Annotated in this window: 37 protein-coding genes and 1 tRNA gene (1 of these 38 running past the window's edge); 19 read left to right on the top strand and 19 right to left on the bottom strand. The window is 39.5% G+C overall.

Features of this window, described 5'->3' with window-relative positions:
• Both ACN1CD_RS20800 and cysC read left to right on the top strand, forming a co-directional pair.
• Nucleotides 1–1845, top strand: the 3' portion of a protein-coding gene (locus ACN1CD_RS20800; protein ID WP_419132336.1) for a mechanosensitive ion channel family protein. Its footprint begins 510 nt before the window's first position; only the last 1845 of its 2355 coding nucleotides appear in the window; its start codon lies beyond the left edge, outside the window; the stop codon is at nt 1843–1845.
• 99 nt (nt 1846–1944) lie between these two features.
• Nucleotides 1945–2475, top strand: coding sequence for an adenylyl-sulfate kinase (gene cysC, locus ACN1CD_RS20795; RefSeq protein WP_419132335.1), 531 nt, complete (start codon nt 1945–1947; stop codon nt 2473–2475).
• A 100-nt stretch (nt 2476–2575) separates the two neighbouring features.
• On the opposite strand, the gene ACN1CD_RS20790 is transcribed toward cysC, so the two are convergent.
• A complete protein-coding gene (locus ACN1CD_RS20790) occupies nt 2576–3082 on the bottom strand; it encodes a hypothetical protein (protein WP_419132334.1) in 507 nt (168 codons plus the stop codon).
• A 114-nt stretch (nt 3083–3196) separates the two neighbouring features.
• Between ACN1CD_RS20790 and ACN1CD_RS20785 the strand changes: the two genes are divergently transcribed.
• The 5 genes from ACN1CD_RS20785 to ACN1CD_RS20765 all read left to right on the top strand — a co-directional run bounded on the left by ACN1CD_RS20785 (nt 3197) and on the right by ACN1CD_RS20765 (nt 7997).
• Complete coding sequence (locus ACN1CD_RS20785; RefSeq protein WP_419132333.1) at nt 3197–3883, top strand: aspartyl/asparaginyl beta-hydroxylase domain-containing protein; 687 nt, start codon at nt 3197–3199, stop codon at nt 3881–3883.
• Nucleotides 3883–4836 carry a hypothetical protein gene (locus ACN1CD_RS20780; RefSeq protein ID WP_419132332.1) on the top strand — a complete coding sequence of 318 codons (954 nt, stop codon included), beginning with the start codon at nt 3883–3885 and terminating at the stop codon, nt 4834–4836. The genes ACN1CD_RS20785 and ACN1CD_RS20780 overlap by 1 nt, the downstream gene beginning before the upstream one ends.
• A gap of 282 nt (nt 4837–5118) precedes the next feature.
• Nucleotides 5119–6069, top strand: a complete 951-nt coding sequence (locus ACN1CD_RS20775) for a methionyl-tRNA formyltransferase (RefSeq protein WP_419132331.1) — start codon at nt 5119–5121, stop codon at nt 6067–6069.
• Nucleotides 6070–6118: 49 nt separating this feature from the next.
• Complete coding sequence (locus tag ACN1CD_RS20770; protein ID WP_419132330.1) at nt 6119–6748, top strand: phage tail protein; 630 nt, start codon at nt 6119–6121, stop codon at nt 6746–6748.
• A gap of 85 nt (nt 6749–6833) precedes the next feature.
• Nucleotides 6834–7997 (top strand): ABC transporter substrate-binding protein, encoded by a 1164-nt coding sequence (locus ACN1CD_RS20765; RefSeq protein ID WP_419132329.1) that lies wholly within the window; start codon nt 6834–6836, stop codon nt 7995–7997.
• On the opposite strand, the gene ACN1CD_RS20760 is transcribed toward ACN1CD_RS20765, so the two are convergent.
• Nucleotides 7994–9043, bottom strand: a complete 1050-nt coding sequence (locus ACN1CD_RS20760) for a hypothetical protein (RefSeq protein ID WP_419132328.1) — start codon at nt 9041–9043, stop codon at nt 7994–7996. The two genes, ACN1CD_RS20765 and ACN1CD_RS20760, sit on opposite strands and share 4 nt — an antisense overlap.
• An 82-nt stretch (nt 9044–9125) precedes the next feature.
• Between ACN1CD_RS20760 and ACN1CD_RS20755 the strand changes: the two genes are divergently transcribed.
• Complete coding sequence (locus ACN1CD_RS20755) at nt 9126–17639, top strand: MBG domain-containing protein (RefSeq protein WP_419132327.1); 8514 nt, start codon at nt 9126–9128, stop codon at nt 17637–17639.
• 14 nt (nt 17640–17653) lie between these two features.
• Nucleotides 17654–18514 carry a PorP/SprF family type IX secretion system membrane protein gene (locus ACN1CD_RS20750; RefSeq protein WP_419132326.1) on the top strand — a complete coding sequence of 287 codons (861 nt, stop codon included), beginning with the start codon at nt 17654–17656 and terminating at the stop codon, nt 18512–18514.
• Between the two features lie 304 nt (nt 18515–18818).
• Here ACN1CD_RS20750 and nhaA read toward each other — a convergent pair whose 3' ends face one another.
• The 15 genes from nhaA to ACN1CD_RS20675 all read right to left on the bottom strand — a co-directional run bounded on the left by nhaA (nt 18819) and on the right by ACN1CD_RS20675 (nt 38875).
• Entirely contained in the window at nt 18819–19979 is a 1161-nt protein-coding gene (gene nhaA / locus ACN1CD_RS20745) for a Na+/H+ antiporter NhaA (protein ID WP_419132325.1), read from the bottom strand.
• A 118-nt stretch (nt 19980–20097) separates the two neighbouring features.
• The gene (locus tag ACN1CD_RS20740; RefSeq protein WP_419132324.1) at nt 20098–22554 is read right to left on the bottom strand and encodes a mechanosensitive ion channel domain-containing protein; all 2457 of its coding nucleotides are present in this window, start codon (nt 22552–22554) and stop codon (nt 20098–20100) included.
• Between the two features lie 187 nt (nt 22555–22741).
• Nucleotides 22742–23575 (bottom strand): hypothetical protein, encoded by an 834-nt coding sequence (locus tag ACN1CD_RS20735; protein WP_419132323.1) that lies wholly within the window; start codon nt 23573–23575, stop codon nt 22742–22744.
• 1282 nt (nt 23576–24857) lie between these two features.
• Nucleotides 24858–25121, bottom strand: coding sequence for a hypothetical protein (locus ACN1CD_RS20730; protein WP_419132322.1), 264 nt, complete (start codon nt 25119–25121; stop codon nt 24858–24860).
• A 130-nt stretch (nt 25122–25251) separates the two neighbouring features.
• Nucleotides 25252–27459 (bottom strand): peptidase domain-containing ABC transporter, encoded by a 2208-nt coding sequence (locus ACN1CD_RS20725; protein WP_419132321.1) that lies wholly within the window; start codon nt 27457–27459, stop codon nt 25252–25254.
• Entirely contained in the window at nt 27460–30615 is a 3156-nt protein-coding gene (locus ACN1CD_RS20720; RefSeq protein ID WP_419132320.1) for a lantibiotic dehydratase, read from the bottom strand.
• 32 nt (nt 30616–30647) lie between these two features.
• Complete coding sequence (locus ACN1CD_RS20715) at nt 30648–31883, bottom strand: lanthionine synthetase LanC family protein (protein ID WP_419132319.1); 1236 nt, start codon at nt 31881–31883, stop codon at nt 30648–30650.
• 32 nt (nt 31884–31915) lie between these two features.
• Complete coding sequence (locus tag ACN1CD_RS20710) at nt 31916–32833, bottom strand: LLM class flavin-dependent oxidoreductase (protein ID WP_419132318.1); 918 nt, start codon at nt 32831–32833, stop codon at nt 31916–31918.
• Between the two features lie 286 nt (nt 32834–33119).
• Nucleotides 33120–33323, bottom strand: a complete 204-nt coding sequence (locus ACN1CD_RS20705; RefSeq protein WP_419132317.1) for a class I lanthipeptide — start codon at nt 33321–33323, stop codon at nt 33120–33122.
• Between the two features lie 156 nt (nt 33324–33479).
• On the bottom strand, nt 33480–35834 hold the full coding sequence (locus ACN1CD_RS20700) for a TonB-dependent receptor domain-containing protein (RefSeq protein WP_419132316.1): 2355 nt from the start codon (nt 35832–35834) through the stop codon (nt 33480–33482).
• A 220-nt stretch (nt 35835–36054) separates the two neighbouring features.
• Nucleotides 36055–36219, bottom strand: coding sequence for a hypothetical protein (locus tag ACN1CD_RS20695; protein WP_419132315.1), 165 nt, complete (start codon nt 36217–36219; stop codon nt 36055–36057).
• A 699-nt stretch (nt 36220–36918) separates the two neighbouring features.
• A tRNA-Ser gene (locus ACN1CD_RS20690) sits at nt 36919–37005 on the bottom strand.
• Between the two features lie 184 nt (nt 37006–37189).
• The gene (locus ACN1CD_RS20685) at nt 37190–37627 is read right to left on the bottom strand and encodes a DoxX family membrane protein (RefSeq protein ID WP_419132314.1); all 438 of its coding nucleotides are present in this window, start codon (nt 37625–37627) and stop codon (nt 37190–37192) included.
• Nucleotides 37628–37748: 121 nt separating this feature from the next.
• Nucleotides 37749–38441 carry a dipeptidase PepE gene (gene pepE / locus ACN1CD_RS20680; RefSeq protein WP_419132313.1) on the bottom strand — a complete coding sequence of 231 codons (693 nt, stop codon included), beginning with the start codon at nt 38439–38441 and terminating at the stop codon, nt 37749–37751.
• 44 nt (nt 38442–38485) lie between these two features.
• On the bottom strand, nt 38486–38875 hold the full coding sequence (locus ACN1CD_RS20675) for a hypothetical protein (RefSeq protein WP_419132312.1): 390 nt from the start codon (nt 38873–38875) through the stop codon (nt 38486–38488).
• A 296-nt stretch (nt 38876–39171) separates the two neighbouring features.
• On the opposite strand from ACN1CD_RS20675, the gene ACN1CD_RS20670 reads away from it, so the two are divergent.
• Complete coding sequence (locus tag ACN1CD_RS20670) at nt 39172–40452, top strand: ATP-binding protein (RefSeq protein ID WP_419132311.1); 1281 nt, start codon at nt 39172–39174, stop codon at nt 40450–40452.
• 425 nt (nt 40453–40877) lie between these two features.
• On the opposite strand, the gene ACN1CD_RS20665 is transcribed toward ACN1CD_RS20670, so the two are convergent.
• Nucleotides 40878–41462: an RNA polymerase sigma factor gene (locus ACN1CD_RS20665; protein ID WP_419132310.1), complete on the bottom strand. Its 585-nt coding sequence runs from the start codon at nt 41460–41462 to the stop codon at nt 40878–40880.
• A 167-nt stretch (nt 41463–41629) separates the two neighbouring features.
• Here ACN1CD_RS20665 and ACN1CD_RS20660 point away from each other — a divergent pair, with 167 nt between their 5' ends.
• The 4 genes from ACN1CD_RS20660 (at nt 41630) to ACN1CD_RS20645 (ending at nt 48114) form a co-directional block, all read left to right on the top strand.
• Entirely contained in the window at nt 41630–42790 is a 1161-nt protein-coding gene (locus tag ACN1CD_RS20660; RefSeq protein WP_419132309.1) for a FecR family protein, read from the top strand.
• 117 nt (nt 42791–42907) lie between these two features.
• On the top strand, nt 42908–46411 hold the full coding sequence (locus ACN1CD_RS20655; protein ID WP_419132308.1) for a SusC/RagA family TonB-linked outer membrane protein: 3504 nt from the start codon (nt 42908–42910) through the stop codon (nt 46409–46411).
• Between the two features lie 21 nt (nt 46412–46432).
• Complete coding sequence (locus tag ACN1CD_RS20650) at nt 46433–47866, top strand: RagB/SusD family nutrient uptake outer membrane protein (RefSeq protein WP_419132307.1); 1434 nt, start codon at nt 46433–46435, stop codon at nt 47864–47866.
• Between the two features lie 110 nt (nt 47867–47976).
• Entirely contained in the window at nt 47977–48114 is a 138-nt protein-coding gene (locus tag ACN1CD_RS20645; protein ID WP_419132306.1) for a hypothetical protein, read from the top strand.
• Nucleotides 48115–48128: 14 nt separating this feature from the next.
• Here ACN1CD_RS20645 and ACN1CD_RS20640 read toward each other — a convergent pair whose 3' ends face one another.
• Complete coding sequence (locus ACN1CD_RS20640; protein WP_419132305.1) at nt 48129–48710, bottom strand: hypothetical protein; 582 nt, start codon at nt 48708–48710, stop codon at nt 48129–48131.
• A gap of 373 nt (nt 48711–49083) precedes the next feature.
• On the opposite strand from ACN1CD_RS20640, the gene ACN1CD_RS20635 reads away from it, so the two are divergent.
• From ACN1CD_RS20635 to ACN1CD_RS20615, 5 genes are all read left to right on the top strand, one after another.
• The gene (locus tag ACN1CD_RS20635) at nt 49084–49641 is read left to right on the top strand and encodes an RNA polymerase sigma factor (protein ID WP_419132304.1); all 558 of its coding nucleotides are present in this window, start codon (nt 49084–49086) and stop codon (nt 49639–49641) included.
• Nucleotides 49642–49709: 68 nt separating this feature from the next.
• Nucleotides 49710–50654 carry a FecR family protein gene (locus ACN1CD_RS20630; RefSeq protein ID WP_419132303.1) on the top strand — a complete coding sequence of 315 codons (945 nt, stop codon included), beginning with the start codon at nt 49710–49712 and terminating at the stop codon, nt 50652–50654.
• Nucleotides 50655–50835: 181 nt separating this feature from the next.
• Nucleotides 50836–54084, top strand: a complete 3249-nt coding sequence (locus tag ACN1CD_RS20625; protein ID WP_419132302.1) for a SusC/RagA family TonB-linked outer membrane protein — start codon at nt 50836–50838, stop codon at nt 54082–54084.
• 10 nt (nt 54085–54094) lie between these two features.
• Nucleotides 54095–55615 (top strand): RagB/SusD family nutrient uptake outer membrane protein, encoded by a 1521-nt coding sequence (locus ACN1CD_RS20620; protein ID WP_419132301.1) that lies wholly within the window; start codon nt 54095–54097, stop codon nt 55613–55615.
• Nucleotides 55609–57471: an alkaline phosphatase gene (locus ACN1CD_RS20615; protein ID WP_419132300.1), complete on the top strand. Its 1863-nt coding sequence runs from the start codon at nt 55609–55611 to the stop codon at nt 57469–57471. Before ACN1CD_RS20620 ends, ACN1CD_RS20615 begins: the two co-directional genes overlap by 7 nt.
• Nucleotides 57472–57671 lie beyond the last annotated feature (200 nt).

The following is a 57671-nucleotide window of genomic DNA, read 5'->3' as shown; positions in this document are numbered from 1 at the left end:
TTTGCTGAACTGAAGAAGAAACGGGTAATTACAGATAGTTTAATCAAAAGTGCAACTGCATCCATCAATACGCTTCATGCCAGAACATCATCTAACCTGATCAATATTAAGGAGCTGATGTACCTTACGGATAGTCAGCTTGATGCGGTAAGCATAAAAGCCTTTGGAAAAGAGCGCCGGTACCTTTGGGAATCAGTTAATGTGCGGGCTAATAAAAGTGTTGGTTTTCGCAAATTTATCAGGGGGGAACAAGAAATATCGGGTTATTATTTTGTGTATACCAGGAGTAGCCGAATGGTGCTGCTTTTTGTCTGTACCCTATTTTTCCTCTGGGTATTTTTCAATTTCCAAAGTGTAAAACAGCGCGGTCGTTTAGAAACGCTTGATGATTTTACACTGATTAGTCCGCAGCCGTATTTAATTACTTTTATTATGATTTTTTCCCTGGCACCGATTTTCGACCTCAGGGCACCTGCACTTTATATAGAAGGAGTACAGGTGGTACTGGCCATTTTGCTCTCGGTATATTTACGGAAAAAACTAGGTTCAAAATTATTTTACTATTGGTGTATCTTTGTGGTACTTCTTCTGGCACCAGTTTTCTTGCGCCTTTTAGGTATGCCGCCCAGGTATCAACGCTGGCTTCTTTTATTTTTGAGTTTAAGTTCTGTAGCTTACGGTATAATGGTATGGAAAATGCTCGATGAAAAAGTGAAAAAGTATAGAATGATCCTTGTTACGGGTTTTGTTTATACTGCATTTGCCATCGTGGCAACATTCTGTAATTTATTCGGTCGCTTTACTCTTGCACAGATTTTTTATTCAACTGGTGTGAGCTCACTATTAAATGCCATTTCGTTAACCATTATGGCGAAAGTATTGGTAGAAGCTTTTCTACTGCAGATGAAAAGTAGCAGAATCAGAAAAGGTTATCCAGAATATTTCGAATGGCAACCTGTAATTTCTGGCCTTAAAAAACTTACCGGGATTGGTGCTACCGTAATCTGGTTTGTGATTTTTACTACTAACCTGAATGTTTTTAACGGGCTTTACGAATCGGTAATGGAAGTGCTTACACAAAAAAGAACCATTGGGAGCTTCTCCTTTACTTTTGGGGGGATTGTATTGTTTCTGGGGATTGTATGGGTGGCCAACTTTTTACAAAAATATATTGCTTATTTTTTCGGCGATACCGGAGATGATACCTTTGATGATAATAAAGGGGAACGATCCAAGTTACTGGTTACCAGATTGGTATTGCTTATTGGTGGCTTTTTAATCGCTGTTGCAGCTTCCGGACTTCCTATTGATAAAATTACTGTCATCCTTGGTGCGCTGGGTGTTGGGATTGGGCTTGGTTTGCAGAACATTGTGAGCAATTTTGTTTCAGGGATCATCCTTATTTTTGATAAGACCATTCGAATTGGCGACATTGTTGAGCTTAGCAATAAGAAAGGCAGGGTGAAGGAGATTGGTGTTCGGGCCAGTACTTTGCTTAGTGATGAAGGTGCCGAGATTATTATCCCTAATGGCTCAATTTTATCAAACAACATCATCAACTGGACGCTGAGCAACAACCAAATGCGTGTGGATATTACATTATCGGTAGCCAAACCATTTAATTCTACTGAAGTGGTGAGTCTGATCAGGGAAATTATTATAGAAAACAGTAATGTATTTGTGAGCAAGGAACCTATCATTTTGATTAGCCCTGTGAGTAAGCTGAACAGCAACATTAACATTTACTTTTGGTGTAAAGATATTTCTAAAGCTGATCTCACGAGAAGCATCATCAATGCCCAGATATTTGAAACGTTTGAAGAGAAGGAAATTGAGATTTTGTAGGTGAAGGATTTACGTTTCAATAAGGGCCTGGTCGATTGATCTTTACTATTTTTAAATAAAATTATGAGTTTTAATTATCTTTATTGAAATTAATAATTAATGCTCTTATTACAAATCACCGGCCTGTCTGGCGTTGGTAAAACCACACTAGCACAATGGGTTAGTCACCAATTAATAGAACTGGGTCATTCCTGTATCGTAATAGATGGGGATACTTATCGAAAAACCCTCTGTAAAGACCTCGGTTTTTCTCATGCCGACCGATTGGAAAATATCAGGCGTTTAGGCGCCGTAGGTTACGAACATGCTCAAAAAGGTACCATTGCCATTATTGCGGCGATTAATCCTTTTGAGGCCGCCCGGCAGGAACTCAAATCGCTTTACAACGTCAAAACAGTGTGGATTGATTGCCAAATGAATACGCTCATTGAAAGGGATACAAAGGGACTTTACCGGAAGGCATTACTTCCGCAAGGCCACCCTGATAAAATAATGAACCTCACAGGTGTTAACGATGTTTATGAAAGGCCTGTTAATGCAGATTTATATATTAATACAGATCTTTTAACAACTGATGCTGCAGGAACTTTGCTGTTAAATTTTATTCTTTCAGCGGTTTCACAAGCTTAAACACTTTATAAATTCCTAAGCGAAAAACCATACCAGTTTCAGCAGGTTGTGGTGTAAGGTAATGAAGAGGTTTGTATGTAGCTTCTTAGTTTTTATTGACTTAGTGACCAGGCCTTTGCGTACAAAGCCATTTTTGCATTTCGGGATAAGGTTTTACACCTAATATTTGAGCTTGTTGGTCATCATAAGCCATTCCCAGCCATTGCAAAAGAGGTAATCCAATAAACATTGACCTTTCGAAATTTTCGATTATAGACTGGGAAGCATCTTTATAACCATCCTTGTGGAATACCACTGTCGCATCAATATTTAGCTGAATGCAAGCTGCGTAAGACCATGCGATGGCCATTATTTCACCACCCATATGCAAGTCATTACTGGGTAGATTGTCGCTCATTTCTTTTCTCATATTGGGCGGCATACACGCCAGATGCCCAGCCTCATGCAAAATATCTCCAGGGTAAAGTAATTTTTCCGTATCGATAATTAGGGTTCCTGTTTTTAGCTTAAGCCCTTGCAGAAATGTCTCTTCCGTTATAGGCGCTAAGCTGTATTCAATACCGATATCGTCCAGAAAAGATAATATAAGGTTGGTATAATGTTTCATATTAATTGATCTTAAACTTTAATCTATTATGGTAAGCAGGCATAAAGTTATAAAACCGGATTTAAATTTGCAGGTTAATAAACAATTCTTAATATTACAAAAAAAACGCTCACATTGACCAGATACATTAAGTTTAACCAAAAATACAATGCTCAGCTTCTTAAAAATGAGCTTGCGATAGCGATGTCATTAAACTGGCAAGAACATTTTAACAGAAAGGACTATAATGGAAGCTGGCAGAGCATTTCCTTACAATCTGCGAGTGGCAAGGAAGACGATATTCTGGCCAATTACGGTGTAGATGGTTACCAGGAAACAGCCTTGTTGAAAAAACTTCCTTATATTAAATCTATACTTGATTCCTGGCATTGCCCAAAAGAATCTATCAGGCTATTGGCTTTGCACCCTGGCGCAGAAATTAAGCCTCATCGCGATCGGGGTTGTAATTACGTTAATGGTGCATGCAGAATACATATTCCGATCCAAACGAATGCCGATGTTCAGTTTCAGGTAGCGGATGAATACCTGGTGCTTAATGAAGGCAGCAGCTGGTATATTGATTTTGATGAAACCCATGCTATCATTAACCGTGGACAATCGGTAAGAGTTCATTTGGTCATCGATTGTCTCCGTAACTCCTGGACTGATGCGCTTTTTCTTGCTCATGGTTATGATATGGAAGCAGAACAGCAAAGTCAGGAGATGGATAAAGAAACTGCTTTAAAGGTTATTGCTGAATTAGAGCGTTTGAATACTCCAGCATCAGCACAGCTGATTGAAAACCTGAAAAAGAATATTTGATGGAAGAATTACATAACTGGATTCCTTATAAACTGGAAAACCAAAATGATACCTGGCAAGTACGTTGGATGGATCTTGCTGAACGGCATATTGCTGAGCCATTTTTTGATGAAACCATTAAGATTTGTTTATCCAGGATGCGCAACAGATCTTTTTACACTCCTCTGAGCAATCCGGAATTCGTTGTAGAAGCAGCTTCCAAATTAAACGGAATAGCACCTGCCGCCTTTATATTTCATGTATCACGCTGTGGCTCTACACTTTTGACGCAGGCCCTATCAACTGATATTAGTAATATTGTTTATGCGGAGGCTCCGCTACTGGATGAAATTTTAAGAGCGTCTTACCAAGATAAAAAAATAACAGCAGTAGAAACCGAAAGATGGTTTAAAGCTGTAATACAAATGATGGGGCAGCAGCGAAAAAGCCAATACCAACATTTATTCATAAAATTAGATAGCTGGCACATTCATTTTTACCCTTTATTACGGAAATGGTTTCCGGATACTCCATTTTATTTCCTCACAAGAAAACCTGATGCAGTTATTCTTTCCCATCATAAAAGACGGGGATTGCATAGTATCCCCGGAATGATTGAAACTGATTTGCTAAAAGTTAAATTAGATGACCGACATTATCGAGATTTTAATTTTTTTACTGCTCAGGTCCTTGAAAACTATTACCAGTCGATTCATAATTTAGTAATTGCTCATCATTCGCTCGATCATTTTTACGATTATAGTTGGGGAATGGATAATCTCTTTGCACATTTTTTCAGTTCCATAGGCAAGGAAAATGCTCATGAAGCAGAAATGCACAAAAGATTAAGCTTTCATAGTAAATATCCTGATCAACCTTTTGGTAATGAAATTAATATTGATTTGCCTATTTACGATGGTGCTAACTCAGCTTATCAGGATTTAATTGTTACCCTCTTACGGAAAAGGGACTAAATTTTAGATTAAGGTTTATCCAGCTGAAGATGAGTGAAATGATCCATTTAATAGCTGTGTATGCCTTATTACTGCGGAGTAGTCTTTAATATATTACATTTTTATAACCTCATTTTTTATTTTCTACGTCACCGCACATCGAAAAGATTGATAGGTATTTACTACCTGTTTAATCCTAAATTTTAGGTATTAACTACTGATAAATAAGTATTTTAAAATAAGTTGTTGAAGTTGTGAAATAAATTGATATTTTTACGTTACCCTAAATAATCTCTCAAATCAGTGAAAATAATCATCCTCTCGAATCATATTGCGGCATTGCCCGCTATTGTTCATTTTCACAATAAGGGCAGTTTACAATGTGTTGCTACCTCTTATAGGCCATCAATTGAAAATCCAATTAAAAATTTCTGTGATTCGAATGGTATTAATTGTCTTATCATAAATAATGATCTGTCGTTTTCGGATCAATTAACCGACCTTATTGCAACTACAGGATCTGAGTTGGGAATAGTTTTTGGTTTTTCAAAAAAGCTACCGGATTCTCTTCTACAAATCCCACAGTTTAATTTCTTCAATATACACTTTAGTTTACTACCTGCCTACCGCGGTCCTGCACCATTATTTTGGCAGATTAAGAGGGGCGAAACTTCTACAGGAATCACCATTCATAAAATGGATGATAGTTTTGATGGTGGTCCAATACTATTTCAGGAGCGAGTTCAGCTTTTTTCTGAAGAAAGTTTTGGTGCGCTAAATAGCAAACTCAGCCTGTTGGCCGTAAGTGTTATCGAAAAAGCATTAGAGAAATTTAGTAATAACGTAAATGACCTTGTTGAACAGGATGAAATCTCCTCTTTTTCTTTTCCAGCTGTAAAACGGGATGATTTACTAATTGACTGGGAAAACCAGACCGCTGCAGAAATCATGAACCTTGTAAATGCCTGTAATCCTGCTTTCGGTGGGGCAATTACTTTTTTAAACGGGCAAGAACTGGCAATAGTAGAGGTTTCACCAGCAATACTTAATGATGTAAGTGACTTTGAACCTGGTACAATAGTACATGCTGATGGTAACTATGGCTTATTTGTGGCCTGTAAGTACAATAGCTTTCTGCGCATTAATATTTTACAAAATAGCGAAGCAATTTTATCAGGCTATAAACTAATCGCCTTAGGTGTAAAGGCTGGAGCGCGTTTTCAAAATAGTATACAACAAGAGGCAGTGTTTTAATCAAATTAAACAACATATAATTTATTTTAACCTTTAAACTATTAAAATTATGGATGATTACTTAGGTATGGTAAGAATGTTTGCTGGGACTTTTGTGCCTAGAACGTTTATGAGCTGTAATGGTCAGCTTCTTTCAGTTAATTCGAATACAGCACTTTTTGCAATACTTGGTACTACCTTTGGCGGTAACGGACAAACTACCTTTGGTTTACCTAACCTAGCTGGTAGAGGTGTTGTTGGTACTGGGGCTACAAACTTTGGTGCTGGAACTTACGTAATTGGGCAGTCTGCTGGTACAATAACAACTACGCTAACAATTCCAAATTTGCCTGCACATAATCATGCAGCTGTATTTACTGGTGGAGGATCTAGTGTTACCATTCCTGCGCCAACTATTAAAGCATCAAGTGCTGTAGGTACTGCTGCTGCACCATCTACAGCAGCCAATACTTTAGGGCAGTTAGTGGTTCCACGTTCTACAGGTGTTGCCCTTTACAATAATTCGGCTCCAGATACTGATTTAAATGTTGGTGGCGTATCTTCAAGTGCTAGTCTTACACCAAACGGTACTGTAACTGTTGGTGTAACAGGTTCGAATACGCCAATTAGTATTGTTAACCCTTACGTAGCATTAACTATGCTGATAGTGGTACAAGGATTATATCCAAGCAGAAACTAATAAATGAATAAAATGGCCATTCGGTATTCGCCGGAGGCCATTCTCTTTAAATTATATACAAATACATTTTATAGCGCTCCCATATATGTTATCCCCGGTAAAAATCGGTTTTATAACCACTTATTCTTCTATTTATACCGAGCATGCAAATAATATTGTAAATGGTTTGTTTGCGGGTCTTTGCAAAGATATTTATACGCAAAAGGATTATCAATTTATACCAGAATATGTAGGGCAGGGCAGAGAAGCGGATGTTAAGCAGGCTGTACAAAAACTGCTTAATTTTCATAATGTAGATATCGTAATGGGGTATATCAGTTATAAGGTTATTCCCGAACTGATACCATTATTTGAAAGCCGGCAAAAACTTGCTTTCTTTTTTGATATGGGCGAATATTTGCCATCTATAACTTATACAAGTCCCTATATTTTTCACAGCAGTTACCAGTTATGGCAAAGTGAATATGCACTTGGTTATTGGGCACACAAAAATTTTGGGGATAAGGGTGCTGTGATTATGCCTCCTTATGATGGAGGTTACCACCTGGCATCGAGTTTTAGACGTGGTGCCGTAGCAGCCGGGTCTGAATTGATGGATTTTCATATCCTTTCCTTTAATCAAAATGATCCGCATACATTACGTATGGAGGTTTTGCTCAATAATATCGAAAACGAACCACCATCTTATCTGCATGCTTTGTTTTCTGGCCCACAGGCCACAGAATTCATTAAGGCCTTTTACGAAAGAGGCCTGGATCAGAAAGTGCCGCTTTTACTTTCGGAGCCAATGTGCTTTCCGGATATATTAAAAAATATAAACGGTTACCCCATGTCTTTTTATTCTTGTTCGCAATGGACAAGGGAGATGGCAGGCGAACTTAACCAAAGTTTTGTGAGCATCGTTGAGGGGCAAACTGGCCGTCAGGCAGATGTTTTCTCCCTATTAGGGTTTGAGGCTGGCATGACACTTAAAGAAATGGAACCAGCCATGCAACGCCGCGATTGGAAAAAAGTAATGGAACATTTACAAACGGATAAAAAGAGAGGTCCGCGAGGTGAGATTAACTTTTATCCAAAATCTGGTTTTTTATTACCAGATGTAGATATCGTAAAAATGAATGTTTCGGGTACCAAAACCAATACTGTTGTAGTTGGGCAAGGTAAACGCTTAACATTTGACGATATTAATTTTAGGGAAATTCATGAAGAAAGTGTTAGTGGATGGCAAAACCCGTATATGTGCATTTAACTACACACAATACGGGGATCGTTATCCATTTTATAATAAAAGGTTAAACCAGAATGAAGAATCTGATCATTTAAAGGCGTCAGATAGTCTTTCTCGGTTAAAATAGACTGGTCTTCTAGTAGAACAATATCTTTATAAACCTGTACTTCGGTAATGAGGAGCAACGCGGAATATTCCGCTTTAAAATTTTGTGGATCAATCGTTTTTAGAAAAATAGGATCCGAATTCGTTCTTTCAAATTTTGTTACAGTATGCTTGTTAATGGCAATCAGATTGGTAACTTTTTCACGGACTTTAGCATTATGTGCTTTGGTTTCGAGGTCAAGGTAATATTCAAAAGCGTGATTTTTTTCTTCCCCCCATTTTGATTGATAGAGGTCAACCCTTATTTCTTCAGGAATAAGGCCCCCATTAGGTTTCAAAAACTGTTGAAGGTGATTGAAAATGGCTACCTGTGGTTCTTTGCGCAAGGCTTTGTCCATGGTTTCGGATATAATGATATCATAAAGTTCATTGTTAGCCGGTACAAAAAGGGTTGCATCTGCTTTGATAAAACCATTAAAATAAGCTTGCAGCTTGAATGCATTAATCAGTTTACTTACCGCATCTAATGATGACTGGTGAATATCCAGTAAGGTGATCTGAATCTGATCTGCAGAGAATACAGTAGTTAGTGGCAATACTAGTGAGGCATAAGGCCCGGTTCCGGCATATAAAATCTGTAAAGGTTTTTGATGCCCCTGATCGATTTTTTCATCTATCAGTTTTTTAATACCGAGGGTGAATTTATAAGAACGCAGGTAATCAAGAAAACAGTATGCCGCCATATATGGATTTACGCGGGTGCCGTTCTCGCTCTGTTCTTCAAAAAATTCTTCCTCAACTGATGGTGCAAGTACACCTTCGATATGGGTAATTGTTGAATAGAGATCATGCAGCTGGTTGATGGTATCAACCAGTTCGGGAGTAGGAATTGCTCCTGTTAATTTCTTTGAAAGTAATTCAAATGCCGTTTGATGATTCAATGTTTCTGTTGAGACTGACATGGTGTTAATTTTAGATATAGTGCAATAATAAAAAAATTATCCCCAATTATTTGGGATAAATGTATATGATAAAGTGTTAAATATGATGAGAAAATTTTACTTATTAATTTGTTTAATGATTGTTCAATTGGTGGCCTATGGGCAGACCAAAACACTCGATTTTGCTAATGTATCAGGTGATCCCGTTAATGGAACGAAATTGGGAACAACATCTTTCACGCAGACTACTGCGGCTCAAGAAAGTTGGACATTTACAATGGCAGCTAATAGCCCAGGTTTTTGGACATATAATGATCAGACGCTTTGGCTTCAATCGGGAGACCCAACACCTACGGCAACTGGTAATGCCAAAACATCCATAAAGCGAGCTGATGGTCAGAATTTTAATTTTAATACGATTAATTTTGTCACTTTTAGCCAGGATCAGTATATAAGGATCGAAGGTAAAAAATCGGGGACGGTAAAGTATACTCAAAACGTTTATCTGGATAATGCAAATACCCCATACTCATATAATTTTACAGGGTGGAGCGATGTTGATGAAGTACTATTGACGATTACCACAAATGCTCAATTTCCAAATAATACTAGTGCTGCCGATTTCTATGTGGGCGTAACAAGCTTTACTTATGATCCTTCTCCAAAGATAATTACAAATGCGCCAACACCTGTAGGTGGTACCACTGCAACCTTTAATGGGAATTTGGTGAGTTCAGGTTTTTCTACAATAACAGAGAAAGGCTTTGTTTACTCTACAACTCTTAACCCCACTACAACTAACACCAAAAGAATAGTTGCCGGAGCAACATTAGGCGCATATTCATACAATGAAACAACACTATCAATTTCTACAACGTACCACGTAAGAGCTTATGCAATAAATAGTATTGGTACTGCTTATGGAGTGGATCAGCAATTTACCACTTTAGCACCACCAACGGTAACGGCTTTGAGCCCAACCAGCGGCCCGGCCGGTGGAGGCACTAGCGTGACCATTACTGGCACCAGCTTTACAGGGGCGACCGCGGTGACCTTTGGCGCTACGGCGGCTACAGGCTTTACTGTTAACTCGGCAACACAGATCACAGCGACCGCACCGGCAGGAACAGGCACCGTTGATGTACGCATCACTACAACAGGAGGTACCAGCGCGACCAGCGCCAGCGACCAGTTTACCTATATCGCCGCACCAACGGTAACGTCTTTGAGCCCAACCGCTGGCCCGACCAGCGGAGGCACTAGCGTGACCATTACCGGCACCAACTTCACAGGGACGACCGCAGTGACCTTTGGTGCTACGGCGGCTACAGGCTTTACCGTTAACTCGGCAACACAGATCACAGCGACCGCACCGGCAGGAACAGGCACCGTTGATGTCCGCATCACTACAGCAGGGGGCACCAGTGCGACCAGTGCCAGCGACCAGTTTACCTATGTCGCAAGACCGACGGTAACGGCTTTGAGCCCAACCGCTGGCCCGACCGGCGGAGGCACTAGCGTGACCATTACCGGCACCAGCTTTACAGGGGCTACGGCGGTGACCTTTGGCGCTACGGCGGCTACGGGCTTTACCGTTAACTCGGCAACACAGATCACGGCGACCGCACCGGCAGGAACAGGCACCGTTGATGTCCGCATCACTACAACAGGGGGCACCAGCGCGACCAGTGCCAGCGACCAGTTTACCTATATCGCCGCACCAACGGTAACGGCTTTGAGCCCAACCGGCGGCCCGACCGGTGGAGGCACTAGCCTGACCATTACCGGCACCAACTTCACCGGGGCTACGGCGGTGACCTTTGGCGCTACGGCGGCTACAGGCTTCACTGTTAACTCGGCAACACAGATCACGGCGACCGCATCGGCAGGAACAGGCACCGTTGATGTCCGCATCACTACAACAGGCGGTACCAGTGCGACCAGTGCCAGCGACCAGTTTACCTATGTCGCAAGACCAACGGTAACGGCTTTGAACCCAACCAGCGGCCCGGCCGCTGGAGGCACTAGCGTGACCATTACCGGCACCAACTTCAGCGGGGCGACAGCTGTGACCTTTGGCGCTACGGCGGCTACAGGCTTTACCGTTAACTCGGCAACACAGATCACGGCTACCGCACCAGCAGGAACAGGCACCGTTGATGTCCGGATCACTACAACAGGGGGCACCAGTGCGACCAGTGCCAGCGACCAGTTTACCTATGTCGCAAGACCAACGGTAACGGCTTTGAGCCCAATCAGTGGCCCGACCGGTGGAGGCACTAGCGTGACCATTACTGGCACCAGCTTCACCGGGGCTACGGCGGTGACCTTTGGTGCTACGGCGGCTACAGGCTTCACCGTTAACTCGGCAACACAGATCACGGCGACCGCACCGGCAGGAACAGGCACCGTTGATGTCCGCATCACTACAACAGGGGGCACCAGCGCGACCAGTGCCAGCGACCAGTTTACCTACATTCAGCCATCTCAAATTACCGCTTCAGCCGGGACTTTTCCATCAGCGTTAAGCACAACCTATGGGACTGCATCAACATCAACCAGTGTAACCGTATCGGGTACAGGTTTATCTGCAGGTATTACGGCTACTCCATCTTCAACAAGCAATTTTGAGGTGAGTGCTGACAATGTGAGCTACAGTTCTTCTGTTACTATAGGAAGTTCCGGAACAGTATCTGGAACCGTATATGTCAGGCTAAAAGCAAATGCACCAGCTGGTACGAATATTACAGGAAACGTGGTGTTAACCAGTAGCGGTGCAAACAGTCCAACAGTGAGCATACCATCAAGTACAGTTGCTAAAGCAACACTAACATATACAGCGAATACTTCATCTAAAGTTTATGGTGATGCTGTTCCAACTTTATCCGGATCAGTAACAGGCTTTGTGAATGCAGAAAATCTGGCAACAGCTACAACCGGTAACATTACCTGGTCAACAACCGCCACAGCAACTTCGCCTGTAGGTTCATATGCAATCACTGGAGCAGGATTAATTGCTGTTAACTATGATTTTGTACAGGCTACGTCGAATGCTACAGCATTAACGATCGGTGCGAAAACGGTTACGGTAACGGCAGCTGCGAAAAGCAAAACCTATGGTGATGCTGATCCTGCACTGACGTATACCTTTGCTCCGGCATTGGTGGGTACGGATACCTTCACGGGAAGTTTGACCCGTTCACCTGGCGAAAACGTGGGGACTTATGCGATTAACCAGGGTACACTTGCATTGAACGGTAACTATACTTTAACTTACATCAGTGCTGATTTAACGATTGGTGCGAAAACAGTAACGGTAACGGCCGCTGCGAAAAGGAAAACCTATGGTGATGCTGATCCTGCACTGACTTATACCTTTGCTCCGGCATTAACCGGAACAGATACCTTCACAGGAAGTTTGACCCGATCACCTGGCGAAAACGTGGGAACTTATGCGATCAACCAGGGTACACTTGCATTGAACGGCAACTATACTTTAACTTACATCAGTGCTGATTTAACGATTGGTGCGAAAACAGTAACGGTAACTGCGGCAGCGAAAAGCAAAACCTATGGCGATGCTGATCCTGCACTGACTTATACCTTTGCTCCGGCATTAACCGGAACAGATACCTTCACGGGAAGTTTGACCAGATCACCTGGTGAAAACGTAGGTACATATTCAATCAACCAGGGTACACTTGCATTGAACGGCAACTATACTTTAACTTACATCAGTGCTGATTTAACGATTGGTGCGAAAACAGTAACGGTAACGGCGGCAGCGAAAAGCAAAACCTATGGCGATGCTGATCCTGCACTGACTTATACCTTTGCTCCGGCATTAACCGGAACAGATACCTTCACGGGAAGTTTGACCAGATCACCTGGTGAAAACGTAGTTACATATTCAATCAACCAGGGTACACTTGCATTGAACGGCAACTATACTTTAACTTACATCAGTGCTGATTTAACGATTGGTGCGAAAACAGTAACGGTAACGGCAGCTGCGAAAAGCAAAACCTATGGCGATGCTGATCCTGCACTGACTTATACCTTTGCTCCGGCATTAACTGGAACAGATACTTTCACAGGAAGCTTGACCAGATCACCTGGTGAAAACGTAGGTACTTACGCAATCAACCAGGGCACACTTGCATTGAACGGTAACTATACCTTAACCTATATCAGTGCTGATTTAACGATTGGTGCAAAAACGGTAACGGTAACAGCAGCAGCGAAAAGCAAAACCTATGGCGATGCAGATCCTGCACTGACCTATACCTTTGCTCCGGCATTAGTTGGAACAGATACCTTCACCGGAAGTTTAACTAGATTACCAGGCGAAAACGTGGGTACTTATGCGATTAACCAGGGTACACTTGCGCTAAATGGCAACTATACTTTAACTTACATCAGTGCTGATTTAACGATCGGTGCGAAAACGGTTACAGTAACGGCTGCTGCGAAAAGCAAAACTTACGGTGATGCTGATCCTGCACTGACTTATACCTTTGCTCCGGCATTAACCGGAACAGATACCTTCACGGGAAGCTTGACCCGTTCACCTGGCGAAAACGTAGGTACGTATTCAATCAACCAGGGCACACTTGCACTAAATGGCAACTATACTTTAACTTACATCAGTGCTGATTTAACGATTGGTGCGAAAACGGTTACGGTAACCGCAGCTGCGAAAAGCAAAACTTACGGTGATGCTGATCCTGCACTGACTTATACCTTTGCTCCAGCGTTAGTTGGAACAGATACTTTCACAGGATCATTAACCCGTTCACCTGGTGAAAATGTAGGTACGTATGCCATTAACCAGGGTACATTGGCTTTAAACGGTAACTATACTTTAACTTATATTGGTGCTGATTTAACGATTGGTGCGAAAACGCTTACGGTAACCGCAGCTGCCAAAAGCAAAACTTACGGTGATGCAGATCCTGCACTGACTTATACCTTTGCTCCGGCATTAACCGGAACAGATACCTTCACGGGCAGTTTAACCAGATCACCTGGCGAAAACGTGGGAAATTATGCGATCAACCAGGGTACACTTGCCTTGAACGGCAACTATACTTTAACTTATATTGGTGCTGATTTAACGATTGGTGCGAAAACAGTAACGGTAACAGCGGCAGCAAAAAGCAAAACTTATGGTGATGCTGATCCTGCACTGACTTATAACTTTGCTCCGGCATTGGTGGGTACGGATACTTTCACGGGCAGTTTAACCAGATCACCTGGAGAAAACGTGGGTACTTATGCGATCAATCAAGGAACGTTGGCTTTAAACGGTAACTATACCTTAACCTATATCATTGCTGATTTAACGATCGGTGCAAAAACGGTTACGGTAACCGCTGCTGCGAAAAGCAAAACTTACGGTGATGCTGATCCTGCACTGACTTATACCTTTGCTCCGGCATTAGTTGGAACAGATACCTTCACGGGCAGTTTGACCAGATCACCTGGCGAAAACGTGGGTACTTATGCGATCAATCAAGGAACGTTGGCTTTAAACGGCAACTATACTTTAACCTATATCAGTGCTGATTTAACGATTGGTACGAAAACGCTTACGGTAACCGCAGCTGCGAAAAGCAAAACCTATGGCGATGCAGATCCGGCATTGACTTATACTTTCAGTCCGACGTTGCAAACTGGGGATACCTTCACCGGATCATTAACCAGATCACCTGGCGAAAACGTGGGAAATTATGCGATCAACCAGGGTACACTTGCACTCAACGGTAACTATACTTTAACTTATATCAGTGCTGATTTAACGATCGGTGCAAAAATCATCACGGTAACGGCTGCTGCAAAAAGCAAAACTTACGGTGATGCTGATCCTGCACTGACTTATACCTTTGCTCCGGCATTAACCGGAACAGATACCTTCACCGGAAGTTTGACCAGATCACCTGGTGAAAACGTAGGTACATATTCAATCAACCAGGGTACGCTTGCACTAAACGGCAACTATACTTTAACTTACATCAGTGCTGATTTAACGATTGGTGCAAAAACGGTTACGGTAACGGCTGCTGCGAAAAGCAAAACCTATGGCGATGCTGATCCTGCACTGACTTATACCTTTGCTCCGGCATTAACCGGAACAGATACCTTTACCGGAAGCTTGACCAGATCACCTGGTGAAAACGTGGGAACTTATGCGATCAACCAGGGTACACTTGCACTCAACGGTAACTATACCTTAACCTACATCAGTGCTGATTTAACGATCGGTGCTAAAACAGTTACGGTAACGGCTGCTGCAAAAAGCAAAACCTATGGCGATGCTGATCCGGCATTGACTTATACTTTCAGTCCGACGTTGCAAACTGGGGATACCTTCACCGGATCATTAACCAGATCACCTGGCGAAAACGTAGGTACGTATGCCATCAACCAGGGTACACTTGCATTAAATAGTAATTACAGTTTAACTTACATCAGTGCTGATTTAGCGATCAGTGCGAAAACAGTAACGGTAACGGCTGCTGCGAAAAACAAAACCTATGGTGATGCTGACCCTGCACTAACCTATACATTTGCTCCGGCATTAGTGGGTACAGATACTTTCACCGGAAGTTTGACCCGATTACCTGGCGAAAACGTGGGCACTTATGCAATCAACCAGGGCACACTTGCCTTGAACGGCAACTATACTTTAACTTACATCAGTGCTGATTTAACGATCGGAGCGAAAACAGTTACGGTAACGGCAGCAGGTAAAAGCAAAACTTACGGTGATGCAGATCCGGCACTGACTTATACCTTTGCTCCGGCATTAACTGGAACAGATACCTTCACGGGAAGTTTAACACGATCACCTGGCGAAAACGTGGGAACTTATGCGATCAACCAGGGTACACTGGCACTAAACGGCAACTATACCTTAACCTATATCAGTGCTGATTTAACGATTGGGGCAAAAGCCATCACGGTAACGGCTGCTGCAAAAAGCAAAACTTATGGTGATGCTGATCCTGCACTGACTTATACCTTTGCTCCGGCATTAACCGGAACAGATACCTTCAGCGGAAGTTTGACCAGATCACCTGGTGAAAACGTGGGAACTTATGCGATCAACCAGGGCACACTTGCATTGAACGGCAACTATACTTTAACTTATGTTGGTGCTGATTTAACGATCGGTGCGAAAACGGTGACGGTAACCGCAGCTGCGAAAAGTAAAACTTATGGCGATGCTGATCCTGCACTGACTTATACTTTCAGTCCGGCTTTGCAAACTGGCGATAGCTTCAGCGGAAGCCTAACCAGAGCAGTTGGCGAAAATGTAGGTACTTATGCCATCAACAGAGGAACACTAGCTTTAGGCAGCAATTACGCTTTAACTTATGTAAGTGCTGATCTAACGATTGGAGTGAAAACCATCACCGTAACTGCAGCAGCGAAAAGCAAAACATTTGGTGAAGCTGATCCTGCACTTACTTATACCTTTAGCACGACACTGCAGACAGGTGATACTTTTACCGGATCGCTCAACAGGCTGCCAGGTGAGGCCGTAGGAACATATGCGATTACTCAGGGAACATTGGCGTTAAATGGTAATTACAGGTTAAACTTCACCGGAGCTAACTTAACAATTACTTCGAAAGTGATTACGATAACTGCTGTCGCGAAAAGTAAAACCTATGGTGATACCGATCCGGCCTTAACTTATACATTTAGTCCGGCGTTGCCAACTGGTAGTACTTTCACAGGTTCACTAATCAGGGTTGCAGGTGAGAATGCGGGTACTTATGCCATTAATCAAGGTACCTTAACGCTAACTGGTAACTACACCATAAATTATGTTGGTGCTGACCTGACTATCACTAAAGCTGTTCTTACTGTTTCGGCTAATAATGCTTCTATGTGTCAGTCTGATGGTTTACCTAATTTCGGTGTTACTTATAGCGGCTTTAAAGCAGGTGATACTGAAAATTCACTCAGCACAAAACCTACGGTGGGTACTACTGCAAACAGAAATGTTGCAGGCACTTACTCACTGGTTCCTTCAAATGGTGTATCGGGCAATTACACTTTTGTTTATGTAAATGGTTCATTAGTGATTAATGCACTTCCACAGGTTAATATCCTAAGCAATAACGGCACGACTATTAGTAAAGGGGAAACCGCAATACTCACTGCGAGTGGGGGTACATCGTATAGCTGGTCTACAGCCAGTGGCATTATCAGTGGACAGAATACCGCTACACTTACCGTACGGCCTGCACAAACTACTGTTTATACCGTTCGGGTTACCAATGCAAGTGGATGCAGTCGCGTAGAATCGATCACTATTCAAGTGGCCGAAGATTATAAAATTGTAGCCAATAACATCTTAACGCCAAATGGTGATGGTGTAAATGATACCTGGATTGTAAAAAACATAGATATGTATCCAGGCAATGAAGTACGGATATTTGACCGTAATGGCAGGGAGATGTATAGTAAAAAAAGCTATGATAATAGCTGGGATGGAACCCTCCGAGGCATTCCGCTCGCTGAAGGTACTTATTATTATATTATTACTTACGGACCAGACAAACTGGTTCAAAAAGGTTTTATTACGATTATCAGAAACCGTTAAGAAAAATGAAAACGATGAAAACTAAAATATTGATATTGGCTGCTCTCTTAGGGGTTTCGAAAGTAAAAGCGCAAACTAATCCCTTATTAAATCAATACTTCAATAATACTTATCTCGCTAACCCGGCAATGGCCGGGTTAAAGGAAGGCGCAACCGTCGATCTGGCTTTTCGTTCACAATGGAATGACATTCCTGGTGCACCTGTTATTCAGAATCTTACTACTACCTACGGATGGGAAAGGGTAGGTGTTGGATTAAACATGAGCATAGATAAGGCAGGTTTGCAAAGACAAACCCGGATTTTGGCCAGTTATGCTTATCACCTTCCGCTGAGTTCTGCTGCTAAGCTACATTTTGGCTTATCGGCAGGTTTTATGAATCAGCGCGTAGATATGCAGGATCTTATCGGAAATCCGAATGATGGACAAATTGGTGCATATAATACAGACCATAGGACCTATTTTGATGGTGATTTTGGAATTGGATTGACTTCTAATAGTTTTAATGTAGATTTTGCCTTGGTCAACCTGAAAAACTATTTTAAAAAGGACAATTTTAAGCTGATTAATACGCCGGTGGTTTATGCTTCAGCAGGCTATCTATTCAATCTGGGTGAAAACGTATTTCAACCGAAAGTGGCCTACCGTTCTTTTACAGAGATATCCGACATTGTTGATGTTGGCGGGCAGTTTGGTGTTGCTAACCAACAGGTACTGTTTACCGCGATGTACCATACCAGTAAAGCCGCAAGTTTTGGGGTGGGTTTACATTATCGGAATAAATACATGATCAATACAGGTTATACCACACAAACAGGTTCTTTAAGTGGCTATACCGCCGGGAGTTTTGAAATTAACCTGGGGATAAAATTGTAGTAACTATTAACTTATTGTAGTTTATAGAAAAGAAAACGGACACCTTTGCAGTGTCCGTTTTTTAGTATCAGGAAACTACATTCTAAATTAATTTATTTTGTTGAGCTTGTCTAAACATCGTTTATATAAGTTCTTCGACAGGCTACCAATGACAGGCATTTTATCCGTCATTGGATGAATACTTAGTACGTAGCTATATTCATCCGATGACGGATAGTTTGAGTAATTAAAGTTAAGTTACAAATTGTCATCCCTACTCCTTTGTTTTTTTCTAAAAACTCTCCTCTCAGGATGCTATCTCGAATTATAATACAGCCCTCCTGGAATATCTCAAGAACACAAAGCCAACACCTCCTGCAATAATAGATGCCGTTAATATCGCAAACTTCGCCTCAGAAATATGCAGGGCATCCTTAAACGAAAGCAGTGAAATGAATATCGACATGGTAAAGCCAATGCCTGCCAGCATGCCAAGTCCTAAAATGTGTTTCCAGCCCGCATGAGTGGGTAAGTCTGCCCACTTCAATTTTACTGCTAACCAGCTAAAGAGCGTTACCCCAATGGTTTTTCCAGCGAATAAACCAACCACAATCCCCAAACCGAGTGGTGATACCAAACCTGAAATCATTTCTTTCTGGAACGTAATATTGGTATTGGCAAGTGCGAAGACAGGCATAATAACATAATTTACCGGAACGGTTAAGAAGTGTTCCAGTTTTTCTAAAGGTGATAAAACATCCGTTTCATTTGTTGGAATGGTAAAGGCCAGCAGCACGCCTGCTATGGTGGCATGGATGCCCGAATGGTGAATGAAATACCAAAGGAAAATGCCAGGAATTAAATAATATACGAGTTTTTTCACGCCAAAATAGTTCATCAGCGCCAACAAGGCTAAGATTCCGCCTGCCATGAGGAAGTATTCGGTATGAATTTGATTGGTGTAAAATATTGCAATCACGAGGATGGCACCTAAATCATCAACAATGGCTAAAGCCGCTAGAAAGATCTTTAAACTTGCCGGTACATTTTTACCCAACATCGCAATAATGGCCAATGCAAAAGCAATGTCTGTCGCCATCGGGATTCCCCATCCACTGGCTGTTTCCGTTCCTTTATTAAATAGGAAATAAATTAACGCAGGTACAAGCATGCCACCCATGGCTGCAATTACCGGAAGGGCGGCACTTTTTATGGAGGATAATTCGCCCTCTACCAGCTCCCGTTTGATTTCTAAGCCAACAAGCAGGAAAAAGATGGCCATTAAAGCATCATTGATCCAGGCTAAAATGCTGTAGTTTACTTTTCCAAAACCTAGTTTTGTTGCTAACAATGCTTCGAAGCTTTCTTTTGAAGATGAATTTGCAATGATTAATGAAATTGCTACGCAGATTAAAAGAAAAAATCCACCTACCTGACCCGACCTGAAGAATTTCTTGAATACTGCTACATTGATGATTTTTGCCATTGTTGTAAAAATAGGGAAAAGCAATTAAAAAATTCCTGGTTTAAAACAATCAGTTGTACTGCCTTGCCAGGAAAAGGGGTTTGGCAGGGCATGTTTGGTATTGGCCGCTTCACCATGTTTACTGTTTATCAATTCTATTGATCGTGATGTCTTGATGTGGGAAAGGGATTTTAATTCCTTTTGCCCGAAATGCGGCATCAATTGCTTCAATCAGATCACTTTTGGTTTTTGATCCATCTTTATAATGCTTGTTCCAAAACAAGATTTTAATATCTATTGAACTTTCGCCAAATTTTTCAAAATGAACAACTGGTGCCGGATTTTTCATGATGTCTGATTCTTCCTCCAATACCGACATCAGCACTTCTTTTGTCTCCTTAAGATTGGAATCATAGGAGATACCAATGGAAATGAACAATCTGCGCTTATTGCCACTGAGCGACCAGTTTACGAGGTGAGAATTCAGTATGTCGCCATTGGGCATGATTACATCTGCGCCTTCCCACGTGGAAATTACACTACTCCTGAATCCAATAGATTTCATGGTGCCGCTCTGGCCATCAATTTCAATGATATCGCCCACATTAACCGGTTTTTCAAAAGCAAGGATCAGCCCGCTCACCAGGTTGTTTACCAGTGCCTGTAAGCCAAAACCTATACCTACGCCCAAGGCGCCCAATACAATGGTTATCCTATCCATCGGGATGCCAGCTGCAGCTACAGCGAGGAAAAGGCCTAGGCTTAAAATCGCTATGCGAATTAACAATAACCAGCTCCCTACACTTTGTAGCGCACTTCTGTTTTTTTCATCCTGTTGAGCATGTTTATCTGATGCAAAGAAGGAAACGATTTTCGAAGTGATCACCGAAATGCCCATGATCAGTATAAACAAGAGTAAACTGTTGATGCTGAAAGTATAATCGCCAATGGTTCGTTCCATCGCAAAGAAATCTCTAATTGGTGCCGAAGCGTATTCGAAACCGGCGAAGTTTCTACCGAAAAGGATTATCCAGCCAAAGATCATGAGCAAATAAAAACCTAGTGGTGCTTTCTTGCCCACCTTCTCAAAATTGAGGTAAAAGAGTTTTGGATCCTGCCTGGTGTAAACATTAAAGGCCAGGAATAATCCCTCGTTAATTAATCTAATCGACCATAAAAAAAGAATGGCGACCACCACATTCAGGTATCCACTGATTAACAGTGCTTTTGAAAGGTTGTACCGGCCGTATATATTGGTAAAGACTGAGGCGATTTCCAGAAATATCATTAAACCAATCGCAATCAAGATCAGTTTTTCTCTTAATTCTTCTTTTTTTCCTTTGAGTAAAATGATTGCGCCCGCTACGCTTCCTGTTACAGATAACGCAAGCATCAGCCAGCGCTCGATGCGCGAAGCCTGCAGAATGAGGTTATCGGCAGCAGAGAAAAAGAATAGCGAAACCATTAAGATCCAGACATTCATCCAGTATTTGGTAATAAAACCCCTGAACATCAGCGTTAAGCTGAGCGCACTTATTATCCAAAAAATAAAGTTGAGTATAAATGGGGGAGAGAAGAATATAAACTGAAATACGCTAATTACGATCAGTAAGGCCGAACAAAGTGGGTACTTTAAAACGAGCTGTCCTTCATATTGATGAGAAATGAGACCATGGTTAATGTAGATCTGCCTCAGCGAACGCAAGTAGATAAATGATGCTGATATGAGTATTATCAGTATAAAAATCTTTCCGCTATTGTTCTGCAGGTAGAATAACAAGTTTAGGATTCCCTTATTTCCAGCCTGCGAAAGGATATCTTTAAATGGCCGATGGAAGCCTACCTTTCCCCACAAGTTCTCAAAGTCTCTACTTAAGGTATTTTCTGCCACCTTGCGTTGTTCGTACTCAATCTCCTCCAAACTGCTGTGAATTTTAAAAGCCTGCATGTTCACCTGGTTTAACCTGCCCTGGATATTGAGCGCAGCCTTTTTCAATGCGCTGTCTATTGGTGTTACCTCGTAGGCTAAGACCACAATTTGCTGAAGATATTTGGATAAGGTAATGGAGTCTGTAGGGAATTTAAAAAGTTCCGGGCGACTCAACAGAGAATCGAGTTCATACCGGTACTGGTTCAGCTGACTTTGGTCCCTATCAAGTTTTGATTTTCTGACATTGGTTTTATTGAGTAGTTCTGTCAGGATTTTAGCCGTAGTGGTTAAATTCCGAAAGGTTTGTGCTGTTCCCTTGTGGGTGATCACTCCGTCACCAGCAGTAAGAAAGTGTTTTTCTATGGTTGCCAGCTGGGTCTTTATTTCTACAGTATCTAATCCTGTTTTCAGGAAAATTTTAGATTTCTGCATGGTCCTTTTAACTTCCTCAAAGATTTTGTTCTGTGCAATTGCTGCTTTATCACTGGCAAACTCATCCTTGCTTTTTTTAGCAGATGCTTTCGCAAATAGTTGCATTTTAGAAACAAAATCTGTTTTTGTATTGCCTGTATCGGGATTTGAAGCGTCTGTTGCCTGACTGAAGGCCTGTTTGCCTGGCATCAGGCAGAATAAAAATATCAGGAAAGAGAGTTGCCGGGTGCTCATGCTGTTTCGGAAGTCTATCGGGAGTGAAATCTGCTAATAATTAGCGATATTGACGTTGTTCTATTCTAATCTTTAAATCAACATGCCATTTTATTGGATCAACCTATAAGGTTAATCCTGCCAAAGGAATGACATTTGATCTGCTATTGGATCTGTGTTTTGATCGATGAAAAGGTGATGTATGCTGCTATTTACGGTATAGGGGGCATCTTTTTAATAGGTATTCTAATGGACCGATATAAGACCCATCGGTGTTTGATAAGAAAGCTTTATGACTCTCGTTGTAAATACTGGCATTATTGTCCATGTAAATGTGCAGGCTCACACTCACGTCGTAACGCTGAACCGCATTGTTGTAGGTAGCGCTGGTACTTGATACCCCTTTTACCTTTTCAGCGTCATCGCGTTTCACTTTTGTATCTGCATTGGTGTTTGTAGAACTGGTTTGGTAGCCTTTTGCCTGAATAACAGAACCATCTATAATATATTCCACACCCAGGATATCACTTAGGTTTTTCATGGTGAAGCCCATCATTTTCTCGCGGGTTACGCCTGCCTGGATCAGGGCTGCATTTGTGGTTCTTGGATCAAGTATGGTATAACCTGCCGAATGGTTAGACAGGAAACCGAAAGCATCTTGCTGTGCCTTTAGTCCAACCAGTTCTGCACCTGGCTGATTGTCCATCAGGAAAGTAAAGGGCAGGATGGCAATTTTGTTGTGGTGATCTACCGGGGTGGCTGCCATGGCTACTGCATCCTTTTGCCTATCTCCTGCAGGCAGGGGCTTTGCAAAAACCTCCACTCTTCCACTGGAATGGGTAATCTTTAAAATTTCTGATTTCTTTAAAACATATTCCAGGGTTTCTCCTTCATAGGTGAAGGTAATATCATCAGGAGAAATTTTGGTGACTTTGCCTTTTAGCTCATCGCCATTTGTTTTCAGCACAATATCGGGTTTGGTTTGCGCATAAATGGCAAAGGAGAACATTGCCATCGTGATCATTAGGAAGATTTTTTTCATGGGTAGGGATTAAGTAGGGAGATGATTACATTTTATTTTTTGCTGTTGGAAAGGTATTTTATGCATGCACCGTTTTCTTTAAAATAGCGGGGCTAACTTGCTACAAGTAGTTGGTTACGTAATTATTGTCCGGTAGTTTAACGAAGCGCTCGTTGTTTAGATATAACTTTAAGAGAACTGCAGTGCAAACATTGTTTAGCGAAGGGATGAAGTAAACCGGGCTGCTACTGGTTTGTGCAAAGGCTTTTGGATCGAACATTTCGCAGGTGAGTAGCAGCGCGCAAAATTTAGTGATTGTTTTCATCGAGCGTAATGTTTTAATAAAAATAGGGAATTTCATCATTAATTTATAACCCAATGAGATGATTTAGCTGAAATTCAATCTTATTTTGGTGGGCCTTTAGATGCCTCACTGTGATTTTTTTGACATTTAGAAACTGTCTAAGAATTATAATTTATCAACTTGCGAAATCTCAAAAGGCTGTGTGCTGATGAATTTCGCAAGTTTTGATGACAGTACCGTAAAACTTTCGAAGTATTTTTCGCAACAAAGGCCGCCTAAACTTCGCAAGTTGATCTTCGCTCATGAAATTTATACAGTTTCTGAGGTATCAATTTTTTTACAGGTATAGTTTATCCACCTTCTGAAAGAAATATATGAAAACCGATTAAGTAAGTGGGTGGTCTTATTCCAAGCGACTAGCTATTCACATGCCTTAAAATGCAACTATCATGCCTTAGGACTGCGATAGGACTCCAATGGGCATCGAACTAAATGTACCTCTGCCATGCGTTAAAAATGTTTAGTACTTAAGTGAAAGTAAAGCTTAAAAAACATCAAGTTATCCAAAGAAATATTGATGCTTTTTAGAACTGTAGCTGTAATTGTCTAATATTTTATTTGTTCATCTTTAACCCCTAGTTTTTTGATCACGTTTTCTTCTACCGTGGCTATGTAGTCTGGCGTATTAGTGGCAACTGCCTTGGATAGGTGGTTAAGATGCATTCTTTTTTGATTTTATGAATTTGATGAGCCATTTCATGGATGACAAATGCAAAGTAAAAATCATGAAGAAACCAAAGCCAATGGCAATATTATCTTTTTTCGAAAGACATAATAAGGAAGCACTGTTGAATGTTATAGCCTGTGGTGTAAATAATAGAAGAGATTTTAGGTCTTTTAAAGAAAAGGGATAATTTATCTTCCAACTCCTAATGGTAATCAAAATATGCACCAATAAGGGAGAGATGCTCCGGCTCCTGTACCGTATTTTCTCTTGCTTTAATCGTTGCTTCTTTTACTTTTGGATGTGGGTAAAACATAGATAATCATTACAAACAAAACTGATATAATTTCCTTGTTTAATATATAGTTGTTTCCTGCTAGGCTCATTTCTGCTCCACAGCCGATGGTTGCAAGAAGGCGATAGTTCATGAATTCATTCTTGTCAAGGTAGTTCAGATAACTTTCATGTGCATCATCTCTTTGGGAAATATTTAATGTTGGGATGTTTTCGTAATTTTTAAAACTATGGTCAATATTCATGGTATGAAGTATTTAAAATAAGGTGTATGAAAAACTTATTATATTCTCCATAAATAGAAATAATCATCGAAAATATATTTATGCATTGTGTGCTTGTTCTATTCATGTAGAATTAAGTAACACATATAATCTAATCTCCTAGTTCCAGTTGATTTTTAACCAGTTTAAAGTACTCACCTTTCAATTTAACAAGCTCCTGATGGTTTCCTTTCTCTACCATTTCTCCGCGTTTCAGTACGATTATCTGATCAGCTTTTTTAACTGTAGATAGGCGATGTGCGATAATTAAGACTGTTTTGCCATGGAAAAAAGATTGAAAACTATCATGAATGATCTTTTCATTTTCTGCATCAAGCGCTGAAGTAGCCTCATCGAAAAAAATATAATGTGGATTTTTATAAATGGCTCTTGCGATGAGTATCCGTTGTTTTTGTCCGCCAGATAAATCATTACCTGCAGCTCCAATTTTGGTCTTATATCCTAGCGGTAATTCTTCAATGAAAGATGAAATGTTGGCTAAATGTGCTGCATGAATTAATCTCTTGAAGTCAATATTTACGTCACTGGTAGCAATATTTCTTTCTATAGTGTCTGATAGGATATATCCGTCCTGCATCACAACACCGCACTGTTCCCGCAGGCTTTTTGCAGAAAGATTCTTCAGTTCAAAATCCTGGTAATGAATATTCCCTTCTGTGACCGGATAGAATTTTAGCAGGAGTTTCATTAATGTAGTTTTTCCACTACCGGAAGCTCCTACGATTGCCGTAACTTTTCCCTCCGGGATTAAAAGAGAAACATTTTTAAGAACAAAAGCAGATTTCGGGCCCTGGTATTGAAATGATAGATTATTAATTTCAATAGCTCCGGGTTTGAGAGCTCGAGAATGATCTGAAAATATTAATTTATTATCACCTTCTTTTTCCTCTTCTGCCTGGGTTTGTACCTCATAGATTCTTTCCATGCTAAGCTTTGCATCCTGAAAAGATCTTAAGAAGGTAATTAGTTGTGTGACCGGAGCATTCATCTGACCAATTATATAGGAGATACTGAGCATAGCACCTAATGTGATATTACCATTAACGACCAATGTTGCCGCTATAAAGGTTACCAGAATGTTCTTCAATTGATTGATAAATTCAAAGCCGGAAGACTGGATCTGGTCAATTTTCAGGATTCTTATATTGGTCTTTAGTAGCCTTTCTTGTATGTGTTCCCATTTTTCAAGTTTATAATCTTCCATTTGGTATAACTTCATTTCTGTGATCCCATTAACAATTTCATAAATACTTTGCTGATGTTCCCCGGATTGCTGAAAACGGAAATAGTCGAGTATTTTCCTCCTTTTTAACCAAAATACGGACCATACGATTGCCAAAGCCGTCATGATGGAATATACCAGCAGGATCACCGGGTTGTAATACCATAGAACCATGAAAAAGGCAGAAAAAGTAAGAATTGAAAAAGAAGTGACCAGACTCTGGGAGGTAAGAAATCTCTCGATTCGTCCGTTATCAAGAATTCTCTGATTAAAATCACCAACATTTTTTGTTTCAAAAAAAGACAATGGAAGCTTGAACAGCTTTCTAAGAAAATCAGTTACGATCAAAATACTCAGCTTGGTACCAACAATTAACATCAACCAGTTTCTGATGATTTCAAAGGTTATTGAACCAATAAATAGGGTGAGTTGAGCTAACAGAATCATTACGATGATACTCGGGTTTTTTGCATTTACACCTTTATCAATGAGATTTTGAGTTAAAAACGGAAAGATAAAACTTATGCAGCTACCTAAAAGTAACATCACAAGCATCATGGCTATCTGCTTCTTGAAAGATTTTGTATACTTTAAAATATGTTTTAGATACCCTCCTTTCTTAGCATTATTTTCTAGTAGGTCAAATTGTTCTGTAGGTTCCAGAAATAAGGCCACACCTTTCCCTTCTCCTGTGTGCCAGGAACGGTTAAACTTTTCTTTTGGTAAGCTTACTATGCCGTGTGCAGGGTCTGCAACTTTATAGGTAACTTTCCGGGTAAATCTGTTCATTACGATTTTATAGAGCACCACAAAGTGGTTCTGATTCCAATGGATGATGCAGGGAAGGCTATGATGATTTTGTTCCAGCTGCTCATTAGATAAAGTTGTCGGAAAGGTTTCAAACCCTAACTTTTCTGCCGCATCAGATATGCCTAATAAATTTACACCTTCGCGGGTAATGAAGGATATTTCCCTGATGTGGTGCAGGTCAATATCTTTGCCGAAGTATTTAATAATCATACTCAGGCAGGCAGGGCCACAATCCATTTGGTCACGCTGATGTACAAAATCTATCATTTATAAACGATGTGTCTGATTAGTATAAAATGTTTTTTTATAGTGTTTATTAAGAAAATAATACATGATCATTTCATATTTCCTTTGATAAACCGGAAATAAGCGGTTGATACTCATATGAAGTAAACTAGGGAGTATAGGAATTTGAATACCCAGTGTATTTTGCTGTGAATAATACGTATTCATTTTCTCTACCACTTGGATCAAATCTTTTTCTCTCTTATGAAGTAATTTCGCAAATAGTTTAAATTCATGATTTTCCTTGTCGAAATGGTTATCAATCAAACTTCTCTTCTCGCGATACAAATTGTTAAGGTTTTGATTCAGGATCTTAGTATCGCCGAATTCTTTACAGAAGCTATCGCTAAGCATTCCGGTAAAGTGAATTCTGTCGATCATTTTTACTTTAAAATAATTAAAATATTCATGCATTGATTGCAGAGCAAAACGCCATCTGCTATTTTGATCAAAATCATGATTAATCTCCTTATTCATTACGTTTATAATTGTTTCACTATCCTTCCAGAAAATAGTTTCGCAACAAGTTATCATAGCACAGCCGTAACGTTCTAATTCACGTTCATATGAATCATATTGTATTTTGTAAATGGTGTTATTAGATAGTTCATCATCCAAGGCATCGTTAAGTAATCGTATGACTTCACCTGTAAGATTTTCATTTTTTAGGTGCATCCGAAGGCGGATGTGATTGTCCGGATCATTATATCTGATGAAAAACCATTTATCTATCATTTCATTTTTTTCAAGAATCCCGATCAAATTGGGTATTCCTTTTTTTAAGACAGCGTCAAGTGTTATATGCCCCCCGTAAATTTTTGCATAGAGCCATTCAGAACCTACATTAAATTTACGCTCAATATTTTCGGATTGTTGCAGTGGAGATACCGGTGCTTTATTTTTGTCACTACTTGTTTTGGATATGGGAATAATAATTTCATGAGCATAACCATTTCCTTCTGAATCTTTTACCAAACAGTTTGCAGATGAGAAGAATGACTCAGTAATTGTGATCAACTTATTACTCTTAAGGTGTTTGAAAAGAATTTCGAGGCATATTTCATTATCTAAATCAATTAATAACTTATTATCTCCATCCGTTAAAAGCACCTTGTCAGGAACCTTAAATTCACTTCGAAAAGATGCCAGCGCTGCATGTAAATTAGGAGATTGATCAACATTATTATAGGTTTTAAGCATCTCCATATCTATATTCCAAATAGCCGGAGAAATAATAATCTTTTTGTACACCACTCGCGGCAAAAACTTCGCCGTTTGAAAAGCCCCCCAGTTCCAGACAAGAGAAGCCATTATTCCCTGATGTTGAAGGTCACAGAGAAATTTATAGATAGGCAGGCTTGCAAATCTGAAGTTTTGAGCTGAGGATAAGCAGGGGATTACCCTGCGATTCAGTCGTTTGGAACGAAGTATTACCTCACCATTAGAAATTGAAACCATCAGGTCACTTACATAGATGCATTTCTCTCTGTTATTTCCGCTTTCTGATAGGTAGGGGATTTCATATTCTCTTAAAACGGGTCTGTGTATTATATTTCCGAGCCGAGGCTGTGATGAATGCACCACTTCGGCATAAATGGCATCTTTATGAATTTCTTCATTTTTGATGGCTACCTTAAGATGGTTGATCATTTCACTGTCTGTATGGCAAAATCTGGCAAATAATGTTGCAGCAGACGGACCATTAAAATAATCCAATTTAAATTTATAGTGACCGGCATCAGCTTCGGAACTATTGTCACCAAGAAGACTGCCCATAATGTAGCAACTATCAGGTAAAGTTGGTGATTTCACGTTTAACTGTTGAAGAGATTTTACATCTTGCTCGGTAATCTTAATTTCAAAAAAATCTTTTTTAAGGGCGTCGTAAAGCTTTTGATGCTGCAGATTTTGCAAGGCATCCAGTCTCAGTCTTAATGAGGAAGAAGTACTTTTAAAATTAGTTATTCCGCCTATTAACGCTGGGGCACCTACGGTATGATTAGTTAAGTCCCCATATCCGATTCCGTATTCCAGGTCGAGCACATCGGTTAATGGCATTTCACGATTTTCGTAGCGATTACTATATTTTATTTTAAAGTTTTCCAAATCTTCCACTACACTGGCAGGCATTATAGATGCTAACTCTTCCGCTTGACCTGTGATTTCATCTACAACCCTTTGTCCGATTTGATTATTGATTTTTTCCAGCTTTAAGTCAACTTGAAAAAAATCAGCATCATAATTACTAATTCCAAAAGAACTTTCAAGTTCAGTTTCGATGGCGGCTTTTTTTGCCTGAATCTCTATCTTACGCTCAGTAATATTTTTGATCCGTAATAATGCGTCCTGCACAATATGTATAATTGATGTAACAGGGTTATTTAAAATTTCAATTTTTCCGATTAGATCATCAATGGCACTATCACAGGTAAGTGATGGTGCTAGATTATGTACAAGAATTTCATTATCGATGATTTCATCGATAAACAAATCAACGTCCTTAAGATGAAACTCATTAAGATCAAAACAGGTCCTCAATTGTTCTTTTGTGGCTCCACATTTTGCCAACTCCATAACATTGTGAATGTGTTCAGTATAATCCACACTAGAATGATTAAATGCTTTCGTTCTGCCAATCATCCTGGACTCAAAATAATTTAACTTTTCATTAATGACATACGCGCTTGAATTGGGATATAACTTCAATTGACACTTTAAATCCGGGATTGAAACTATTTTCTGAACAATCGTTTCTAAGAGCTGCATGTCTAACCTGGTAATGGCAGTGTGGTTGTCGTTGGTGTTAAGTATAATGCTGGTGTGATCTTGTATAGCCCCTAAGCTTATACCGGAAAACATACCATAAGGTGTGCTTCTGCAACTGGCGCGAATGATATACTTTACGAGTGATTGCTCTACCTTTTTTATATTTAACTGCCTACTGTCATGCTGGAGATATGCATCCAACTCGTTAAATAAAACGGGTGATGCTAGAAAGAGCGCCTGCTTAAGCTCTTCTTTTTTAAATAGTTCTGTTAAAATTTCTCTTGTTTGTTCTGGGTTGTCTATTAGTTTTTCGGCACATGAAACAGGTAAATAGGGGGTGCGTAATAAGTAAAAGTTCTCGGGTTTTAACATAGGAGAGTGTATATGGAATTAAAGCATTTCTTTTAATTAAGTAAAAAAATATTGTTCCATGATAATTTTTGATCTTGGCTTTTTCCTACTTCAGATAATAATACTAAGGCCACACCTATGAGTCCTTCCAACAATTCTGCAGTCCTTTTCTTTTCAGTATAATAGCCACTGTCCAGTTCTGTTTCTATATATTCAACAGTTTTATTAAGCCAATAATTTTTTGCATCCAGATATTCACTTATAGACGTTTGCTCATAGAGATATCTATATATTTCAACCATTCCTGAAGTTCCATGGCAGAACTGTGAGTCTGATATATAAGTTTGTTCAAAATCCTTACGATAGGTCGTTGTTAAGCCTATTTTATGACTAAGTGACAAATAGTATTGATCTTGGAAGGTTTGACCCATGCGTAAAAATGCCATTACCTGATTTAAATCTCCGTAACACCAGGCTAGCCGGGTATTCCTTCTTCCTTTTATGTCAGGAGAAACTACACTGTCAGCATGGCAGTAGATTTTTTTTTCAAAGTTTACATCTTCTATTTTTCCATTAAGATATTTTGCAATATCGTATGCTAGATTTTTATAGGCTTCCCCTATCAAACCTTTGTCGATAAGATCAAGCAAAATCACTAAAATACCGGATAACCCATGCGAAAGGCTTAGGTTTATCGTGTTTTTAGGATATTCTGGTATGAACTTATTGAAAAGATCAAAATAAACTCCTTCATGATCACTAGTTATAGATTTACTCATCAGCAATTTAACAAGTTCTTCAAATTTTAATGTAGATATGGTTGTGTTTTTTGAATTAGTCGATAGGTACCGTATAGCTCCAAAAGCACCATGCATAAATTCACTGTCATTATTTTTAATCCTGTCAATAATCCATTCATAAATAAGTTCATCTAGATTTCCCAGGTCTATATCACCGTCATCAATAAATTGCTCACTGATTAACTGATTGATGACTATTCCTAATCCTGACAGGCCATAGCTTAATGTGTAATTACTAAGCGTACTTGTGCCTTCTTCAACTCGATACAGAATATCTTGTAACAGATTTAATGAGCGGTCTTTCGAAGAGGAATCATTAAAGATTGTGTAATAATTCATATGATAGATAACAAGTCCAAGATTTCCACTAAACAATGAATCTCCTTTTAGCAGTGCATATCTGTCTCTATCTAAATCCGTTTCATGTTCAATAGGAGAGATAATTTCATTTATTCTGCCCAAAAGGCTGATGATTTTTTGATGATCCATATGTTTGAAAGTATTTTTAAAGCGATACAGTGTCAGTTTTTTATTTTCATGGTACTAGCAATCAGTGATATTCCTTCCATTCTGTCTTCGGGTTTAAGTGCAACATTCATAAATATAAACTCATTAATACCATAGTTCTGTTCATATTCAGAGAGACGATCATGAAAAAGAGCAGGGCACCCAACGATATTGTCCGTAGTGAATCCGTAAGAGTAGTGTTCAAAGTTTTTCTTTGCTTTTTTACCATCTTTGGAACACGCTCCGGAAAATGCTAAAGAAACTTTTGGCATGCGGCCATTAAATGTATAAAACAGCTCTTTGTATTCTGCTAATTGATCTTTATGGTATGAAATATCACTACCGAAATGAAATACAGATCTTGATATATTGAGTCCTTGTTTTGCTAAGCTTTCAAAATTCCTGTAAGAGCCTGTGAGGCTCCATATTTCAGGAAGATTAGCTTTAAAGGGCGGAATAATAATTTCTTCTTTAAGAAGTTCATCTTCATGGTACAAATAATTAAGTAGAGACTTAATATTTTCATGAAGCTTGGTTTCAATAATTTCTTTACTTTGCGTGATGCGCAACTCGGAACTACTACTGTTTATATTTCGGCTACTATACCCTTTAGCAATACCCAGATCAATTCTGTCGTTATAAAGGTTGTTCAATAATTTAAAAGTATAAGCAATCCGGTATGGGGAATGATTGGCAAGAATAATCCCGCCAGCTCCTATTCTGATACGGTCTGTAGCGCCCGCAATAATTGGTAGTAATACTTCAGGGTTTAGCCATGCAGCGAGAGGATCAAAGTTATGATGTTCAGCAAGCCAGAATCTGCTATAGCCGAGATCGTCAGCTGCTATAGCATAGTCAAGCAAATCCTCTATAATAGCCAGGCTATTCATATCAGGTGATCTTACTCCAAAATCCAATAGTCCTAATTTCATAATTTAAAATTGTAATCTTTATGATTTTTAATGCCACAACAAAATTGTGTATTGGCATAGGAACAAACAGCAATGCCTTACTATCTAGCTGAGTACTTATAACAGCAGTATTTATGGCGGGATGTAAATCACCATAGGCAATTGCCTTCATCTTATATATGGAAATGTAATTTTCCAGGATGAGTAAGATATTTTTTTCCTTTTCTATCCAGATCTATTAATTAGGATGAGTCAATCAAAAAATATAAAAACGAAGTGCAAAAAAAGCACTTCGCCTGGTTAAAAACTAGCAGCAAGCACTGGCAGCTGATGAACAGCAATCACTTGAAGCAACAAACTGTTCCACTGGTGTTGTAGGGGGTGTAACAGTAGTTGCTGCAGCACGGGCAACACCACCAGAAATGGCTTTCATTTGCTGATCGTTGATTTTAGACAATGTTTCTTTGTTTAAAGAAAGTTGCCCTTTTCTAAATTTGATTTCTGTTTTCATAATGATGAAATTTAGTGTTAAAGGAATTGTTGCTTTGTTCTATCAGGAGAACAGTCCACTTTCTGTTTCGGGTACAGAATGTAAAACCCCAACCTTGTTTCATCAGGCCTCAATGAAATTTCGGCTGTTCTTTCGCGAAAAGAATATTTTAGCGGGTTATAACCTATTCAGATTATCATTACCCTTTTGTACATTTTTATTTGTTACCTTATTTTTATTCTTGATATTATAAGTGAAGGTTAGCGTTGGATAACTGGTAATCCGTTTTTGGTAAAAAGCAAAATTAAAATCTTCATACCTTGAAATATTTCTATCTCTTTGGGTATTAAAAATATCATCCCAGCTTAGTCGGATCGAACCAGCATTCTGGAGAATGGTTTTCTGTAGCGCAAGATCAAGCCCATACTGATAATCAAATTCCACAACACTGTTCTGGCTTTTACTGGTATAGTCATTTGTAATATCTAAAAAGAATGTTTTACCGAACTTCACTTGTAAATTCAGGGTATTAAAATATGACCATCTGTTATGAAGAGCATTACCCACTTCGAAGTTGTAATACCATATACCACTTGAAATATTGGCATAAAGCCATTTGGTGATGTCACCGTAGTATGAATGTGAAAAACCAGTCATTGCGGATTTTCCAAAATTTTGCGGTTTATAGGTGCTGATGTTATTTTCGACGGAATATACTCCAACAATAAGATCACTCGAAAAACTTCCAAAAAAAGAAAAAGTATGATTTTTCAGATTATAGCTTAGGTCTACCTTATCTGTATATTGGGGCTGAAGATTGGGATTGCCTGTTTGATATAAAAAATCATTTTGTTTGATCACAAAAGGGTTGAGATCCCTAAAGCTTGGTCGGGTTATTCGCCTTGCATAAGACACCGATATACCTTGATTATCTTTTATCGCATAGCTGTAGTATATACTGGGGAACCAATCGAAATAAGTTCTTTTTACTTCAGTACTGTTTGCATTATCGATTCCCGAAATATTGGTGTATTCTGTTCGAAGCCCTATTTTTAAATTATGTTTTTTATTCCATTGTTTAGCAAGCGTAATGTAATTTGCTAATACTTTTTCATCGTTACTGAAATTTTGATTGCCATCTGCGGGAATCCATTCATTATTTTCGTTGATGGACACATCAAGCAGATTATCCCTGTTCACACTGGCATATTTAGTTCCCACCACCAATTCCAAGTCTTTGTTCAGCTTCTGCACCCAGTCTGCCTGCAAATTGATGAAATTTGATCTGGCGTTGGTTAAGAATCTATAATAATTGTTAGATAGCGGTCCAAAAATATATTTGGTGTCTACTTCATTATTATTGTTCAACTTGTTATTGCCGATATCACCAATGAATTTAAGATAACTACCTTTCTCGTTAAACTTGTAGGTATAGTTCAGGGTGGCATTCCAAAAATTATTTTTATTGTTATAAAGAGAATTATTATAAGAAGTAGCATAAAGAGATGGGTTATAGACCATCAGATTTTCCCAGCCATCCCGATGTATTTTACTATTAGAATAGTAAATTTCGGCTCCCAGTTCATGATGTTGTGAGGGAAGAAAGAGAAGCCCTGTTGTTGTACTGAAATTTTTATTTCTGTTATCACTCTCTCCAAAATTCTCATTTTTCCCATTAGTAGTGAAGAAATTTGTTGCTGAATTAAACCTTGATAAGTTGCTGTTATCAGAATAATTAATTTTATTATACACATTCCATTTTTCGGAACCGAATTGATTAGTGATACCGCCTGTGTAAGCGGAATGATTTTCATCACGGTAGGAATAAGAAGTTCTTATTGTTGATTGGAACCCTGTAGGTGCCTTTTTTAAAACGATATTAACAACTCCACCTGTGTTGGATGCATCGGTTTCTGCTGCTCCTGCATTTTGTATTTCAATAGTTTTAATGTTCTCAGAATTTAAACTATTGAGATAATTGTTTAATTCTTCCGAAGAAAAATTCATTTTTCTTCCATTGATCATTACCAGAACACTTTCATTGCGAAGCGTTACGCTACCTTGTGAGTTAACTCTAAGCCCAGGACTTCTTTTAAGAAGTTCAAGTCCGTTATACCCTTGCTTTAATGGACTGTTCTCTACATTGAAAATGAGCTTGTCAAATTTGCGTTCTATAATTTTTTTATTTGCGGTAATGGTAACTCCTTCCAGCACTACCGCATCTTCAACAATTAACTCTCCAACTGAAAGATCTGTCTGTAGCACTATTTCTTTCTTTAATAAACTCTTACCAAACTGTTCTACGATTAATAAATAGTTGCCCTTAGCTGCTTTTAAGTTAAAAATTCCAAGACTGTCTGTAGAGGTTTCTGCGATGTGTATGCTATCTTTCGCCATCAAAATAACATTTACATATTCTAGATATGATTTTTGACTGTTTTTGACCGTACCACTTAATTTTAGCTGTTGTGCTGAAACCGATATGGTAAACAAAATCCCAATAGTGAAGAGGAGAGACTTTAATATAGACATTTGCTTTATTGCTGAATAATAATTCTGTAGTAAAGAAAATAAAATATATTTTAATTGCCAAATTATTTGTCTACATATTATTGTTTTTTTTGTAAAAAAATAATACTTTATTTGTAAGTTAAAATTTATTGTAGTGATTATCAGACTTATTTATTAATATTTGTTTTTATTTAATTTAGATATAAAAGTATTAACCTAATATGTTAACAATGAGTTAATTCTATTTATTTCTTTTCACGAGAATTGGAAGTAAATGTCTTTTACCACCGGAAATTTTGGGTTTGGTATTACTTTCAATTTTGTTTTTGGAATTTTCTGCTTTGTGCTCTCCATTGGTTCTTAACCAATAGTTGGCTTTATTAATGATTGCTACGGATTTATACATTCCTTCCTTATTTTATGCAGATTTTTGTATGCCTATGTAAACTGCACTATTTGAATTGATGCTAAAAATGAGCATAGAGTGGCGTTTTTTGATAAGTCTACTATTTATGCTGATGGCATACACCAAAATTGTTGCGGTCTGCTATCCATAATAGGGGAAGGGGATATTTGCATTTCCTTTAGGGATACATAATTTGTAATAAAACAAGTCCTTGAATTGCGCTTTTGCTGTACCATATCGCCCTCCTGGTTCTGTAGATCATTTATAGGGTGTGATTTCCAATAATGCCATTTGATTTTACAAAGGGTTTCTGTTCATCACTTTCTATTCATAATGATTTGGCATTTTGGTTGGCTTTCCTTTAGGTCAATGACATGCATTGGTCAGGTTTCCATTTCTCTATCCATATAAACGATTCTACGTATCCGTTGGAATTGGTTTGAAGGTCTGATGGAAAATTAAAGCAGATTGGGGATTGTAAAGTGATCAAAGGTTTTCAGTGTGATGCTTTAAAGTTTTAATTTCTTTATGTAGTTATTTAAAAGATTAATTAATTAATCCAATAACTCAAACAAAAAGGGATTTAAAAATCAGGTTGTTGCCGGTCAAAGTACTTCGAAATCAATTATATGTTTAAGGATGTGCTAAAAACACAAAAACCCTGCAATCATTGATTACAGGGTTTCTAATTTTATGCTGCGGAGAGTGGGGGATTCGAACCCGCGGACCCTTTAACAAGTCAACAGTTTTCAAGACTGCCGCAATCGACCACTCTGCCAACTCTCCGCTGCAAAAGTACAAAGTTGATCGTAATCTGCAAATGATTTTTACTTTAATATTTAATAAAAAATATTAGCGCTTGTTAACCATTAAGTTAGCACTTCATTTTTTCTCAAAAAGCTATCTAATTCAGCAGAAATTGGCGGCGTTTTAGTCCTTTTTCATTTTTTTTATCCTAGTAAAAAGCAGGTTATTGCGGTACAGCCTGCACTTTATCTACGGCAAGCACGCCATTTCCTTCTACAATGAAGCAGATTAGTCCGATTAAAACCAGTGATGAAAACCAGAATTCGGAGTAAGGCTTAAAGATGCCACCTGAAATGTTAATAAAAAATACTGCTCCGATTAGGATGGGCAAATTTAGGAGACAAAAAAAGCGGGTGTTGGTACCAATAGCAATGGCTGCGCCACCAATAATGTGGACTAATATAATTAAGTGTGCCGCTAAACTGATGCTGAATGCGGTGCCCAGCATGGCGCCTCGCATTAAATGATTAAAGGCTTCCATGTTGATGTAAAAATCAACTCCCTTCCAGATGAGGATGATGCCTAGCAAAATTCTGAAATAATCAATCCATTGAGGGTGATGCTGATCTCCCCAGTTTTCAATTTTCTTGAGCAGTTTCATGTTTTCTATATTTGGTTATGTCAATTTACAGAAAATCATGAATAAAAGCAAAAGTTTATCTTATTTATGATCAGTTAATTAATTAATCGAAATCTTTTGAAATCCATCTCTATCTGTACCATTACAAAACTGTTCCCGGTTCAATTTCATAGGGTTTTTTATCCTTTTCGAAAATCCTGGTTTTTTCTGAACCTTCGGTGGTAATGCGGTTGCCGATTTGTCTGATCCAGTTTCCTTCTCTTAATCCGATCACTTTGGTGTCGTTTTGTGTTAAAAATTCCATAATTCTCGTTTCCCGGGTTTCGCCATTGTGTTTCAAATCCGGATTCGGATCAAGATAATGCGGGTTAATGTTGAATGGAACCAAACCCATACATTCGAATGAAGCAGGATAAACAATCGGCATATCGTTAGTGGTTTTCATGTTGAGCCCGCCAATGTTGCTGCCAGCACTACAGCCCAGATAGGCCTTGCCATTCTGGATTTCGTGTTTAAGCACCTCCATCAAACCCATTTCGTGCAGTGTTTTTACAAGCAGAAAAGTATTGCCGCCCCCGGTGAAATAGCCCTGGGCATTCTGTACGGCCATTACTTGATCATCAAATTCGTGCAAGCCTCGAACTTTGATCCCAATATATGCAAAAAACGGTCTTGCCTTTTCGGTATATTCCTCATGAGATAGGCCTCCTGGCCGGGCAAACGGAATAAAGATGATCTCCTCCAGCCCTTTAAAAAGATTAATCAATTCCTCCTTAAGATAATCCAGGTAAGTTCCGCCAAAAAGTGTAGATGTAGAAGCAAGAATAATATTCATTTTGTTTGTTTTAGAGGTGCGTAAATGGTTATTCAATAGCAACTTTACTTCTTAACCGGCTTAATGTGGGGAATTGCGATGGCGAGTACGTTTTCTATGGTTTCTACATATTCATCAGTCGGAATATCTTCCCAGAGATTCCGCATGGTACCTGCTAGTTCATTTTCTGCAGCAATCCATGTGGTAATCTTATTATTTCCTGTTTTAATATAGCCATGAACTGCTCCCTTTAAAATCAAATAAATATACTTGTTCCGCTTAAGCGGCGAGGCAACATGTTTGTTTTTTCCAAAATTTACCGGGAAAGTTTGCTCGTTGATGACGGCCTCAATCTCTGGACTAAGGCCGTGAAAAGATTTAAACACGGCGATTAATGGGGATTTTCCACCGAAATCGGTCCATTTTTGGTCACCGTAGATATTCTCAATGTTCATTAATGATAATTTTGGGTAAAACTCGGAATTATAATATGAAAAGCATCACAGACAGGCGGCTTAATTGACGGAATTTGTTAATAATTCTTAATCAAATTGTTTTAGGAATAAGCGTATTGAGACTATGTTTAATCATTTAATTATTGGTTTGAATAGGTTTTTTCTAAAATAAGGGCGTTTGAACATACATTTTCCTGCATACCCTAAATGAGGAAAATTGGCTGATTGTATTGATTTTAAACATCGCTATGATTTCACAGATGTTTGGGTATATTTGCTAATTAATTTAGCAACAGATGTCTGAGAAAGTTAACATTACCTCAAAGGGAATTCAAAAAGTACTTAAAAATTATAACGAGAAACAAGCCATAGCCGAGTACATATGGAATGGTTTTGATGCTAATGCAGATACCATTCACCTTGATTATGTAACCAACGAACTCGGACGTTTAGATAGTTTGCAAATTGCAGACAATGGTTATGGTATCAACTTCGAAAGGTTGCAGCAGAAATTTGATCCATTTTTCGAGTCAGAAAAAGCCATTCAGATTGTTGCACCGAAGCATACTTCTAAAATGCATGGAAGGAATGGGGTAGGGAGACTTACGTTTTTTACTTTTGCTCATAATGCCAACTGGAATACGACTTATCAGGATGAAAAAGGCCTCCGCCGCGGAATAATACAAATTAATACAGGTGGATTAAATAGCTACGAGGCCGCTGAAGAAGTTGCTACTGAAAGTCATACTGGAACTGTGGTGACCTTTACTAATCTCCGCATCAGTGAATTGGATTTTGAGCAAGGTGTTGTTCCCTTTCTAATTAATGAATTTTGTTGGTTTATCGAACTGAACAAACACAAAAAAATGCAGGTGTTTGTTAATGGAAAAGCACTTGATTTTTCGGCGAACATTAAAAGTTTAGAAGAATTTGAATTGCATTATGCTGATACCGGCTTCAAGTTCAAAGTAAAATATGTGCACTGGAAAGAGAGTCTGCATAAAGAGCTATCTAAATATTATTTCCTGGCTGGAGGCGAAGAGATTTACAAAGATTATACTACGCTGAATAAAAAGAGCGATGATTATTTTCACAGCGTTTACATAGATAGCGACTTCTTCAGGGATTTCGATTTCAAGAGTTTTGAAAATGAAGGTCAGGTGGCTTTATTTGGTGCCGCTAAATCTGCACCTGAATACCGTTTCCTGATAAAAGAGCTTAACGAATACCTGAAAAACAAGCGTAAACCTTTCTTAAGGGAATATGCTGATCGCTTAATTGATACTTTAGAGCAGGATGGCGTTTTTCCCCGTTACGTAACCGAGCGGGAGCGCGATGTTTCTAAAACAAAGTTGATTGGGCTGATTAAGGTATTGTATGAAGTAGAACCAAAGTTATTTAGCAGCCTGAGCATCGATCAAAAGAAAATGCTTGTTCGTTTGCTCGATCTCTCGCTGAGAACCAATGAAAATGATGGGATTTTTAATTTGCTGAGTGAAATTGTTCAACTCGAAGAAGAGGATCAGCATGATTTACGGGAAGCTTTGGGTTTTGAGTCTCCAGTCGGGAGTCTGTAGTCATGAGTCCAGGGCGTAAATAGACTCTAGTAAATTATTTTAATAAAGAAACTTATTTGAGTTTGGAGTCGAGAGTTTGGCGTTGTGAGACCAGGGCGTAATAGACTAACGACTATGGACTAAGAAACCGTCTAAATTCATGAATGAAGATCAACTTGCGAAGTTTTGTTGGCCTTTGTTGTGGAAAATACTTCGAAAGTTTTAAGGTACTCTCATCAAAACTTACGAAATTCTTCCGCGCTCAGGCCGTGGAAATTTCGTAAGTTGATAAATTATAATTTTTAGACAGCTTCTAAGGACTTCCGACTTTAGAGGGGTTTCATGAAGAACTTATTTGAGTCGAGAGTCTGTAGTCAGGAGTCCAGAGTGCAATAAATCAGGAATCAACAACAAACGAAAAACGATCAACGACTAACAACTCTTGACTAAAAAAACAACACACCTGTATACTTCAACATCGCTCTTAAATGTTTCAGTGCAATGGTTAATTGATTTTCGACGGTTCTTTTTGAAATGCCGAGTTTTTCAGCAATTTCAGTAATACTTAAATGATCCTGTCTGCTTAGCAAGTAGATTTCACGACAGCGGAGTGGTAATTCTTCGAGCGAAATCTTTACTTTTTGATTGAGTTCTGCAATCAGCATTTTTTCATCACCTGCATTGGATATCGATGGATGATTTGTAAGCAAGCCATCACTTTCTGATTCATAGCTCTCTACATATCTTAACGGAATTGCTTTTTTCTGTTGATTTTTTCTGATGCCATGGTAACTGGCAGAAGTAACCACATAACTTCTAAATGAAGAAATGCTTAAGCTATGGCGCTTATTCCAGATATTCAGAAAAATATCGTGTGCAATTTCCAGTGCAAGTTCTTCATCTTTAACGTATCGGAATGAGACGGCATACACCCGCGACCAATGACGTTCGAAAAGTAGATTAAAAGCCTTTTCATCATTGTAAAGAATACGGTTTAGTAGTTCCAGATCGCTATAATCGCTGTTTGGCATATGCTTATTTATAATAAAGCTATGGTTTAAAAACTGAAATAAAAAATGCATTAGGACCGCATAATGCATTATTTGTTTTTTTTTAATTTTTTTATGTGTGTGCCCGATCTTAAATGTATCTATATCTATAACAAGCTATCCTAACCAAATATTCAAACATCCGGGAAATGACAGAAACCCAATATTTTGACCTTTGTGAAAAGTACCTGAAGGGCTTATGTTCTCCGGAAGAAGAAAATATGCTTCATACTTATCAAAGAGAAAATGGTTTGCTTGATTTAACCCTATCTGCTGCTGAGGTACAAAGACTTCATGAAACGTTAAGCAACAGGCTTAACCAAAGTATCCGGGCACAAAATGGAAAAAAGTTTAATCTCGTTTGGCTAAATTGGAAAATAGTTGCGCCCATTGCTGCCGTGCTTTTATTAACCATTTATCTTGCTGTCCATCTTTTTCAATCGGATAAACAAAAACCTGTATTATCTGCAAAAGCAAAGCCATTAAATGAAGTAAAAGACATTGTAGCGGGTTCTGCCAATGCCGTGCTTACGTTATCAACCGGAGAAAGTATTAAGCTTGATGGTTCGAAAAATGGTATAATCAATAATGAAGGCAGTGCCAGTATTTCTAAATCAGGTAACGGGCTGGTGGTTTCTGCGAGGGGAAAGAGCAATCAGCCAAGTAATGAACTTTTAAATAAAATTACCATTCCGAGAGGTGGGAAATATGATATTACATTGCCAGATGGAACAAGGGTTTGGTTAAACTCTTCATCTTCATTAAGCTTTCCAAATACCTTTGAGGGGCCAGATCGTAAAGTAATGTTAACGGGCGAAGCTTATTTTGAAGTAGCCAGTAACAAGCAAAAACCTTTTAAAGTGAATGTTGATGGTAAGCAAGAAGTAGAGGTTCTGGGTACACATTTTAATATCAGTTCTTTTGAAGAAGATCAAAATATCACTACTACTTTGCTGGAAGGTGCTGTAAAAGTGAACACCAGCAAATTCCAAACGCTCATAAAACCTGGGGAGATGGCGATTAATAACCTGAAGACTAAACCAAGAATTGTTCAGGCAGATTTAGATGAGGTAATGGCCTGGAAGAATGATATGTTCATTTTTCATAATGAAAACATCAGCTCCATTATGAAAAAAATTTCCAGGTGGTATGATGTAGATGTAACTTACGAAGGAGACATGACGGCACTTAATTTTGAGGGTAATTATTCCCGATCTAAAGGACTAAAAAGTTTACTTAAAAATATTTCGCTTACCGATAAGGTACGCTTTGTGATGGTAGAAAGGAGGATTACTGTTATAGCAAAATAAATACACTCCAAAAGAAAATCCAAAAACCGGAAGTGTTGAGACCACTCCCGGAATTGATTAGCAATCAGCTAATTCGGATATTATTAATCAATCAAACAACTAATTAATCCTAACCAAATGTATAAAATTTTTACTGCACTTCAGTGCGGGGATATCCCTTGCTATACGCAAAAAATTCTTCGAGTTATGAGGCTTACCATCATGTTATTAATGATTGCTGTTTTACAGGTGAGTGCCGGCGGTTTTGCCCAGCAGGTAAGCATCAATGTGAAAGACGCTCCGGTACGAGAAGTGCTTAGCCAGTTAACCAAACAAACTGGCTATAACTTTATCTGCGATGCCAACATTATTAACAGCATCTCACCAGTTACCATTAAAGTAAAAAACACGCCGCTTCAAAAGGTTTTAGAAGCCTGTTTTGCTACTCAACCAGTAGAATTGCTTTTTGGCGATCATACTACAATTGTAATTAAAAGAAAGGCTCAGGTTATTCAACCAGTGGCTCAGGTTATTTCAGTTTCCGGAAAAATCACTGATAATAAAGGCATCGGTTTGCCTGGTGTAAGTGTATTGGTAAAGGGAACGAAAACTGGTGTAGTTTCGGATATTAATGGTAATTATGCTATTAAAGCACCAGATCAAAGATCGGTATTGGTATTCTCTTTTATCGGTATGGTTAGCCAGGAAACTACGGTGGGCGATAGAACAGTAATTAACATTGTGCTGGCGGATACGCCACAATCGCTTGGCGATGTAGTAGTGGTGGGTTACGGAACCCAGTCGCGAACCACTGTTACCTCTTCTATTACTAAGGTAGAAGGAAAAAACATTGGTAATCAGCCTGTATCTACTCCTGGTGAAGCCTTAGCAGGTTTAGCTGCTGGTGTTCAGGTACAATCAGATCAGGGTGGTAAGCCAGGTGCGGCACCAACCATCAGGGTTCGTGGTGTAAGTTCGTTGAGTTCATCAAATGATCCCTTATATGTAGTAGATGGCTATCCGCTGGAAACTGCTGCTAATTTTAACCTGATTAATCCGAGCGATATCGAATCTATTGAGGTTTTGAAAGATGCCGCATCTGCTGCGATTTATGGTTCCAGAGCTGCCAATGGGGTAGTGTTGGTGACCACCAAACGAGGAAAAGCAGGTAAAACGGTATTTTCTGTGTCTGCTTATACGGGTATTCAAACTGTAAATAAATACATCGATGTTTTAAGCAAAGATCAATATGTAGCGCAGGTAAAAGCGTTAAGCAGGATTAAAAACCTGCAATATCCTAGCATTCTGGATGGTGATATTTCCAACCTTCCTGATGTAGACTGGCAAAAGGAAATTTTTAGAACGGCGCCAATCAGCAGTTTTGAATTTAATGCTTCTGGTGGTAGTGAAAAAGTACGCTTTAGCGCTTCAGCAGGAATCTTTAAACAAAAAGGGGTGTTAATTGGAACGGAATATACCCGCTACAATACGCGGATAAACCTGGATGCCGACATTGTTAAAAATGTGAAATTTGGCTTCTCCATTTCTCCTTCTTATTCTGAGCAATTCAGACAACCTTCTTCAGGGCAGGCGAGTGGTGCAGGTGCTAACCCGAGCGATTTTATTATTGGCGTACCGGGCTTGCTGGCAGATTTAAACTTGCCAAGTCCATTAAACCAGGCTTTAACTTTTCAACCGATTGTGCCAGTGTATCGCGCCAATGGCGATTTTGCACAGCCTTATGATCGCGAACTGAATTATAATTTGTCGCCAACCTCTGTGTTTTCGGCATCTAACTTTTATAATCCGGTAGGCATTTTAAGTCAGTCGATCAATCGTTCAAGAGCATTCAGAACATTAAGTAATGCCTTTTTAGAATATGCGCCAATTCCTGGATTGAAGTTGAAAACCTATATCGGCGCCACTTTAGAAAACGAGCAAATTCATGGTTACATTCCAGGTTCTATGGCTTATAGTTCTGCGCCAACAGCTTCTTATACGAGTCCGCAATTGGCTGGTATCTTTGCTTCGGATAATGTGCGTAACAGTTTCGACTGGGTTTGGGAAAATACGGCTACCTACGATAAACAATTGGGTAAACACCATTTTAATTTATTGGGCTTGTTTTCTGCACAGAAATACGAATCGCAGATTAACTATACGGCAGGTTTACCGGGTACATTTATTACCACTTCGGTACAAAGTCCGTTGGCATCGCCAAATACAGTGGGTACCGAACTTTTTGATGCCAATACTTTTGTTTCTTATGCGGGTAGGTTTACTTATGATTATGATAAGAAATATTTATTTACTGCTGCGGTTCGTCAGGATGGTTCATCCCGTTTCGGTTTAAATAATAAATATGCGGTGTTCCCATCTTTCTCACTGGGCTGGCGTTTGGCTGAAGAGCCTTTCTTAAAAGAGCCATTGGCAAAAATCGGGATCAACGAGTTTAAACTAAGAGGTGGTTATGGACGCACGGGTAATGCCAATATTGGAAGCTTTACCTATGTAAATGCCATTGCCTTAAATAGAAATTATGCTTCTGGCAGTAACCGTATTTTTGGAACCCAGCAAACGGGTTTTGCCAATCCGGATTTAACCTGGGAGAAAAATGATCAGACCAGTATTGGTACTGACATTGGTTTATTACAAAACAAAATCGTTTTAACGTTCGATTATTTCATCCGTAATTCTAACGGCATGTTACTGAACAAAGCTTTGCCGCTTGATGTGGGTTACACCACTACTTACCAGGCAAACCTGGGTAAACTGCAAAATAAAGGTTTCGAATTTACAGCCAATACCAACTTCAAACTGGGTGCGGTAACGTGGAATGCAAATGCTAACTTCTCTACATATAAAACGAAAGTTTTAGATCTTGGTGGTCCGAGTGCGTTACCAGCGGTAAGGGCAATTAATGGATGGAATAATGTGTATCAGGTACAAGTAGGTCAGCCGTTGGGCATTATGTATGGCTATGAAATTGTAGGCGTATTTAGAAATGCTGCAGATTTGGCTAACAACCCAAGAGTTACTTCGGGGAATAATATTGGCGATTCGATGATTAAAGATCAGAATGGTGATGGCAAAATTGATGTAAATGATATGACGGCATTGGGCCATGGTTTACCAGATTTTACCTACGGTTTAACCAATTCATTTCAATACAAAAACTTTGATTTAAGTATTCTGATGCAAGGTGTACAGGGGGTAAATATCATCAATGGAAATAACAGACAAACGATTACTGGTAACCATAATCAGAATTCTGTAAGTAAATATTTTAATAATTATTTCGATCCTGCTTTTCCGGATAGGGATGTGGTTTATCCGAGTCCGATTTCAACAGGTTCATTGCCAGGCCCAGCCTTGTCTAGTTTAGCAGTTGAAAACGGTTCTTACCTGCGTGTCAGAAATATTACTTTGGGCTATCGCCTGAGCGAAAATCTGTTGAAAAAGATTTCTCTTCAGTCGGCCAGATTCTATGTAACGGCTCAGAATCCATTCCTGATTACGAAATATTCAGGTTACAACCCTGAAGCGAATATTATGGGTGGAGATCCTACCACGCCAGGCGTAGATCAGGGAACTTACCCAACTGCCCGTACCATCATTTTTGGAATCAACTTTGGATTTTAATTGCCTTAACACAGAAAAATCATGAAAACTAAAAACATCATTATATGCGGTATCTCTATGCTGATTTTAAGCGTGGCGACTACTTCTTGTAAAAAATCTTTTGTCGAGTTAACACCGAAAGGCATTATTCCGGTAAATACCTTTTATAATACCGAGATTGATATCCGCTCTGCGTTAACGGGTGCATACAGCAGTCTTCGCCCGATTTATAACGAACAATATGGCTTTGGAGAACTTCCTTCGGATAATAGCCAAACTTACGGGGAAAGCGAAGTATTGTATGGCGAGCAGGATAAACTAACCTGGACACCGGCTTCTACCAATCTGCAAAGCGCATGGGGAAGATTTTATGCTACCATTGCTTACGCCAATATCGTACTTGATCATGTAAATACGCCACCTATGAGCGCTGCAAACCGCAATGGCTATATTGGCCAGGCCAAGTTTTTAAGGGCATTAATGTATTTTAACCTGGTGCGGATGTTTGGTGGTGTACCATTGGTATTGAATGAAATTACCTCTGAAGCACAAGCCTATACTTACAACAGGGAAACTGCTACTGCCGTTTATGCCCAAATAGAAAAGGACTTAACGGAAGCTGCCGCTGTTTTGCCGGCTAGCTATACCGGAACAGATATTGGCCGTGCAACAAGTATTGCCGCCAATGCACTTTTAGGTAAGGTGTATATGTTCCAGAATAAATTTCAGCAGGCAGAAAGTATCCTGGCAACCGTATCTGCAACGGCTGGCACTTTGTTGCCTTACGATCAGGTTTTTGGCTTAGGAAGGGATAACAACAGAGACATTATTTTTGCTGTTCAATATTTAGGAGGTGGCTTTGGTGAAGGCAATACCTTTGCCCGGAGTTTCGTGCCGCAGCCCTCTGGTACCACCATTACAGCGGTGACTGGAAATAGCAATAATAGTGGTACTCTAGATCTTTTCGGTTCTTTTGAAACTGGAGATAACCGTTTAAATACAGCCATTGGCGTTTACCGCTCCGGTACTTTAGTGTATTATTATGCCAAGAAGTTTATTTATCAAAGTGTTGCTGCCAATAGCGAAGGAGACAACGATTGGCCAGTGCTTCGTTATGCCGATATCGTATTGTTATATGCTGAAGCTTTAAACGAAAATGGTAAAACTGATCAGGCGTTAACACAGTTGAATTTAATCAGAACCCGCTCTAACCTCGATGCAAAATCTGGTTTATCTCAGGCTGATGCCAGAACAACCATTCGCCATGAAAGACGCATTGAGCTTTGTTTTGAAGGTGAAAGATGGTTTGACCTGATTAGATGGGGAAATTTTGTACAGGTAATGCAGGCGCATAAAACCAATTTTGTTCCAGCCAATGGGTTAATTGGAAATGTAACGCCTAACCTGGCTTTGTATCCAATTCCAACCCGTGAGATTCAGCTTAACCCAAGGCTAACGCAGAATCCGGGTTACTAGTGAAAAGAGGTGAGAGGGAAAATGGAAGATGGGGAAGGGAAAATAGGAAACGGAAAATGGGGGATGGGAGATGTGGAATGGAAACGAACAACGATCAACGTTAAATAAGAATGGAAGATGGGGAAGGGGAAATGGAAGATGTGGAATGGAAAACCATCAACGAACAACCACCAACGAATGACGAAAAACGATCAACCATCACCAAAACCAAAAAATCCGGTATCGACGAGATACCGGATTTTTTTTAGCTATTCCGTAATAATTAACGAATGTCGCTTTTTACTTTATTAGCCGTTCTTTGACCAGGAAGATAAATCTGGAAACCAAATGAAAGGTTTAAGTTGTTTTGTGTTGTAGCAGAACCAAATCCAACTAAGCCGTTGTATTTTAATAAGGTTTCTAAACCAATATTTGGCGTAATGAAATAAGCAAAACCAGGACCAACACTTAAGTTAAGGCCGTTTGTGTTACCACCACCTCTACTTACGTTAACACCACCAATACCAACAGTTGCTTCTGCAAAGAAACGTCCGTGGTTTAACACTTCAACATCTTTTCCAGCATAATAGCGACCTAATGCACCTACACCATAACTGGTTGTAGTTGGTGCATTTTTAGTTGTTTGTAAACCAAAGTTCACATAGCCACCCAATGCTACATTGTCTTGAATAAACCAGGCTGCCTTAGGCGTAATGTCTACACTGAAGATTTTAGGATCGTCTAACCCAAGGTTGATATTGGTTAAGTTTCCACCCACTAATACATTACCTTTTTGGATTTGTGCTTTCGCAGCACCCATAAATAACGCTACTGAAAATAAGCTTGAGATAAAAATTTTTTTCATGATAAATGATTTAAATTGTAAAGTATACTAACCGATATAATTATCGATTTTAAAGCCAACATTTTTATCGAAATAATGTTTTGTCTTGTTTTAATTGTTATTGATTATCAGTTATTTATATTTGAAGTTTTTTTCAATTAAATGCGCTTATTCCTGCACGCTATAAAATCTGCCTCTATTGTTTAGGTCATGTTAACTAAATGTCGGTCTGTTGTCTTTCTGGAAAAACAACCTGTAGCGAAACATTGGGAAGGAAAAAAAATAGATAGGAATCAAGAGTAGTTTCCATCATGAATCATGATAGGAGACTTTAAGATTTGTTAATACTGAGAGAATATTGAGGCGCTAGCTTTGCCGCAGCAAACCAACAGCATTGAGCGAAATATTAATTGCTTCCTTAAAAAACGACGATCCCTTCGCAATGGAGCAAATATTCAATGCGCACTGGGAAAAGGTGTTCGATTCGGCTTTTAAAAAACTTGGTGACGAGGCAATCGCACAAGACATCACACAAGAAATTTTCATCTCGTTATGGGAAAAACGAAAAAAGCTTGAAGTAACGGGCGATCTTTCCGGGTATTTATATGGGGCAGTAAAACACCGCATAGTGGATTATTATAGATCTAATGCGGTTAAAGATATTCATCGTTCCGAATTCGCCATCCTGATGAATCAAAAACGGATGAATACCGCAGATGAAAATCTAATTCTTCAGGATACTGCTCAGGAAGTGGAAGCGGCCATGCAGCGTTTGCCTGAGCGCATGCGTCTGGTAATTTCTATGAGCAGAGAACAGGATAAAACGGTTAAAGAAATTGCCGGAGAATTAAATGTTTCTGTGCAAACGGTTAAAAACCAAATTACGGCAGCCATGAAATTACTCCGCGAAAACCTTTCCTATATCCTCATTTTAGCACTTTTGTGTTGTTAACTTAAACTTAATGTACTGGTAACATCCTTCGTTAGTACCGTTTCTTTTTTGAAACGACATGTATACAAATGAGCGAAGAAGAAGCGAAACAGCTGCTGGAAAAATATGCGAATGGGCAGGTAAGCCCTGAAGAGCGTAATGTAATCGAAAACTGGTATGCAAATCTGGATGCTAGTCGGAAAACAATTCCGTTGGTAAGAAAGGTAGCCATCGGCGAAGCGATGTTACAGCACATTCAACAGGCTATTGCAGATCAACCCTCCAAAAAATCTTATTTTATTACCCATTGGATAAAAATTGCTGCGGCCATAATTCTGGTAGCTTCTGTTACGTTTTCTCTATGGAAATTAAATGATCAGCAGAAAAGCCCTGCTACACAAATTACCGCATCAACCAAGGCTGGCGAACGGAAAAAAATTGTGTTGAGCGATGGCTCGGAAATTACTTTAGCGCCTTTGGCTAAAATTAGTTATCCTGCAAAGTTTGATTCCCGCTCTCGTGAAATTTCGATGATTGAAGGCGAAGCTTTTTTCTCAATTGCCCATGAAGAAAAAAGAACCTTCCAGGTAAAGTTGCCATCTCATTTAAAAGTAATCGTTTTAGGAACTTCATTTCTTATCCGTGCCTACCGTGCAAATCCTCACGTAGAAGTTGCCGTTTCAACGGGTAAGGTAGCTATTCAAAATAAATCTATCCTGCTGGGTACGCTGGTGAAAAATGAAAAACTACAATTTAATAAAGCAACGGGAAAATCTATCCTGAAGGTTGTTCAGCAAACACGTGCGGTAAAAATTGAATTCGCAGGTGCTACCCTGCAACAGGTGATCCAGCGGATGGAGTATACCTACAACATTAAAATATTGCTTAGCGATAAATCATTCGCCGACTTGAAAACGACCGCAACATTTAACAGTGATCAGCGACCGGAAGAAATTCTTGACCTGATTTGCAGTCTTCATCATTTGAGGTTCGATTCAGATCAAAACCACCAAACATTTAAAATATACAAATAATGAATAACCAGATCAATCCATTTTCTGTACCCGGCAATTAAGAATACACTACAATTTTAATTCATACAAGCAAATCAAACAAATGAAAACTACCTCACCCAAGAGGACCTTATCTCTTTATCGGATCATGAAATATTCATGCTTAACATTTTCAATTCTCTGCATTTTCTGCAGTTCACTTTTGGCATCGCCCGGCATGGCCCAGCGATTGGAAAAAAGTAAGGTTAATATTAAAATAAGCAAAGGCCGTAAACTCAGCGAAATTGTTCGTGAAATTGAAAGCATTTCTGGTTTAAGTTTTGTTTACAATCCAGATCTCTTACAAAGTACCAATACGCAGTTGAGTGGCAATTTTCAAATGGAACCAGTACGTTCACTATTGGATAAACTAGGTCTTCGCGTAGAGGAAAAAGGCAATTATGTTATTTTAAATAATGCAACCTTTAATAAACCCGATCGGATTGTGACGGGGGTGGTAAAAGATTCTACTGGTATGGTTTTGCCTGGCGTATCAGTAAAGGTACTCGGCACCCAAAGTGGTACAACTACTGATGCAAACGGCATATACCGGATAGAAGTTGGGGCACAAACCGTGCTTTCCTTCTCCATGATTGGTTACCGAACCAAAGAAGTGACAGTTGGCGACAATCAATCTATTAATGTGACCCTAAGCGAAGAAAGATCCATGTTGGCTGATGTAGTGGTGGTGGGTTATGGTACGCAGAAAAAGGAAACATTAACAGGTGCGGTAAGCCTGGTTTCACTCGATAAACTTTCTTCCAGATCGGTAAACAGTGTGGGCGAAGTGCTGGCGGGGAAATCGCCCGGCGTGATTGTAACCAACGAAGGTGGCGATCCAACTTCAACACCCCGGATTAACATCAGGGGTGCAGGCGGAATCAATGGCGAAAGTGTGCTTTATGTAATTGATGGTTCTATTTTTCTGGGAACGCCACAACTTAATCCGAACGATATCGAATCCATTTCGGTGCTAAAAGATGCATCAGCTGCTATTTATGGTGCACGTGCATCTGGCGGTGTGGTTTTAATCACCACTAAAAAAGGGAAAAAAGGTAAAATGCAGATTAGTTTCGATGCCAAGGTTGGACAACAAAGCGCCTGGAAAAAACTCGAAACATTAAATGCAGAACAACGGGCGCAAGTGGCTGCAACTGCTGCCAAAAACGGCGGAACAACCATTTTACCAGCCTTTGATCTTACCAAATATCCTGATGGACAAACCACCAGAACCAATTGGATGGATGAGGTATTCAGAGATGCATTGCTTCAGGATTATAGTGCGGCGATTAATGGCGGTGGCGAAAAATCTAATTTCTACCTCAGTTTCAACTACCGCGATGCGGAAGGGATAGTATTGAACACCAAAAGCAAGCGTTATAATTTCAGAATTAATTCGGAGCATGAGCTTACACCATGGTTAAAGGTTGGTGAAAACTTATCGTACAGCAGTACGAATGGAAATGGTGCAAATACCAGTAATGATTATACAGGCGCACTACTTTCTGCTGTTTATTACCCAAGAAATGGTACGCCGTACAATGCGGATGGCAGTTTTGCAGGTTTACCTGGCGGACAATATGCCGGTGATTACGGTGATATTATTAACCCTGTTGCCGAATTGAAACGGATTGACATCAATAATCCTGTGAATGTTTTGGTGGTTAATCCTTATGCTACCTTGCAGCTGGCGAAGGGATTGAGCTTTCGTTCTAACCTGAGCATCACCAAATCAGATTCGCAATTTAAAAGCTTTACTCCAAAACGTCCGGAAGTTGGAAAACCTGTGCTGAGCAACAGTTTGGTAGAAAGAGCAGATGCTTCTACAGATATCTTGGCTGAACAGGTGTTAACTTATAAAACAACCATTGGCGTTCACCAACTTGATTTTACTGGTGGTTATACATTCCAGAAAACGAAAAGTAATGGTTTATACACCTCTGGTGCAGGTTTCGATGATGAGTCTGATCAATATCGGTATTTAACAAATGCCACCATTATTCAGCCTTCTACCAGTTATTTTGATGCGAAAGCCATTTCATCAGTATTCTTAAGGGCAAATTATAATTACAAAGAAAAATACCTTTTATCATTTATTGGCCGACGCGATGGATCATCCATGCTAACCAAAGAAAACAGATTTAGAAACTATGGTTCTGTTTCTGCGGGTTGGGCAATTAATAAAGAAGAATTCTTAAAATCGGCCAATTGGTTAAATGAACTGAAATTGAGAGGTAGTTATGGAATCCTGGGTAACCTGGGCAGTTTGTCTGCCTCTGCTGTAAATCCATTGTTAGCCGCCACACAAAGTTACTTCGGGCAAACGCCAACCTTACAAAATGGTTATGTTCAAACCATTTTGGCCAATAAAAATTTAACCTGGGCAGAAAGTAAACAAACCAATATTGGTTTAGATGTAACGGTGCTTGATCGTTTGAGTTTAGTGGCTGATTATTTTATTAAGGAAACCGATAAAATGATCTTGACCAGATCACTTCCGGGTACGGCAGGATTAAGTTCTCAAACCATTAATGCGGGTTTAGTGAAAGATAAGGGAATAGAATTAGGCCTAACCTATAACAGTGCAAAAAGCACGGCTTTTACCTATTCGGTGAATGCAACGCTTACCAAACTGAACAATAAGGTAGAAGAATTGGCTCCTGGTTTAAGCAACATCGCAGTTGGCACAAACTTTAGAAATGAGCTGGCGCCATTGTCGATTACGGTAGGCCAGCCCTTGTATAGTTATTATGTTTTAAAAACAGATGGCATTTTTCAAAGCCAGGCCGAAGCTGATAATTATAAAAATGCAGCCGGAAATAAAATCCAACCCAATGCAAAAGCAGGAGATTTCAAGTTTGCAGACCTTAACGGTGATGGATCAATCGATTCAAAAGACCGTTATTTTGCCGGAAGTGCCTATCCAGATTTTTCTTATGGATTGAGTTTTAACGCCAGTTATAAAAACTTCGACTTCAACATTTTTGCACAAGGCGTTCAGGGAAATAAACTCTTCAATGCGGTAAAAAGAACTACGTATAGTGCCAGCGGACCATCATATAATAAGCTTGTTGGTATTTTAGATGCATGGTCGCCGGAAAATCCAGGCGGAAAAGTACCGATCATTTCTACTAGCGATAACAATGGAAACTTTAATGCTTCAGATTTCTACATCGAAGATGGTTCTTATCTGCGCATTCGCAATGTAACGTTGGGTTATAGTTTGCCAAAATCGCTGACCAGCAAACTTAAGACTGGTGCGGTAAGGGTTTATGCAACTGCCAACAACTTATTTACCATTACTGACTATTCTGGTTTTGATCCGGAAATTGGGATGGATAACAATGGCCTTGACGTAGGTCGTTACCCACAAGCGAGGAGTTTCATCTTCGGTTTAAGCGTTAACCTTTAATCTACCACTCATGAAAACGAATATAAAATACCTGGCGCTATTTGCCATTACAGTCTTTGCATCATGCACCAAACAGCTTGATATTACACCAGAAGGATCTCCATCGGCACAAAATTTCTGGAAAACAAAAGAAGATGCCATCAAAGCCGAAGCGGGAATGTATGAGAATTATAACTCAGAAGATTTTTACGGACGTGGAATGTTCTGGTTTATTAATGCCAGCGATGATATGGTTACCGGGAGAAATAAACCGGAAGGCGATAACATCAAGAACTTTAACAGGAGTTACATAGGCGGTGGTTATACCGAATCGCAATGGAGCCTGCGTTATGCGATTATCAAACGAGCAAACGACATTATTGCTAACGTACCTGCCATTATGATGGATGATAATTTAAAGAAGCAGATTATTGGTGATGCTTATTTTAATGCTGCCTTAGTGTATTTTCAACTGGCTGCAAATTATGGAAATGATAAGGCAGGTGTACCCATTGTTACGCCAGATGCTGATGCCGCCGTTGCTATACCAAGGGCAAAGAATGTAACCGAAAATTACGATTATATTATTTCTTTATTTTTGAAAGCTGCGGATAATTTGCCGAACTTTTCTGCAATGAAAGCAGCTGATTTTGGTAAGGCACATAAAACTGCTGCCTGGGCCTATTTATCTAAAGTTTACCTGTTTAAAAAGGATTATGCAAATGCAGCCAAATATGCCGATCTGGTGATCGCTTCAGGTCAGCATGATTTATTACCCAACTTTGGCGATGTATTTAAGGCATCTAATAACTGGTCTAAAGAATATATCTGGTCTGTGGTGTGTACGCCTAATGGCGGCGGAACAGGTTGGGGGAGCAAATTACCTGGCGTAATGTTAACCAATAAAGCATGGGGAATTTACAATGGCTGGGGTTATTATTTGCCAACTAAGGAGCTCTATGATTCTTTTGAAGCGGGTGATCAGCGCCGCGAGGTGACCATTTTAAAACCTGGTGATAAATTTATGTTTTTTGGTGCTGAACGAACTTTTACTAAAGATGCAGGTGCTACTTCGAATTTTCAGTTTAAGAAATATATGGAGCCGTTTACTTATGCCAATCCAATTCCTACTCATGTTAATCCGAACGGAGATAATGGCACTACAGATTTAAACGTGCCACTGATGCGTTTCGCTGAAGTGCTTTTAATTAAGGCAGAAGCCGCAATTAATGTAAGTGGTGCAGGTGCTGGTGATGCAGAGTTGAACAGAATCAGGGTAAGGGCAGGTTTGGCCACAAAAATCGGAATGACCATTGCCGATCTGAAACGCGAGCGTCGCAATGAGTTGGCGGGTGAGTTTGCAGATCGTCATCGTGATTTGGTAAGGTGGGGAGATGCGCAGGCAACTTATGCTAAACCACTACACGATTTTGATGGTACGGTGATCTGGCCGGCGAGAACCTTTAATCCACAGGTGCATGATGTTTGGGCTGTACCACAAAGAGAAATAGATAATAGTTCTGGCGTAATTAAACAAAATGCAGGATGGTAAAAGGAACTAAATTTATTTGGTTATTATTTTTTGCTTTCGGTATTCATTCAGTTTCTGCACAGCAGAAACTGAATGCCAGTAATGGCCATAGTCATAACGACTATAAACAACAAATTCCATTACTGGAGGCTTATTATGCCGGGCTTGGTGCTATCGAAGCTGATGTTTTCTACCGCAATGGCGAATTGTTTGTAGCGCACGACAGCACCGAAATTAAACCAACTAGAACGCTAAAGAAGATTTACATTGACCCGCTTGTGGCTTTTTTCAAGGAGAATGGAAACAAGCCTTATCCCAATGCCGGGCAAAAGTTGCAATTGGTAATTGATATTAAGGAAGATTATAAAAATGTTCTGGCAACCTTATTGAAACAGCTTAAGGGCATAGAACCTGTTTTTGATCAGGCGAAAAACCCTGCAGCAATTAAAATCGTGGTAAGCGGTAATGTTCCTCCTGTTGATGAGTTTCAGAATTATCCGCAGATGATTTTCTTTGATGGCCGGCCTGGAAAAAATTACAATGGCGAGCAGTTGAAGCATATCGGCATGATCAGTGATGATCTTTCTCATTATTCGGTGTGGAATGGAAAGGGTACACCAACTCCGCCTGATTTGGAAAAAATGAAAGCCGTAATTGCATCGGCACATCAAATGGGCAAACCATTTCGTTTTTGGGCGACGAAAGATAGTCCGAATAGTTGGAAAGAGCTTGAGCAAATGGGAGTAGATTGGATCGGAACCGACCGCCCGAAAGCTTTAAGTGAGTTCTATCAAAACAGGGATAAACTAGAGTACGTAAATACCAAACGATATGAGCCTTACCAGCCAACCTATAAAAGTGATGGTTCGTTAAAAAAGGTAAAAAATGTAATCCTCTTAATTGGAGATGGAATGGGATTGGCTCAAATTCAGGCAGGCCTGAGTGCAAATTTCGGTCAGTTGAATATGGTGAATATTAAACATATCGGCTTTTCCCGCACCGAAGCTTCAAATTCTGATTTTACAGATTCGGCGGCTGGTGCTACGGCAATGGCAACAGGGCAGAAAACCAATAACCGTTACATTAGTGTGGGGGTTGATGGCAAATCTCTACCGTCCATTCCTGAAATTTTAGCACCACTTGGCATTAAAAGTGGTATCATTACCAGTGGCGATATTACGGATGCTACCCCTGCTGCATTTTATGCCCATCAGATCGAAAGAACGATGTCGCAGGAAATTGCAGCCGATTTTCAAAACAGCACGGTTGAGGTGCTTGTTGGCTCAAGGCGCAAAAGTTTCACTGAAAATAAAAATGCTGGTTTGATGCCACAACTGAAAAGTAAAGGTTATCAACTTCAGCATAACCTGAAAGAATTTGAATCTGCAACTTCCGGTAAGCAACTGGTGTTGCTGGAAGATTCGGTAACCAGAAGTATTTTGAAGGGGAGGGGTGAAATGCTTAAAAAATCGCTGTTGAAGAGTATTGAAATATTAGCTAAAAATAAAAAAGGCTTCTTCATTATGGCCGAAGGTGCACAAATCGATCATGGCGGACATGCGAATGATTTGCCTTATGCCGTTACCGAACTTCATGATTTTGACCGGTTGGTTGGTGAGGCTTTGCGATTTGCAGATGAGGATGGAGAAACCCTGGTTATTGTGACTGCAGATCATGAAACTGGCGGACTTTCATTGCTCGATGCTTCTTACAAAAAAGGTACTGTTCGTGGAAACTTCAGCACAGATGATCATACCAATATTATGGTTCCTGTTTTTGCTTATGGGCCTGGTTCGCAAAGTTTTATAGGGGTTTACCCAAATACGGATATTTTTAAAAGGATCTTAGAGGCTTTTGGTATTTCTAAAACTAAATAAAATTAAGTCTTCTATCGCCGATCGCTAGGTGCGAAAAATGCTTTTTTCTGTGCCCTTTCCCTCCCGGGGAAAGGGGTAAGATCCTGAATCAAGTTCACTGTTGTCCGGTTAAAGTTTAAACGATCCATTAAATCCTTTAAATCAAGCTAAAAAAGCTGTTTTTATCTCATTTTTAAAAGGTAAGCCCATTGTTTTATAGG

This window comes from Pedobacter sp. N23S346 (assembly GCF_048515415.1).
GTDB lineage: Bacteria > Bacteroidota > Bacteroidia > Sphingobacteriales > Sphingobacteriaceae > Pedobacter.
This window is presented reverse-complemented; position numbering and strand designations above follow the sequence as displayed.

Bases quoted from the DNA above. Each gene is read 5' to 3' on its own strand.
- cysC (WP_419132335.1), top strand. From the start codon at position 1,945: ATGCTCTTATTACAAATCACCGGCCTGTCTGGCGTTGGTAAAACCACA.
- ACN1CD_RS20790 (WP_419132334.1), bottom strand. From the start codon at position 3,082: ATGAAACATTATACCAACCTTATATTATCTTTTCTGGACGATATCGGT.
- ACN1CD_RS20780 (WP_419132332.1), top strand. From the start codon at position 3,883: ATGGAAGAATTACATAACTGGATTCCTTATAAACTGGAAAACCAAAAT.
- ACN1CD_RS20770 (WP_419132330.1), top strand. From the start codon at position 6,119: ATGGATGATTACTTAGGTATGGTAAGAATGTTTGCTGGGACTTTTGTG.
- ACN1CD_RS20765 (WP_419132329.1), top strand. From the start codon at position 6,834: ATGTTATCCCCGGTAAAAATCGGTTTTATAACCACTTATTCTTCTATT.
- ACN1CD_RS20760 (WP_419132328.1), bottom strand. From the start codon at position 9,043: ATGTCAGTCTCAACAGAAACATTGAATCATCAAACGGCATTTGAATTA.
- ACN1CD_RS20755 (WP_419132327.1), top strand. From the start codon at position 9,126: ATGATGAGAAAATTTTACTTATTAATTTGTTTAATGATTGTTCAATTG.
- ACN1CD_RS20750 (WP_419132326.1), top strand. From the start codon at position 17,654: ATGAAAACTAAAATATTGATATTGGCTGCTCTCTTAGGGGTTTCGAAA.
- nhaA (WP_419132325.1), bottom strand. From the start codon at position 19,979: ATGGCAAAAATCATCAATGTAGCAGTATTCAAGAAATTCTTCAGGTCG.
- ACN1CD_RS20740 (WP_419132324.1), bottom strand. From the start codon at position 22,554: ATGAGCACCCGGCAACTCTCTTTCCTGATATTTTTATTCTGCCTGATG.
- ACN1CD_RS20735 (WP_419132323.1), bottom strand. From the start codon at position 23,575: ATGAAAAAAATCTTCCTAATGATCACGATGGCAATGTTCTCCTTTGCC.
- ACN1CD_RS20730 (WP_419132322.1), bottom strand. From the start codon at position 25,121: ATGAATATTGACCATAGTTTTAAAAATTACGAAAACATCCCAACATTA.
- ACN1CD_RS20725 (WP_419132321.1), bottom strand. From the start codon at position 27,459: ATGATAGATTTTGTACATCAGCGTGACCAAATGGATTGTGGCCCTGCC.
- ACN1CD_RS20720 (WP_419132320.1), bottom strand. From the start codon at position 30,615: ATGTTAAAACCCGAGAACTTTTACTTATTACGCACCCCCTATTTACCT.
- ACN1CD_RS20715 (WP_419132319.1), bottom strand. From the start codon at position 31,883: ATGGATCATCAAAAAATCATCAGCCTTTTGGGCAGAATAAATGAAATT.
- ACN1CD_RS20710 (WP_419132318.1), bottom strand. From the start codon at position 32,833: ATGAAATTAGGACTATTGGATTTTGGAGTAAGATCACCTGATATGAAT.
- ACN1CD_RS20705 (WP_419132317.1), bottom strand. From the start codon at position 33,323: ATGAAAACAGAAATCAAATTTAGAAAAGGGCAACTTTCTTTAAACAAA.
- ACN1CD_RS20700 (WP_419132316.1), bottom strand. From the start codon at position 35,834: ATGTCTATATTAAAGTCTCTCCTCTTCACTATTGGGATTTTGTTTACC.
- ACN1CD_RS20695 (WP_419132315.1), bottom strand. From the start codon at position 36,219: ATGTATAAATCCGTAGCAATCATTAATAAAGCCAACTATTGGTTAAGA.
- ACN1CD_RS20685 (WP_419132314.1), bottom strand. From the start codon at position 37,627: ATGAAACTGCTCAAGAAAATTGAAAACTGGGGAGATCAGCATCACCCT.
- pepE (WP_419132313.1), bottom strand. From the start codon at position 38,441: ATGAATATTATTCTTGCTTCTACATCTACACTTTTTGGCGGAACTTAC.
- ACN1CD_RS20675 (WP_419132312.1), bottom strand. From the start codon at position 38,875: ATGAACATTGAGAATATCTACGGTGACCAAAAATGGACCGATTTCGGT.
- ACN1CD_RS20670 (WP_419132311.1), top strand. From the start codon at position 39,172: ATGTCTGAGAAAGTTAACATTACCTCAAAGGGAATTCAAAAAGTACTT.
- ACN1CD_RS20665 (WP_419132310.1), bottom strand. From the start codon at position 41,462: ATGCCAAACAGCGATTATAGCGATCTGGAACTACTAAACCGTATTCTT.
- ACN1CD_RS20660 (WP_419132309.1), top strand. From the start codon at position 41,630: ATGACAGAAACCCAATATTTTGACCTTTGTGAAAAGTACCTGAAGGGC.
- ACN1CD_RS20655 (WP_419132308.1), top strand. From the start codon at position 42,908: ATGTATAAAATTTTTACTGCACTTCAGTGCGGGGATATCCCTTGCTAT.
- ACN1CD_RS20650 (WP_419132307.1), top strand. From the start codon at position 46,433: ATGAAAACTAAAAACATCATTATATGCGGTATCTCTATGCTGATTTTA.
- ACN1CD_RS20645 (WP_419132306.1), top strand. From the start codon at position 47,977: ATGGAAGATGGGGAAGGGGAAATGGAAGATGTGGAATGGAAAACCATC.
- ACN1CD_RS20640 (WP_419132305.1), bottom strand. From the start codon at position 48,710: ATGAAAAAAATTTTTATCTCAAGCTTATTTTCAGTAGCGTTATTTATG.
- ACN1CD_RS20630 (WP_419132303.1), top strand. From the start codon at position 49,710: ATGAGCGAAGAAGAAGCGAAACAGCTGCTGGAAAAATATGCGAATGGG.
- ACN1CD_RS20620 (WP_419132301.1), top strand. From the start codon at position 54,095: ATGAAAACGAATATAAAATACCTGGCGCTATTTGCCATTACAGTCTTT.
- ACN1CD_RS20615 (WP_419132300.1), top strand. From the start codon at position 55,609: ATGGTAAAAGGAACTAAATTTATTTGGTTATTATTTTTTGCTTTCGGT.